Source organism: Psychrobacillus sp. NPDC096426, assembly GCF_044762745.1.
Taxonomy (GTDB): Bacteria; Bacillota; Bacilli; order Bacillales_A; family Planococcaceae; genus Psychrobacillus.
The window spans coordinates 1-57,671 of sequence record NZ_JBIWEX010000008.1 but is presented as its reverse complement, the minus strand read 5'-3'; the positions used below and the strand labels follow the sequence as shown (position 1 = coordinate 57,671).

At 38.0% G+C, this 57,671-nt stretch carries 55 protein-coding genes (1 of these 55 running past the window's edge); 49 read left to right on the top strand and 6 right to left on the bottom strand.

From position 1 onward, the window contains the following. Nucleotides 1-419 carry the 5' portion of an alpha/beta fold hydrolase gene (locus tag ACIQYS_RS08740; protein WP_402977781.1) on the bottom strand. 391 nt of this gene lie to the left of the window's left edge, so only the first 419 of its 810 coding nucleotides appear in the window; its start codon is at nucleotides 417-419; its stop codon lies beyond the left edge, outside the window. Between the two features lie 197 nt (nucleotides 420-616). On the opposite strand from ACIQYS_RS08740, the gene ACIQYS_RS08735 reads away from it, so the two are divergent. Further along, nucleotides 617-1,366, top strand: coding sequence for a gluconate 2-dehydrogenase subunit 3 family protein (locus ACIQYS_RS08735; RefSeq protein WP_402977778.1), 750 nt, complete (start codon nucleotides 617-619; stop codon nucleotides 1,364-1,366). Between the two features lie 21 nt (nucleotides 1,367-1,387). After that, a complete protein-coding gene (locus tag ACIQYS_RS08730) occupies nucleotides 1,388-3,100 on the top strand; it encodes a GMC family oxidoreductase (protein ID WP_402977775.1) in 1,713 nt (570 codons plus the stop codon). 141 nt (nucleotides 3,101-3,241) lie between these two features. Here ACIQYS_RS08730 and ACIQYS_RS08725 read toward each other — a convergent pair whose 3' ends face one another. Further along, nucleotides 3,242-4,507 (bottom strand): TRAP transporter large permease, encoded by a 1,266-nt coding sequence (locus ACIQYS_RS08725; RefSeq protein ID WP_402977772.1) that lies wholly within the window; start codon nucleotides 4,505-4,507, stop codon nucleotides 3,242-3,244. Then, nucleotides 4,495-4,992 (bottom strand): TRAP transporter small permease, encoded by a 498-nt coding sequence (locus ACIQYS_RS08720; RefSeq protein ID WP_402977769.1) that lies wholly within the window; start codon nucleotides 4,990-4,992, stop codon nucleotides 4,495-4,497. Before ACIQYS_RS08720 ends, ACIQYS_RS08725 begins: the two co-directional genes overlap by 13 nt. Nucleotides 4,993-5,333: 341 nt before the next feature. Between ACIQYS_RS08720 and ACIQYS_RS08715 the strand changes: the two genes are divergently transcribed. From ACIQYS_RS08715 to ACIQYS_RS08635, 17 genes are all read left to right on the top strand, one after another. Beyond that, a complete protein-coding gene (locus ACIQYS_RS08715; protein WP_402977766.1) occupies nucleotides 5,334-6,362 on the top strand; it encodes a DctP family TRAP transporter solute-binding subunit in 1,029 nt (342 codons plus the stop codon). A 45-nt stretch (nucleotides 6,363-6,407) separates the two neighbouring features. Next, the gene (locus ACIQYS_RS08710) at nucleotides 6,408-7,751 is read left to right on the top strand and encodes an MmgE/PrpD family protein (RefSeq protein WP_402977763.1); all 1,344 of its coding nucleotides are present in this window, start codon (nucleotides 6,408-6,410) and stop codon (nucleotides 7,749-7,751) included. 21 nt (nucleotides 7,752-7,772) lie between these two features. Next, nucleotides 7,773-8,162, top strand: coding sequence for a 4-carboxymuconolactone decarboxylase (gene pcaC / locus ACIQYS_RS08705; protein ID WP_402977760.1), 390 nt, complete (start codon nucleotides 7,773-7,775; stop codon nucleotides 8,160-8,162). A 336-nt stretch (nucleotides 8,163-8,498) separates the two neighbouring features. Then, nucleotides 8,499-9,836 (top strand): MmgE/PrpD family protein, encoded by a 1,338-nt coding sequence (locus ACIQYS_RS08700; RefSeq protein ID WP_402977757.1) that lies wholly within the window; start codon nucleotides 8,499-8,501, stop codon nucleotides 9,834-9,836. A gap of 34 nt (nucleotides 9,837-9,870) precedes the next feature. Beyond that, entirely contained in the window at nucleotides 9,871-10,365 is a 495-nt protein-coding gene (locus ACIQYS_RS08695; protein WP_402977754.1) for a PaaI family thioesterase, read from the top strand. A gap of 25 nt (nucleotides 10,366-10,390) precedes the next feature. Next, complete coding sequence (locus tag ACIQYS_RS08690) at nucleotides 10,391-11,236, top strand: fumarate hydratase (RefSeq protein WP_402977751.1); 846 nt, start codon at nucleotides 10,391-10,393, stop codon at nucleotides 11,234-11,236. A gap of 203 nt (nucleotides 11,237-11,439) precedes the next feature. After that, nucleotides 11,440-12,018, top strand: a complete 579-nt coding sequence (locus ACIQYS_RS08685; RefSeq protein ID WP_402977748.1) for a Fe-S-containing hydro-lyase — start codon at nucleotides 11,440-11,442, stop codon at nucleotides 12,016-12,018. Continuing rightward, nucleotides 12,018-12,926 (top strand): NAD(P)-dependent oxidoreductase, encoded by a 909-nt coding sequence (locus ACIQYS_RS08680; RefSeq protein WP_402977745.1) that lies wholly within the window; start codon nucleotides 12,018-12,020, stop codon nucleotides 12,924-12,926. Before ACIQYS_RS08685 ends, ACIQYS_RS08680 begins: the two co-directional genes overlap by 1 nt. 10 nt (nucleotides 12,927-12,936) lie before the next feature. Beyond that, complete coding sequence (locus tag ACIQYS_RS08675) at nucleotides 12,937-13,602, top strand: GntR family transcriptional regulator (RefSeq protein ID WP_402977742.1); 666 nt, start codon at nucleotides 12,937-12,939, stop codon at nucleotides 13,600-13,602. A gap of 32 nt (nucleotides 13,603-13,634) precedes the next feature. After that, complete coding sequence (locus ACIQYS_RS08670; RefSeq protein ID WP_402977739.1) at nucleotides 13,635-14,708, top strand: tartrate dehydrogenase; 1,074 nt, start codon at nucleotides 13,635-13,637, stop codon at nucleotides 14,706-14,708. A 17-nt stretch (nucleotides 14,709-14,725) separates the two neighbouring features. Beyond that, entirely contained in the window at nucleotides 14,726-15,574 is an 849-nt protein-coding gene (locus tag ACIQYS_RS08665) for an HpcH/HpaI aldolase/citrate lyase family protein (RefSeq protein ID WP_402977735.1), read from the top strand. 10 nt (nucleotides 15,575-15,584) lie between these two features. After that, nucleotides 15,585-16,754: a mandelate racemase/muconate lactonizing enzyme family protein gene (locus tag ACIQYS_RS08660; protein ID WP_402977732.1), complete on the top strand. Its 1,170-nt coding sequence runs from the start codon at nucleotides 15,585-15,587 to the stop codon at nucleotides 16,752-16,754. A 40-nt stretch (nucleotides 16,755-16,794) separates the two neighbouring features. Then, nucleotides 16,795-17,487, top strand: coding sequence for a class I SAM-dependent methyltransferase (locus tag ACIQYS_RS08655; protein ID WP_402977729.1), 693 nt, complete (start codon nucleotides 16,795-16,797; stop codon nucleotides 17,485-17,487). Nucleotides 17,488-17,527: 40 nt separating this feature from the next. Then, nucleotides 17,528-18,949 (top strand): SLC13 family permease, encoded by a 1,422-nt coding sequence (locus ACIQYS_RS08650; protein ID WP_402977726.1) that lies wholly within the window; start codon nucleotides 17,528-17,530, stop codon nucleotides 18,947-18,949. 268 nt (nucleotides 18,950-19,217) lie between these two features. Beyond that, a complete protein-coding gene (locus tag ACIQYS_RS08645; protein ID WP_402977723.1) occupies nucleotides 19,218-20,399 on the top strand; it encodes a CaiB/BaiF CoA transferase family protein in 1,182 nt (393 codons plus the stop codon). A gap of 24 nt (nucleotides 20,400-20,423) precedes the next feature. Then, nucleotides 20,424-21,125 (top strand): gamma-glutamyl-gamma-aminobutyrate hydrolase family protein, encoded by a 702-nt coding sequence (locus tag ACIQYS_RS08640; RefSeq protein WP_402977720.1) that lies wholly within the window; start codon nucleotides 20,424-20,426, stop codon nucleotides 21,123-21,125. A 327-nt stretch (nucleotides 21,126-21,452) separates the two neighbouring features. Next, nucleotides 21,453-22,436 (top strand): M23 family metallopeptidase, encoded by a 984-nt coding sequence (locus ACIQYS_RS08635; RefSeq protein ID WP_402978077.1) that lies wholly within the window; start codon nucleotides 21,453-21,455, stop codon nucleotides 22,434-22,436. A 34-nt stretch (nucleotides 22,437-22,470) separates the two neighbouring features. On the opposite strand, the gene ACIQYS_RS08630 is transcribed toward ACIQYS_RS08635, so the two are convergent. Further along, the gene (locus ACIQYS_RS08630; protein WP_402977717.1) at nucleotides 22,471-22,797 is read right to left on the bottom strand and encodes a DUF5658 family protein; all 327 of its coding nucleotides are present in this window, start codon (nucleotides 22,795-22,797) and stop codon (nucleotides 22,471-22,473) included. A 170-nt stretch (nucleotides 22,798-22,967) separates the two neighbouring features. Between ACIQYS_RS08630 and ACIQYS_RS08625 the strand changes: the two genes are divergently transcribed. The 3 genes from ACIQYS_RS08625 to ACIQYS_RS08615 all read left to right on the top strand — a co-directional run bounded on the left by ACIQYS_RS08625 (nucleotide 22,968) and on the right by ACIQYS_RS08615 (nucleotide 24,871). Then, the gene (locus tag ACIQYS_RS08625) at nucleotides 22,968-23,432 is read left to right on the top strand and encodes a divergent PAP2 family protein (protein ID WP_402977714.1); all 465 of its coding nucleotides are present in this window, start codon (nucleotides 22,968-22,970) and stop codon (nucleotides 23,430-23,432) included. Between the two features lie 466 nt (nucleotides 23,433-23,898). Beyond that, entirely contained in the window at nucleotides 23,899-24,165 is a 267-nt protein-coding gene (locus ACIQYS_RS08620; protein ID WP_402977711.1) for a CD3324 family protein, read from the top strand. Between the two features lie 151 nt (nucleotides 24,166-24,316). Further along, nucleotides 24,317-24,871, top strand: a complete 555-nt coding sequence (locus ACIQYS_RS08615) for a hypothetical protein (protein ID WP_402977708.1) — start codon at nucleotides 24,317-24,319, stop codon at nucleotides 24,869-24,871. A gap of 185 nt (nucleotides 24,872-25,056) precedes the next feature. On the opposite strand, the gene ACIQYS_RS08610 is transcribed toward ACIQYS_RS08615, so the two are convergent. Further along, nucleotides 25,057-25,542 (bottom strand): YusW family protein, encoded by a 486-nt coding sequence (locus ACIQYS_RS08610; RefSeq protein WP_402977705.1) that lies wholly within the window; start codon nucleotides 25,540-25,542, stop codon nucleotides 25,057-25,059. A gap of 212 nt (nucleotides 25,543-25,754) precedes the next feature. On the opposite strand from ACIQYS_RS08610, the gene ACIQYS_RS08605 reads away from it, so the two are divergent. The 23 genes from ACIQYS_RS08605 (at nucleotide 25,755) to ACIQYS_RS08495 (ending at nucleotide 50,725) form a co-directional block, all read left to right on the top strand. Beyond that, a complete protein-coding gene (locus ACIQYS_RS08605; protein ID WP_402977702.1) occupies nucleotides 25,755-27,443 on the top strand; it encodes a mechanosensitive ion channel in 1,689 nt (562 codons plus the stop codon). A gap of 145 nt (nucleotides 27,444-27,588) precedes the next feature. Next, nucleotides 27,589-27,921 carry a bacillithiol system redox-active protein YtxJ gene (gene ytxJ, locus ACIQYS_RS08600; RefSeq protein ID WP_402977699.1) on the top strand — a complete coding sequence of 111 codons (333 nt, stop codon included), beginning with the start codon at nucleotides 27,589-27,591 and terminating at the stop codon, nucleotides 27,919-27,921. Between the two features lie 16 nt (nucleotides 27,922-27,937). After that, on the top strand, nucleotides 27,938-28,756 hold the full coding sequence (locus ACIQYS_RS08595) for an STAS domain-containing protein (protein ID WP_402977696.1): 819 nt from the start codon (nucleotides 27,938-27,940) through the stop codon (nucleotides 28,754-28,756). Between the two features lie 248 nt (nucleotides 28,757-29,004). Then, nucleotides 29,005-30,153: an acyl-CoA dehydrogenase family protein gene (locus ACIQYS_RS08590; protein ID WP_402978074.1), complete on the top strand. Its 1,149-nt coding sequence runs from the start codon at nucleotides 29,005-29,007 to the stop codon at nucleotides 30,151-30,153. A gap of 18 nt (nucleotides 30,154-30,171) precedes the next feature. Further along, nucleotides 30,172-30,756 carry a TetR/AcrR family transcriptional regulator gene (locus tag ACIQYS_RS08585; protein ID WP_402977693.1) on the top strand — a complete coding sequence of 195 codons (585 nt, stop codon included), beginning with the start codon at nucleotides 30,172-30,174 and terminating at the stop codon, nucleotides 30,754-30,756. Between the two features lie 151 nt (nucleotides 30,757-30,907). After that, nucleotides 30,908-32,404 carry a class I adenylate-forming enzyme family protein gene (locus ACIQYS_RS08580; RefSeq protein WP_402977690.1) on the top strand — a complete coding sequence of 499 codons (1,497 nt, stop codon included), beginning with the start codon at nucleotides 30,908-30,910 and terminating at the stop codon, nucleotides 32,402-32,404. A 12-nt stretch (nucleotides 32,405-32,416) separates the two neighbouring features. After that, the gene (locus ACIQYS_RS08575; protein ID WP_402977687.1) at nucleotides 32,417-33,598 is read left to right on the top strand and encodes an acetyl-CoA C-acetyltransferase; all 1,182 of its coding nucleotides are present in this window, start codon (nucleotides 32,417-32,419) and stop codon (nucleotides 33,596-33,598) included. Nucleotides 33,599-33,612: 14 nt separating this feature from the next. After that, nucleotides 33,613-34,533 (top strand): NAD(P)H-dependent flavin oxidoreductase, encoded by a 921-nt coding sequence (locus tag ACIQYS_RS08570; RefSeq protein ID WP_402977684.1) that lies wholly within the window; start codon nucleotides 33,613-33,615, stop codon nucleotides 34,531-34,533. 815 nt (nucleotides 34,534-35,348) lie between these two features. Further along, on the top strand, nucleotides 35,349-35,642 hold the full coding sequence (locus ACIQYS_RS08565; RefSeq protein WP_093265042.1) for a WXG100 family type VII secretion target: 294 nt from the start codon (nucleotides 35,349-35,351) through the stop codon (nucleotides 35,640-35,642). 79 nt (nucleotides 35,643-35,721) lie between these two features. After that, complete coding sequence (yukD, locus tag ACIQYS_RS08560; RefSeq protein WP_402977679.1) at nucleotides 35,722-35,961, top strand: ESX secretion system protein YukD; 240 nt, start codon at nucleotides 35,722-35,724, stop codon at nucleotides 35,959-35,961. A 13-nt stretch (nucleotides 35,962-35,974) separates the two neighbouring features. After that, nucleotides 35,975-37,150: a type VII secretion protein EssB gene (gene essB / locus ACIQYS_RS08555; RefSeq protein WP_402977675.1), complete on the top strand. Its 1,176-nt coding sequence runs from the start codon at nucleotides 35,975-35,977 to the stop codon at nucleotides 37,148-37,150. Between the two features lie 26 nt (nucleotides 37,151-37,176). Next, nucleotides 37,177-41,658, top strand: a complete 4,482-nt coding sequence (gene essC / locus ACIQYS_RS08550; protein ID WP_402977672.1) for a type VII secretion protein EssC — start codon at nucleotides 37,177-37,179, stop codon at nucleotides 41,656-41,658. Next, complete coding sequence (esaA, locus tag ACIQYS_RS08545) at nucleotides 41,655-44,498, top strand: type VII secretion protein EsaA (RefSeq protein WP_402977669.1); 2,844 nt, start codon at nucleotides 41,655-41,657, stop codon at nucleotides 44,496-44,498. The genes essC and esaA overlap by 4 nt, the downstream gene beginning before the upstream one ends. A gap of 7 nt (nucleotides 44,499-44,505) precedes the next feature. Continuing rightward, the gene (locus ACIQYS_RS08540) at nucleotides 44,506-45,000 is read left to right on the top strand and encodes a type VII secretion EssA family protein (RefSeq protein ID WP_402977666.1); all 495 of its coding nucleotides are present in this window, start codon (nucleotides 44,506-44,508) and stop codon (nucleotides 44,998-45,000) included. Nucleotides 45,001-45,015: 15 nt separating this feature from the next. Then, nucleotides 45,016-45,375, top strand: a complete 360-nt coding sequence (locus ACIQYS_RS08535) for a YwqH-like family protein (RefSeq protein WP_402977663.1) — start codon at nucleotides 45,016-45,018, stop codon at nucleotides 45,373-45,375. 18 nt (nucleotides 45,376-45,393) lie between these two features. Continuing rightward, nucleotides 45,394-45,696 carry a YwqI/YxiC family protein gene (locus ACIQYS_RS08530; protein ID WP_402977660.1) on the top strand — a complete coding sequence of 101 codons (303 nt, stop codon included), beginning with the start codon at nucleotides 45,394-45,396 and terminating at the stop codon, nucleotides 45,694-45,696. Continuing rightward, nucleotides 45,693-47,249 (top strand): ribonuclease YeeF family protein, encoded by a 1,557-nt coding sequence (locus ACIQYS_RS08525; RefSeq protein ID WP_402977657.1) that lies wholly within the window; start codon nucleotides 45,693-45,695, stop codon nucleotides 47,247-47,249. The genes ACIQYS_RS08530 and ACIQYS_RS08525 overlap by 4 nt, the downstream gene beginning before the upstream one ends. Before the next feature lie 29 nt (nucleotides 47,250-47,278). Further along, the gene (locus tag ACIQYS_RS08520; RefSeq protein WP_402977654.1) at nucleotides 47,279-48,040 is read left to right on the top strand and encodes a hypothetical protein; all 762 of its coding nucleotides are present in this window, start codon (nucleotides 47,279-47,281) and stop codon (nucleotides 48,038-48,040) included. Nucleotides 48,041-48,433: 393 nt separating this feature from the next. After that, nucleotides 48,434-48,622 carry a hypothetical protein gene (locus tag ACIQYS_RS08515; protein WP_402977651.1) on the top strand — a complete coding sequence of 63 codons (189 nt, stop codon included), beginning with the start codon at nucleotides 48,434-48,436 and terminating at the stop codon, nucleotides 48,620-48,622. Nucleotides 48,623-48,658: 36 nt separating this feature from the next. Then, entirely contained in the window at nucleotides 48,659-49,117 is a 459-nt protein-coding gene (locus tag ACIQYS_RS08510; protein WP_402977648.1) for a DUF5085 family protein, read from the top strand. Beyond that, entirely contained in the window at nucleotides 49,114-49,560 is a 447-nt protein-coding gene (locus ACIQYS_RS08505) for a DUF5085 family protein (RefSeq protein ID WP_402977645.1), read from the top strand. The genes ACIQYS_RS08510 and ACIQYS_RS08505 overlap by 4 nt, the downstream gene beginning before the upstream one ends. Nucleotides 49,561-49,755: 195 nt before the next feature. Next, nucleotides 49,756-50,184, top strand: coding sequence for a hypothetical protein (locus ACIQYS_RS08500; protein WP_402977642.1), 429 nt, complete (start codon nucleotides 49,756-49,758; stop codon nucleotides 50,182-50,184). Nucleotides 50,185-50,287: 103 nt separating this feature from the next. Next, complete coding sequence (locus ACIQYS_RS08495) at nucleotides 50,288-50,725, top strand: HEAT repeat domain-containing protein (protein ID WP_402977639.1); 438 nt, start codon at nucleotides 50,288-50,290, stop codon at nucleotides 50,723-50,725. Between the two features lie 505 nt (nucleotides 50,726-51,230). Here ACIQYS_RS08495 and ACIQYS_RS08490 read toward each other — a convergent pair. Beyond that, a complete protein-coding gene (locus ACIQYS_RS08490) occupies nucleotides 51,231-51,968 on the bottom strand; it encodes an IclR family transcriptional regulator (RefSeq protein ID WP_402977636.1) in 738 nt (245 codons plus the stop codon). 140 nt (nucleotides 51,969-52,108) lie between these two features. Between ACIQYS_RS08490 and ACIQYS_RS08485 the strand changes: the two genes are divergently transcribed. The 4 genes from ACIQYS_RS08485 (at nucleotide 52,109) to ACIQYS_RS08470 (ending at nucleotide 56,917) form a co-directional block, all read left to right on the top strand. Beyond that, nucleotides 52,109-52,981, top strand: coding sequence for a dimethylarginine dimethylaminohydrolase family protein (locus ACIQYS_RS08485; RefSeq protein ID WP_402977633.1), 873 nt, complete (start codon nucleotides 52,109-52,111; stop codon nucleotides 52,979-52,981). 13 nt (nucleotides 52,982-52,994) lie between these two features. Next, nucleotides 52,995-53,762 carry a dimethylarginine dimethylaminohydrolase family protein gene (locus ACIQYS_RS08480; protein WP_402977630.1) on the top strand — a complete coding sequence of 256 codons (768 nt, stop codon included), beginning with the start codon at nucleotides 52,995-52,997 and terminating at the stop codon, nucleotides 53,760-53,762. 64 nt (nucleotides 53,763-53,826) lie between these two features. Beyond that, nucleotides 53,827-55,248, top strand: coding sequence for an amino acid permease (locus ACIQYS_RS08475; protein WP_402977627.1), 1,422 nt, complete (start codon nucleotides 53,827-53,829; stop codon nucleotides 55,246-55,248). Nucleotides 55,249-55,318: 70 nt separating this feature from the next. Then, nucleotides 55,319-56,917: a M20/M25/M40 family metallo-hydrolase gene (locus ACIQYS_RS08470; RefSeq protein ID WP_402977624.1), complete on the top strand. Its 1,599-nt coding sequence runs from the start codon at nucleotides 55,319-55,321 to the stop codon at nucleotides 56,915-56,917. Nucleotides 56,918-57,671 lie beyond the last annotated feature (754 nt).

The following is a 57,671-nucleotide window of genomic DNA, read 5'->3' as shown; positions in this document are numbered from 1 at the left end:
GTTTTTCCATACGGGAAATCCTGTCGTTTCGTAAAAACAGGGGCAGCTGCTCCAATTAACGCAAGTTTCGATACTTTATAACCCGCATGTCGAGCAATATAGCGAATGGAAATGGCTCCTCCCATCGAGTGCCCAGCGAGTGTTATATCTTCCAAGCCAAGTGTATCAATAATGATGCGGATATCGTCTGCTAACCGATCATATGTATAGCTGCTCCACGGTTTACTCGACTTTCCAAACCCACGAATATCGATTGCAATGCAACGATAGCCCATCATTGGAAGATGATTGAATTGATACTCAAACATTCGATGATTTGCGGGCCAACCGTGGATAAATAAAATGGTTTTATTCGAATTTGAGTTAATATCCTCCACAAAAATATTAACCCCTTTTTCCACTTTTACGTAATAACCCATTCATACTCCTCCAATACGAAGTCAAAATTTCCACTCTACTAATATATGAGCGATGAAATAGGGATATTCAAAAGGAATTTTCCAGGCTGTAAAAAGTTTGTATTAGGTTTTTGTTAGATGATTGAGTTTGGTTATATTTGGCTAAACTTTCGTTGAAGGTAATGTTGAATTCATCATTTTTTAAGGAGATTATGATTATGTCAGAAGAAAAGAAAAATGTTTCAACAAGAAGAGACTTTTTAAAAACGACAGGAGTTGCCGCTGGAGCTTTAATCGGTGGGGGAATAATCGGTGGATTGGTTGGTTATAACGTCAATGGGACGAGTCCAACGACTGCACCAAAAGGGACAAGTCCGAGTGATCATACGCAACATGCGAATGCAGGATTCCAATTTTTCCAAAATAATCGAGATTTTGAAGTGATCTCGAACGCGATGGAACGTATTTTTCCGAAAGATGATTTAGGCCCAGGGGCGATTGAGTTAGGGGTTCCTTATTTCCTCGATCGTCAATTAGCGGGTCAATATGGTAGTAACACGAAAGAGTACATGCAGGGACCATTTGCGGTCGGTGCACCAACGCAAGGGTATCAAAGTCGGTTGACACGCGCGGAAGTTTTTAAGCAAGGGATTGCCAAACTAGAAGGGGAAGCCCAAGCAAGGTTCAATAGTGGATTTGCAAGTTTAGAACCGCAGCAAATGGATGAAATCTTAACTGCTTTTGCGAAGGATGAAGTTCCAATGGTTGGAACCACTTCTGCATTTTTCTTTAGACTACTTCGAACTGCAACATTAGAAGGAGCATATTCGGATCCTATGTATAGCGGAAATAATAATATGGATGGTTGGAGAATGAAAGATTTCCCTGGACACCAAATGGCTTATATTAGCGTAATTGAAAGCGAAGAATTCCAAAAAATCGAGCCAAAGTCGCTTGGCAGCATGTAAGAGGAGAAAGGGGTACTATTAATGGCTACTACATTACCGAAAGTAGATGTTGTAACAGTTGGGTTAGGATGGACAGGCGGGTTGATCGCTGCAGAATGTTCGAAAGCCGGACTCAAGGTTGTTGGTTTAGAACGAGGAGAAAAGCGGGGAACAGAAGATTATTTGAAAGTACACGACGAGTATAGATATGCGGTTCGATACGAATTAATGCAAAACTTATCCAAAGAGACAATTACGATTCGAAATCACCGGAAAATGCCTGCACTTCCTATGCGTCAAATGAGCTCTTTTCTACTTGGAAACGGACTAGGCGGTTCTTTGACTCATTGGAATGGTCATTCTTGGAGATTCTTACCATACGATTTTCAAATTAAAACAATGACGGATGAAAAATATGGACCAAATAAGTTATCCAAAGATTACTTGCTACAAGACTGGGGAGTAACTTACGATGAATTAGAGCCGTATTTCTATAAATATGAACAAACTCTCGGCATATCCGGTGAAGATACCAATCCATTTTGGGGAAAACGAGCAGAGCCTTTCCCTACCCCGCCGATGAAAAAAACACCGATATTAAAGAAATTCGAAAGTGCTACACAAAAATTAGGGTATAACCCATTTATGCTACCTTCTGCGAATTTATCCGAACCGTACACAAATCCTGACGGAGCATCGATAAATGCCTGTCAATATTGTGGTTTCTGTGAGCGATTCGGTTGCGAGTATGGTGCGAAGAGCTCCGCGGAAATAACGGTCATACCGACAGCAGAGAAAACTGGTAACTTTGAAATCAGGTACCGAGCAAATGTGGTAGAAGTAATAAAACAAGGAAATAAAGTAACGGGTGTGAAATACTTAGATATCCTTTCTGGGGAAGAATTTATTCAACCAGCGGAAGTAGTCGTATTAACAAGTTATGTCATGAATAATGCAAAACTTCTGATGGTATCTAAGATTGGAGAACAATATGATCCTGCTACGGGTAAGGGAACATTAGGGAAGAATTACTGCTATCAAATTCTTCCAGGTGCAAATGGTTATTTTGATGAGCAAATGAATACATTTATGGGTGCAGGTGCGCTCGGCATGACAATCGATGACTTTAATGGTGATAGTTTTGATCATAGCGATTTAAATTTTATTCACGGGGCAAGTATTTCCCTTACGCAAACAGGTGTTAGACCAATTGAAACAAATCCAATTCCTCGTGATACGCCTACATGGGGAGCGGAATTCAAGAAAAACTCTATTCACAACTTTACTCGTACACTATCGATTGGTGGCCAAGGAGCGTCAATGCCACATAAAGAGAATTTCCTTTCATTAGATAGTAAATATAAAGATGCGTATGGGTTACCGCTTCTTCAAATGACGTATAATTTTACGGATCAAGATAAAGCCTTGCATAAATATTTAACGGAAATATCGTTTAATATAATGAAGGAAATGGGTGCAAAATTGGTTGAAGGTAAAAACCCTATTACGGATTATGACATTGTTGGTTATCAAACGACTCATAATACTGGCGGTACTATTATGGGAGCGAGCCCGGATAATAGCGTTGTGAATACGTATTTACAGCACTGGGATGCGGAGAATTTATTTGTCGTTGGCGCAGGGAATTTCCCGCATAACGGTGGATATAATCCGACTGGAACAGTTGGGGCGCTAGCTTATCGAAGCGCAGAAGGTATTATTAAATACAGTAAAACAGGCGGTTCACTCGTTTAAAAGGAATGTATACTTAGAAAATGCGTAAACCGAGTACTAGAAGAAATGCATAATGCAGAGTAAATAATAGAAAGCCAAGAACCGAGGATTAAAAAGAATCTCCGAAGTTCATGGCTTTTTTGTGTTTCACTCCTGTAACGATTACTTTGTGAGTATTAACGAAATTTGAGGGAAAATGATAATAATCACAAGTACAATAGCAAAGATGGCAAAAAACGGCACTACACCTCTGATTACGCGATCGACTTTTTCCTCTGCGATTGCACTCACAACGAACAAATTGAGTCCGACCGGTGGTGTAATCATACCAAGCTCCATATTTACTACCATGATAATCGCAAAATGGATTACGTTTATATCTAATGCTGTAATTATTGGTAATAAAATTGGGAGTGTAATTAATATAATGGCAGTTGGCTCTAAGAACATTCCAAGTATAAAAAATGCAATACTAATGATTAATAAAAACGTCCATTTATTAAAACCACTATCACTCACCCAAGTAGCAAACTCTTGTGGAATTTGTTCCGTCGTTAAAAACATCCCTAATATAAGCGCAGAAGCAATAATTAAAAAGATCATCGATGTAGTAGTAATCGATTCTGTTACTATTTGTTTAAATTTACTCCAATCTAATTCTCTATAAATAAAAATCGATACAATAATAGAATATAAGCAAGCTAAAAAGGATGCTTCTGTTGGTGTAACAACTCCACTATAAATTGCTCCTAATATAAGGATAGGCATTACTAATCCCCATACCGCTTTTAATGTGGGTCTCCATCGCTCATTTAAAGGCACTTTTTCCAATCCACCATAGCCTTTTCGATGCGCCACGATTACCGCATATACCATTAGGGCGAAGCCAAGCAATATTCCTGGTAAAATACCTGCTGAAAATAATTTTCCAGTAGATTCTTCCGAAACCGAACTATAAAGAATAAGTGGGATAGAAGGCGGAATTAGAATTCCTAATGTCCCAGCTGCTGCAACTAATCCCATCGCGTAATTCTTATCATATCCTGCTTTCACCATCATTGGGATCATAATTGCTCCAATAGCTGCTGCAGTAGCGGGGCTCGATCCAGAAATCGCAGCAAAAACCATACATGCTAGAACAGCAACGACAGATAAGCCCCCCTTTGTATGACCTACCCAAGTTCTAATACATTCGATCAAATATTTGGAAATTCCACCTTTAGCCATGATGAGACCTGCGAATACAAAACCAGGGATGGCCATTAGTGTAGTACTATTCACACCCGTAAACATTTTTTGAATGACCGTGTTAAGAGAGAAGTCTACTAAAAATAGACCAGTAATACTGGATACTACTAGACTTATCGCAATAGGAACTCTTAAAAAAGCTAATACAAACAATAAAGCAATGACGATTATTGCTGCCATTCCATATCACCTCCGCCGGTCACGTCTTCTTTTTTCACGAAAAATCTGTATGCTTTTTCACAGAAGCGAATAAATAACAGCGCTCCTGCAATAGGCATGATTAAATAGTTGATCCAAATAGGGAAACCAAGATCAATCGTTTTAATAGCCTGAGCATGCGCTACTAAAACCATCTCTAAGCCTGTCCAAAAGATAAAAATACTAAAACCAATCCCAATAATAAAAGTAATCACTTGACAGAAATTTTTCATTTTCGGACCTGATTTGTCGTAAAGAAATTCAATGGCAATATGTCTATCATCTTTTAAAGCTGTAGAGAAGCCTATGAAAATTGCCCATACAAGTAGCATCGTATAAACTTCTGTTGCCCAGCTTTGAGAAGTCCCAACTACATACCTCATGAAGACTGAGTAGAGACTAACACCAATACCTACTAGGAACAAAAATCCAGATAAAGCGCTTTCAATATAATTTAAAACTCTCAATAAAATTCCTCCTTTATCAAATTTGTATTTCGGATACAGGATTACAAACTAAATAATAATATAGGGTTATTCAAAAGACAATACCATTTAGCTGAATATACTAAATATTTTTAATTCTTCTTTACAATGGATTTTTGTTGTGATAATTTGTATTTGAGTTGTATCCAATAAACAAGATTCATAAGATTTGAGACAACTCATTTTTTATTCATTAATAAAGTTAATTAGAAAGCGTGGTGTGCTGAGTAAAATGAAATGGTTTATATGAAAGCCCTTTCACTTATAATGATGCAAAACTCGTAATTATTATCTTTTTACTAAAAAATTTAAGGGGGATTTTTGTGAAAAAGTTATCCATATTTCTATTATTAATCATGTCCGTATTCGTTCTAGGAGCATGCCAAAGTGATGAAAAAATTGCTGTGTCAGGTGAAAGTAGCGATGGAGTGCAAGAAATGAAAATTAAATTTTCTCACGTTGTTGCAGAAAATACACCGAAGCATCAAGGTGCACTAGCTATGAAGGAATATATTGAAAAAGAATCAGATGGCAAGATTAAAGTAGAAATCTATCCGAATAGTTCACTGTTTGGAGATCAAGATGAATATCAAAACTTAGTAGCAAATAATATTCAATTTATCGCACCCGATTTAACAAAATTCGTAGGGAATAACCCCCAATTCAACGTTCCTGCACTTCCATTTGCGTTTGCCGATGATAACGAAGCAATTGCATTTTGGGATGGAGAAAAAGGAAAGGAAGTATTAAGTAGCCTAAAAGACGATGGTGTTATTGGATTGTCTATGTGGCCAAATGGAGGAAAACATTTAACGAATGGTAAACATGCCATTAGTTCACCAGCCGATTTAAAAGGTTTAAAATTCCGTACGCAAGGTGGTCAAGTATTAGAATCTATGTATTCAGCACTTGGAGCGGGTTCTGAGTCTATTCCATTTGGAGAATTATACACTGCACTTGACCAAGGGGTAGTAGATGGACAAGAAAACACATTTAGTAATATCGAATCCAAAAAATTCGACGAAGTTCAAAAGTATATGACTGTCATGAATCATACGCGTGTTGACTATGCTGTATTTACGAACACGAAATTCTGGGACAGCATGAATGCTGCGACAAAAGCAATTGTGGAAGGCGGATTGGCAGCAGGTACTGAGGTAGCACGTGCAGAAGCGAAAAGCCTGAATGAAAAAGCGCTTGAAAAGATAAAAGAAAGAGGCAATGTAGAAATTGTAGAGTTAACACCAGAACAAGTGGAAGAATTCAAAAAAGTATTGGAGCCTATTTATGAAGAATATAAATCTCAAATAGGGGCAGATGTAATTGAAGCAGCAAGAAATGCAGGAAAATAAATAACTCGACCTAAACAATAGGGTCGTGTAAAGAGGTGGAAGCAAATGGTAACAAAAACGTTAGTGAATCATTGTTTATCGACTTCCTATGATCAAATTCCACAAGAAGTGAAACTTCATGGGAAAAGAAGCTTGTTAAATTGGATGGGTGTAGCAATTGGAGCTTCCACCCATCCTTCTATCGATATGTTATTAGAAGTAACAAAAGACTTAAAAACTGCAGAACAAGCCTCCATTTTTGGTCGAGAAGAAAAGGTCGATCTATTAATGGCTGCATTAATAAATGGAACATCTTCGCATATTTTTGACTACGATGACACGCACCTGGATACGATTCATCATCCAAGTGGTCCAGTTGCTCCAGTCGTTTTTGCTCTAGGAGAGCATTTAGGTTTAAGTGGAGAAGAAATATTGCATGCGTTTATTTTAGGGTGCGAAGCAGAATTAAGAATTGCTAATGCAGTTTATCCAAGCCACTATCAACTAGGCTGGCATATTACGAGTACTACCGGTGTTTTTGGAGCGGCTATTGCAGCGGGAATCCTTCTAAAATTAGACAGGGAGCAATTAACATGGGCACTAGGAATCGCAGGAACACAATCCTCTGGTTTAAGAGAAGTATTTGGAACGATGACGAAACCATTCCATCCTGGAAAAGCCGCACAAAATGGGCTACTTGCTGCACTTCTGGCAAAAAAAGGATTTACAAGTTCTGAACAGATTTTAGAAGCTAAACGAGGCTTTGCAAATGTACTGGCACCAGAACATGATTTAGAAAAAGTAAATGTCCTTTGGGGTGAAGACTGGGAACTATTGAAAAATAGTTTTAAACCATATGCTTGTGGCATTGTGCTACATCCTTCGATTGATGCATGTATCTATTTACAGAGCAGAGTTTCACCTGAAGATCTTCAGTCTATCGAGCTAAAAGTTCATCCTTATGTACTTGAATTGACTGGAAAAGAAACACCTCAAACAGGATTAGAAGGAAAGTTCAGTGTATACTTCACAGCTGCCATTGCATTTTTAGATGGCGATGCAAGTGAAAGACAATATACCGATGAAAAAGTGAAAAATGAAAAAGTGCTAGAAATGCAAAAGAAAATAAGTATTACGATAGATGAAGCGATAAAAGAAGAAGAGGTTGAAGTGACAGCCATTTTAAAAGATGGATCAGAAATAACGCATAAAGTAGAACATGCAAAAGGTAGTATCCAAAATCCGATGCAAGAAAAGGAACTATTAGCAAAGTTTAGTAGTCTCGTGGAAGGAAATTTAGGCAAATCAAGCTCGGATAGTATGGCAAATTTCCTATTACATTTAGATGAGTATCCTTCTATAGCTAAGTTGATCCTTATGAATCAAAAAAACAAAGTGTTATCCAAATAAAAAAGAGGCAGGAGAATCGTTATGAACAAAGAAAAATTTGAAAAAGGATTAGAAATAAGACGCAGTGTTCTCGGAGCAGAGTATGTAGATAGTTCCATTCAAAATGCAACTGATTTTAATATGCCAATGCAAGAACTCGTAACAGAATATTGTTGGGGGGAGATCTGGGCAAGACCAGGTCTACCAAAGAAAACAAGAAGTATGTTAAATCTCGCCATGATTACCGCTTTAAATAGACCACATGAATTAAAACTTCATGTGAGAGGGGCCATCAATAATGGTCTAACGAAAGATGAAATTCAAGAAATATTTTTACAGACTGCTATTTATTGTGGAGTGCCAGCAGCGATTGATAGTTTTAGAACGGCAAAAGAAGTTTTTGATGAAATGGATAAAGAAGAAAAGAACTAAAAATTTTTGAAGTATTATTGGATACAAAATACAAAACGTCACGCCAAATCAAAACATTTTAAAAAAGCATAGTGAAAGTATCCTATACAAAAAGTACAGTAAACGATAGAGCATACATCACGGTAACAGGGTATCTTGCGATTCAAGTTGTGCATCTGGCGATTTGTGGAGTCTATTTTGCGCTTCTCACTGATGACCTTGCGATTTTCAACCTCTATCTTGCGAATCGCTCATATTTTGAATAAAAGCCATTAGAAGTTGAGCTAAATATTTCAGATAACGGACCCCAAGATGCACTTTATGCTTTTTTTATATTCCATAAAGGAGACTTGAAACATGGATTTAAGTAGAGAGTTAGCCAAATACAGTCAAGAACTAACCTATGAGAAAATACCGCCTGAAGTTGTAGAATTTACAAAGCTTTGTATATTGGATTATTTTGGATCAGCTATCGCTGGTTCTAATAAAGTACCAGTTCAGATGATAAGTGAACTAGTAAAAGAGATGGGCGGTTCAGAACAAGCAAGCCTTTTTACTGGAGGGAAATCGTCTGCTATTAATGCAGCACTTGTAAATGGTGCAGCAAGTCATGTAGTAGAGCTAGATGACATTCATAAAGGGTCCATTATCCATGCAGCTACTGTCGTCATTCCCGCAGCACTTGCTGTAGCACAATGGAAAAAGCTATCTGGGAAAGAGTTAATAACCGCAATCGTTATTGGCTATGAAGTTTGTTTTAGAATTGGAGAAGCAGTTTCCCCGTCCCATTACTACTATTGGCATAATACTGCGACGTGTGGAACATTTGGTGCAGCTATTGCGGCTGCAAAATTACTTCATCTGACGGAAGATGAAATGGTTTTTGCATTAGGAAATGCAGGTACACAAGCAGCTGGACTATGGGAATTTATCGTAGATGGTGCAATGACCAAACAACTACATTCTGGAAAAGCAGCAATGAATGGAGTTCTAGCAGCACTATTAGCACATAAAGGTTTTACTGGTCCAAGAAAAATTTTGGAAGGTGATCGTGGATTTTTTAAAGCGATGAGTGATCAATATGATGCATCCAAAATAACAGAAGGTTTAGGAAAAGAATTCAAAATTCTAGAGAATTCCTTTAAAATTCATGCATCCTGCCGCCATACGCATCATGCAATTGATTTATTAATTGAAATTTTTCAGGAACGCAGACCAACCTTTGAGGAAATTGAGTCTATTACGGTTAAATCATATAAAGCTGCCATAGATATAACAGACAATGATGACCCAACAACCGAGTATGCTGCTAAATTTAGTTTGCAATTTTGTTCAGCATTAGCGATTTTAACTGGAAGCGCAGGCTTAGCAGATTTTAATGAATCTACTTTATGGGACAGTCAAATTCGACAACTATTGAAAAAAGTACATGTAAGTATTGATCCACATATCAATGCGAACTACCCAGAACAATGGGGAGCTACAGTAGAAGTTGTTTTAGCGAATGGAGAAACGATCCATAAACAATCCGATTTTCCAAAAGGCGACCCAGAAAACGCTGTTACTGCAGAAGAACTAATTGACAAGTTTACGAATATGACCAACGAAATTTCCGATATAAAAAAACAGCAGATTATACGAGATATTTTAGCACTAGAGTTTATAGAGAGTGCGGAATCTGTAATGGCTAACTAATAAAAGGGAAGCAAGATAAGGAGGGGGAAATACGATGGAAGCTAATAAAAATGAACAACTCAACTTTATACAAAACACATTAAAAAGCTTAAGTAATCATGAGCTAAGCCAGATATCCTACTTACTGTCTCTTTATCAGGCTTCCTCTACTGATGAGCAATTAACCGATATCCCGATGCACTTTTTAGGGAGATTTTTAGGGATTCAACAAAATGAAAATGGCACAACTGAAATGAAATTAGGCATTCAAAATGAAAATACATATGGTGTTGCTCAGGGGGGCTCTATTTACACACTGGCGGATGTCGCCATTGGATTTCAAATATTAAAATCTCTGGAAGAGGGAGAAAAGGTTTTGACTTTAGAACTAAAAGTAAACTTTATCAAAAAGGGGCAAGGTTCTCGTTTGATCGCAAGTCCTACTATCCTTTATCAAGGAAAGAATACGGTAGTTTCTGAGTGTGATATTACAGATGATGAAGGAAGGTTAATAGCAAAGGCACTTGGAACCTTTTATATTGTGCGTTAGAAAAAAGGAGAAAGTAGGATAGTAGATGAAAATAATCCATTACGAACATATCGTTGAACAAGTTGCAGAGATGTGTAAGAAATCAAATTACAATTTGGGGGAAGATGTTTATTCTGCTTTTAAACTAGCGCTACAAACCGAACAATCAGCAATAGGGAAAGAAGTGATTAGCCAGTTAATCGAGAATGCGGATATCGCTAAAACTGAACAAGTGCCAATGTGTCAGGATACTGGAACAGCCGTCTTCATCGTGGAAGTAGGCCAAGACTGTCATATTGTTGGAGGAAGCTTGGTCGATGCGATTAATGAAGGAGTCAAAAAGGGATACGGAGAAGGTTATTTGCGAAATTCCATCATTTATAATCCATTGAATCGCAAAAATACAGGAGATAATACACCAGCCATTGTCCATCTCGACTTAGTGGAGGGAGACAGTATAACGATTCATATGACTGCAAAAGGTGGAGGCGCAGAAAATATGAGTGATTTGAAGATGTTAAAACCTTCAGATGGGATTGAAGGAGTGAAAAAATATATTCTATCGATCGTAAAAGAAGCTGGTCCTAATGCGTGTCCTCCGCTAGTAGTAGGTGTTGGTATTGGTGGAAACTTTGAGCGCTGTGCTTACTTAGCGAAAAAATCATTGTTTCGGCCTTTAGGTATTCGCCATGAAGACCCTGTTGTTGCTGAGCTAGAAGAGGAGCTGATGAAGGAGATCAACCGACTAGGTATCGGTCCACAAGGGATGGGTGGAAGTACAACCGCACTAGATGTAAAAGTAGAGGTTGAATCCTGTCATATAGCCGCACTACCTGTTGCGGTTAACCTTAACTGTCACGCCAGCCGCCATCAAACCATTATTTTAACTTAATTCAGCAGATTTTCCCATTTCTATAAGTAGTGAGATGAATGCAAAGCATGAATACAATTCAGTAGGAATCCGCAAACCCCTGCTGAATAAAGTTAATGCCCCCGGCGGATGCCACAGATTTTTAAAGGAATTTATCGAGCGAGCTAGATAAAAATCTGGGCACAAATACGCCAAGGCGAATTTGATATTAAGGAGAGCAAACTGTGCAGAAAAAAATAAATCTACCATTACAAGAAGCTGACCTTATTTCATTAAAAGCAGGCGACCGCGTACTGATATCTGGCGTTGTTTATACTGCGAGAGATGCTGCTCATAAACGAATGATTGAACAAGAAAAAGAAGGAATTCCTTTCCCAATTAATCTATCCAATCAAGTGATTTACTATGTAGGACCAACACCAGCAAAGCCCGGAAAAGTTATTGGTTCAGCTGGACCAACGACTAGTGGAAGAATGGATTTATATACACCAAGATTACTGGAAGCAGGATTAAAGGGGATGATTGGAAAGGGATACCGTAGCGATGATGTGAAGAAAGCAATGATAAAGCATAAGGCTGTCTATTTCGGTGCAGTTGGTGGAGCTGCCGCATTAATTTCTCGTTCGATCAAATCTTCTGAAATAGTTGCGTATGAAGATTTAGGGACAGAAGCAATAAGAAGATTAACGATTGAGAACTTTCCAGTGTTTGTCATTAATGATATGTATGGTGGAGATATTTACGAAGAGGGCGTTTCTAAATATAAGTCATATGATTCCGAAATAGAAAGGATCGAAAAATAATGAGAGTAGGGATTATCGGTTTAGGCAATATGGGGGGTAGGATTGCAAAAAGGTTATTAGATCAAGGTGTTGAAGTAGGTGTTTTCGATGTCAATAAAGCGTTTATGCAAACATTAGTAGGTTTAGGAGCAGTAGAAGCAGAAAGTCCAGCTGATTTAGCGTTGAAGTTTCCTTATGTAATTACTGTTCTCCCTAATGTATATATCGTCAAAGAAATTTTAACAGGGCAACAAGGCTTGATAAAAGAGTTACGGCCGAACAGCCTATTAATCGATATGACCACATCCATTCCTTCGGTGACGAAGGAACTGAGCGAAATGCTAAAAACGAAAGGATTGCGGATGATCGATGCTCCTGTTAGTGGAGGCGTGAAAAAGGCTGAAGATGGGACATTGTCCATCATGGTCGGCGGGGAAGTTGCCGATTTTGAAGAAGTAAAACCCCTCTTAAATTTCATTGGACAGAATATTATTCATGTTGGAGAAATTGGCGCCGGTCATACGATAAAAGCATTAAACAATATGATTTCTGCAACGACTTTAGCGGCAACAGGAGAAGCAATGGCTCTTGGGGTAAAACTAGGATTAGACCCAACTAAAATGTTGGACGTCATTAATTCCAGTACAGGAAAAAGTTTTTCGAGTGATTTTAAATTCCCGAACCAAGTGTTAACGAGAAACTTCGAGATAGGGTTTACACTCGATTTAATGGTAAAAGATTTAAAAATCGCCTTGAGTATGGCGGAAGAGGAAAAGGTTCCTATGTTTATATCGAGTGCTTCTTTTCAATTATGGAAGCAAGCCTGGTCGAACGGAAAAGGGCAGGAAGACCATACGGCCATTGTAAAGCATATAGAAGAAATGTTCGATGTGGAAATAAGGGAAAAAACTATATCCGCAACGAGTTAGGGAGTGCGCAATGGAAAATTTCAAATTAACGGAGCAGGATCGAGCTACTTTACAATCTAAGGTAACGACCAAATTAAGAGATTTGATACTAAAAGGTGAATTTCAAATGGGTGATCGGCTCACACAAGAAGAATGGGCCCAAAAACTAGGAGTGAGCAGAATGCCACTTCGTGAAGCGTTAAGACAACTAGAAGTAGAAGGGCTAGTTCGTATTGAACCAAGAAAAGGAGCTATCGTTACACCTATATCGATAGAAGACATTGAAGAAATTTATCAGCTTAGACAAATGTTAGAAGGAGAAGTAGTAGTTCAATCTCTTCCCTATTTAGAGGAAGAGGACATAAAAGAACTAGAATATCTATATGAAAAAATGCTTCACTTAAAAAGTAGTGAACGTGATATGCACGAATATGTGATATTAAACAAAGAGTTTCATCAAATAATTATCGAAGCTTGTCCGTGGAGAAGAATTAAATCCTTTATCCATACATTGTGGAAAGGAATTCCGCCAAATACTCCAAGTTTACTTGCGAATCATCTACCGGAGTCTCACGATGAGCACCGTTTAATGTTGAAATATATTAAAGAAAAAGATGCAATGAAATTAAGAGAAGTGACGGAAAAACATATTAGAAGAACTAAAGAAAATTTAATCAAAATGATTCAAAAGAACTGAAGTAAACAATTCAAATGGAGAGGAGATTTAATTTGAAAAAAATTGAGCTATCCGTTATTCCTGGTGATGGAATAGGAAAAGAAGTTGTACCAGAAGCATTACGCGTATTAGATACAGTTGCGAAAATTCATGGAGGATTGACATTCAATTATACGCATTATCCATGGAGTTCTCAGTATTATGTTGAACACGGGCAAATGATGCCAGACGATGGTTTAGATTTACTAAGTCAAAGTGATGCGATCTTTTTAGGAGCGATTGGGGATCCGTCTTTAGTAAAAGATCATATTTCTTTAGGTGGTCTACTTTTAAAAATTCGCCGAGAATTTGAACAGGTCATTAATGTAAGACCTGCAAGACTTTTAAAAGGAATGGTATCTCCTTTATCCAATCCACAAGATTTCGATATTATGATCGTCCGAGAAAATAGTGAGGGCGAATATAGTAGCAGCGGGGGAAGAGTTCACAATGGGATGGATGAGATTGTCGTCCAGAACTCTGTCTTCACAAAAAAAGGCGTTTCTCGCGTGATGGAATATGCATTTGAACTAGCTAGAAAAAGAAGTGGACATTTAACGAGCGCTACCAAATCGAATGGAATCGTCCACTCCATGCCTTTTTGGGATGAAGTATTAGCTGAAATAGCACAAAATTTCTCGGATATTCAGGTTCAGAATATTCACATTGATGCCCTATCTGCTTTTTTCATTACAAAACCACAAACGATGGATGTTGTCGTAGCAAGTAATCTATTTGGAGATATTTTAAGTGATATAGGCGGAGCAATTATGGGAAGTATCGGAATAGCTCCTGCTGCTAATGTAAATTTAAACGGCAAATATCCTTCTATGTTTGAACCGGTCCATGGCTCAGCTCCTGATATTTACGGAAAAGGTATTGCGAATCCGATTGGCCAAATTTGGACGGCTAAAATGATGTTGGATCATCTAGGTGAGGTGGAAATGGGGACACTCGTGTTAGATGCAATTGAAAATACATTGCATGCCGGCATTAAAACTCCTGATATTGGTGGAAAGTCTAATATTACAGAAGTAACTGATGCCATTATTGCCAACATAGAGGAAAAAGCCTACAAACCAATTTAATAAATGAGGGATAATCCATGAATCTAGCAAGATCTTATTTATTTGTACCTGGGACTAACAAGGACATGATAAAAAAAGCGATTGCATCTGATGCAGACTGTATCATCATCGATTTAGAAGATGCAGTCGCATTAGCTGAAAAAGAAAATGCAAGGAAAACGGTTAAAGAGTCATTAATAAGGTTTAGCAAAGAAAAAGAGATTTTGGTAAGGATTAACGATTGTGAGACATCTTTTTGGGAGGAAGACTTAATCTGTGCGGTAACAAATGGTGCAGCAGGTATTGTCGTACCTAAATCGGAAAGTGAGCATGACATTAGACTCGTTTGCAAGAAAATCCGAGAAGTTACCATGGATCACTCATCTGCTTTCCAAGTAATCCCTTTAATTGAAACGGCAAAAGGAATTCAATTTGCGTATGCGATTGCAGCTGAAGATGAGTTGGTTTCCAAACTAGCGTTTGGTTCAATCGATTTTTCGTTAGATATAGGATGCGAACTTTCAGCTAGTGGGACGGAATTGTTATTTGCCCGTTCTCAAATTGTCATTGCCTCTAGAGCAGCAGGAATAGGGTCACCAATTGATACTGTTTATGCAGACTTCCATAATGAAGCAGGTTTTGAAAATGAAGCGAAACATGCGAAACAACTTGGCTTTAAAGGAAAACTCATTATCCATCCGAAGCAAATACAAATGACTCATGAAATATTCTCACCTTCAGTAGATGAGATTAATGATGCAAAGGCAATTGTAAAGGCATTCGAAGCGGCGGAAGAAAATGGGGTGGCTTCAATAGCGGTAAATAATCAGTTTGTCGATTACCCTGTATACAAAAAAGCGAAAAGCCTATTATTTTATTCTAGCTAGGGAGATGGCAATGTTGAAAATAACAAAAGTAGAAGTGAAGACAGTTCCCATCAGTAGCCCAATCAGAAATGCCTATATTGATTTTAGTAAAATGACCGCATCCGCAATAGCGATAACGACAGACGTTATGAAAGATGGAAAGCCGGTTGTCGGTTATGGATTTAACTCGAATGGTCGTTATGCACCTACCGCATTATTGAACGAACGATTTATTCCTAGATTAGTAGAGGCTGATCCAAAAGATATTATCACCGAAGATGGTACTAATTTTGATCCACATAAAATACATGCCATTATTATGGCCAATGAAAAACCGGGTGGTCATGGCGAAAGAACGGTTGCTGTTGGTGTGATCGATATGGCTATTTGGGATGCAGTAGCCAAAATTGAAGGAAAACCATTATATCAATTACTTGCAGAAAGATATGGAAATGGTGAAGTAGATGAGCGAGTATATATTTACGCAGCAGGTGGCTACTACTTCCCGGATAAAGGGTTGAAAGAACTACAAGACGAGATGAAGGGTTATTTAGAATTAGGCTATAAAGATGTGAAAATGAAAGTTGGCGGTGCTTCTTTAATGGAGGATTTAAAACGTATTGAAGCTGTGCTTGCTATTTTACCGCAAGGAAGCGGATTAATGGTAGATGCAAATGGTCGCTTTGACTTGGAATACGCTATTGAATTTGGAGAAAAAATTAAAGACTATGAACTTATTTGGTATGAAGAGGCTGGCGATCCACTAGATTTTCATTTGCAAGCAGAACTATCTAAACGCTATCCACATGCAATTGCAACAGGGGAAAATATATTCTCCCTACAAGATGCAACGAATTTAATCCGTTATGCTGGGATGAATCCAGAAAAAGATTTTCTTCAATTTGATTGTGCACTTAGCTATGGGTTAGTGGAATATTTACGAATTCTCGATATGTTGAAAGATCATGGCTGGTCTTCCAGACGTTGTATTCCGCATGGAGGTCATCAAATGTCTTTAAACATTGCAGCTGGATTAGCCCTTCATGGAAATGAATCCTATCCAGGCGTTTTCGAGCCATTTGGAGGATTTGCGGATAATTTCGCCGTAGAAGATGGTTTTGTCAAGCTTCCAAATGTTCCAGGTATCGGCTTTGAAGAAAAGTCGGATTTATACAATCTACTTTTAAGCATTGGGAAATAGAAACGCTTATTTAGGTAAGGTAGAAAGGAGGTTCGATCGAATGGCTAATAAGATGGAGTTCGATAATGAGATTGCGACTGAATATGATCGGGGTATAAGACGCACACTTCCGACCTATGATCCGATGCTTCGGCTCGCGCAGACTTTTCTGCGTGCCAATCTAGAAGAAACTGCTTCACTCCTTATTGTTGGTGGTGGAGGAGGAAATGAACTAAAAGCATTCGGACCTACGAACCCGGGATGGAGTTTTACGGCCGTTGATCCATCGAAGGATATGCTTGAAGTTGCCAAGATAAAAGCAGAACAAATGGAAATGGACGATCGAGTAGAACTGATTAACGGAACAATAGAAGACGTTCCGATTGAATCTACGTTTGATGGGGCAACATGCATCCTTGTTCTTCATTTTATACCTAATGTAGATGATAAGCTGGCACTCTTAAAAAAAGTAAGGTCCCATTTGAAGCCAGGAGCACCGTTTGTACTCGTTAGCAAATTCGGTGATCCAACTAATCCAGAGTTTAAAGAACTCGTCACTCTATGGAAAAACTATTGGCTCGATACGACAAGATTACCAACAGAGAAAGTGGAAGAGTTAATGAAGGGTACATTAACCGAGCTTTCTATTTCTGAAGAAAAACTTCGAGAATTACTGATAGAAGCAGGATTCCATCGAATTGCAAACTTTTTTAGAACGAATCATTTTGGCGGATGGATTTGTCATGCTATATAAAAGGAAAAATTACATTATTTTAAGGGAAAGGGATAGTAGCATGAAAATACTTAAAAACAAAGATTTTAAAACGTATGCATATATTTCCCTTGCTATTGCCGGATTCCTTTTAATGTTTTTCCTGTTACCCGATACATTTTCTTACTCCGCCAAACTGATGACTAGTATTATCACGTTTGGAATTATTTTATGGTCATTGGAGCCCATTCCAATAGGACTTACTGGATTGATCATTTTATTGCTTATGCTTATTTTTAATATTGCAGATTCTTCCGTCATTTTTAGTGGATTTGCTTCACCAGCTACTTATTTAATCGTTGCTGGTATGATGCTTGCAACCGCGGTTAATGAAACTTCTCTTATTAAGCGAATGACGTATAAAATTTTAAAAAGATGGGGCAGTAGTGCGAAAGGATTATTAGGTAGTATTATTATTATCCAACAAATTCAATCTTTCTTTATTCCATCAACAGCAGTCCGCACTGCTTTAGTAGTACCGGTTTCCACGATGATTATTTCGGCAGTAGAGGCAAAGCCCGGAAGTAACTTCAGGAAAATGATTATGCTAGGCGTTGCATTTGGTGGAGTCATAAGTGGATCAGCAGTGATGACGGCCGCCATTGGAAATATATTGACCGTGGAAATTCTTAATCGTTTCGCGGGGGTCAGTATAACGTATTTTCAATGGTTTTTTTATACGTTGCCACTATGGCTAATTTTAATACCGGCTATATGGATCCTTTTATTGAAAGTATTCCCATTGCCTAAAGAGCAACAATACTTTCCAAAGATTGAAGAGCAAATGCAAAATAAATTAGAAGAACTAGGTCCAGTGAATAAACAAGAAATCATTTGTCTGATCATCCTGTTTTTTATCGTTGTGCTTTGGTTAACGGAACCAGTTCACGGAATGCATCCAAGCATCCCAGCTTTAATCGGGGTTGTACTAATGACATTACCGAAAATAGGAATTGCAGGTTGGGAATCAGTTATTAGAATTAATTACAATACGATTTTATTATTAAGTGTGACGTTGTCGATGGGATATACATTTGTTGATTCTGGTGCTGCGAATACAATAAGTAATTATTTAAGTGTACCTTGGTTTATGGAGCTTATTCAAAATCCATTATTAGCTGTATTCATCGTCATTTTGATGGCTCAGCTATTTCATAAAATGATATCAAACGTTTCGACTGCAGTAGTCGTATTGGTTCCGATCATTATAAGTGTCGCACAGAATGCGGGGATAGATCCATTAGCGATTGCTTTTGCGACTGGATTGACATGTGTTTTTGGATATATGTTTGTTGTGGAATCTATGTCCAATTTACTTGTTCATAGTACTGGAATGATTGAACAGAGAGATTTTTTAAAGCCTGGATTATATGCAACAATCATCACGATAATCGCGACAATAGTTGTTGCATCTACGTGGTGGCGATGGATAGGGTTACTTTAACTTGACTCAGCAAAAAAAACTGCTGAGTAGAGGAACTCTGGCTAAGATCGCCGCGTCCGATGGAAGGCAATCTAAATTCGCCGCGTCCTGCGGCAACGATTGCATGACCCACTTCCTGTGGGTCTCAACGCCTGAGTGACCAACAGCCTGTTGGCCCAAGCCGCCGGCGGATGTCACAGATTTTGAAGGGAGTTAATTGCGCAAGCGCAATTCAAAATCTGGACACAATTACGCCGAGGCGTAATTGATTAAGATAGGAGGAAATAGAATGTTACCTTTACAAGGGATAACAATTGTATCGTTAGAGCAAGCTGTGGCAGCACCATTTGCTACAAGACAGCTTGCCGATTTAGGGGCACGTGTTATTAAAGTAGAAAGACCAGAAACTGGGGACTTTGCGCGAAATTATGATAAAACGGTCAAAGGAATGGCAAGTCATTTTGTCTGGATCAATCGTTCCAAAGAGTCGATCACGCTCGACTTAAAACAAGAGGAAGCAAAAGAAGTTTTAGATAAACTTTTGTCCAATGCGGATGTGTTTATTCAAAATTTAGCTCCTGGTGCCGTGGATCGACTTGGATTCAGTGCTTCGGAATTAAAAGAAAAGTATCCACATTTAATCATTTGTGGAATTTCAGGCTATGGTTCTACTGGTCCTTATATGGATAAGAAAGCATATGATTTACTGATCCAATGTGAAGCTGGCTTAGTTTCTGTTACTGGAACGGAAGACACGCCATCTAAATCAGGTATTTCTATTGCAGATATTGCCGCGGGTATGTATGCATATACAGGCATTTTAACTGCCATTATTGCAAGGTATAAAACTGGTAAAGGTGCCATATTAGAAGTTTCTATGCTGGAAGCGCTAGCAGAATGGATGGGATATCCACTGTACTATGCGGGATACGGTGATATGGAACCAAAAAGAACAGGAGCTAGCCATGCTACTATTTATCCATACGGACCTTTTACGGCCGGGGATCAAAAACAAGTTTTTATGGGTATTCAAAATGAACGGGAGTGGAATCGTTTTTGTGAAAACGTACTAAAAGATAGCAGCCTAGCGATTGATGCTCGTTTTAACAATAATTCCAATCGTGTATTAAATAAAGAGTCGTTGAAATCCATTATTGAACGTGCTTTTGAAAAGATAGATTCTACACAAATTATTGAATTACTGGAAGAGTCAAAAATAGCGAATGCACGACTTAATACAGTAAGCGAACTAATGGACCATCCTCAATTACAAGCCCGTAATCGTTGGAAAGAAGTGGAGTCTCCAGTCGGTAAATTAAAGGCATTGCTCCCACCTGCAACATTTGATGCAATAGACACTGTCATGAATCCGATTCCCGCTGTTGGAGAACATACAGAAGCTATTCTAAAAGAGTTGGGTTATGACTATGATGTAATGGGTAAATGTACAAAATCCAGTGTTTCCATATAAAATAAGTCGTTTAGGAGGATTTACTTGAATCCAGTTATTGGTGTTTCATCGAATTTAAAAGGAGAAGTTCTTTCCGTTTCTACTGCTAACATTCATGCAGTTATACGTTTTGGTGGAGTGCCCATCGTACTACCAAATTTGCAGGATGATGGGGTAGAAGTAGTTGCGGAGATGTTAGACGGGCTTCTTTTGACTGGTGGCGGTGATATTGATCCGACTTTGTTTGGAGAGGAACCACACCCTAAACTAGGAAGTATTGTACCGGAGCGGGATGCGTTCGAAATACAGCTTGTTCAAAAAATGCTGGAAAAGAATAAGCCGATTTTAGGTATTTGTCGAGGTGCTCAAATTTTAAGTATTGCTGCCGGCGGAGACATGTTTCAGGATATTTACGCTCAATCGACAGAGCAACTTTTGCAGCACGATCAACAAGCACCAAATTGGCATGCTTCTCACTTTGTTCATGTGACGAAAGGATCCATTTTAAGTAATATTGCTGGAGTGGAAAAGTTCAAAGTGAATAGTTTTCATCATCAAGCGGTCCGCAATATTCCAAATGGATTTTTGTTGAGCGGACTTGCGAGTGACGGGATTGTTGAAGCTTTTGAAAGTGAAAATCATTCATTTGTTATGGGGATACAATGGCATCCGGAGAGCTTATTGTTGAAAGATGATTTTGTTTCCGCTGCTATTTTTAAACGTTTTATAGATGCTTGTTCGAAGTAAATTTATTGGATGAAACGATTGTTTAAAAGCAATCGTTTTTTATTATGGTCGAATTTAGTCGCGTTCGTCGTCGGTTTTGTCGTGTTGGCGGGAGGTTTTGTCGCGTTCATGGGTAGTTTAGTCGTTTTCATAGCTAATTTAGTCTCTCTTAGCTACTTTCTAACTAATAATAGAAAATAATTCCAATTCGGCGTATCCCTGGAGTCTATTTTTACTTAATGTAACCGATTATTTGTCAGAAATACACTTTTTATTTATTCATGAAATGATACTAAAAGGGCAAGCTACACTGTATAGAAAAAGGAGGTATTTTGTTTGATTAGCTGGATGAAACTGACGTTTTCTACTTGTGCTTTTGTCTTTCTTCTTTCCACGGCTGTTTCTGCTGCTGAAGAACCATCGAGGGAGCAAATTTTAGAAAAGCGCATGGAATACTATATAAAATATTCGAGCGATGTCTTGCCTTGGTATTATTTGGCTGCTATTGATCAGTTTGAGCGGAATATTCAAGAAGTTAGAAGTGATATTCCAAAAAGAGATGGTATCGTTGCCATTCAATTTTCCGATGATTATTGGAAAGGTGTATTGAATCCTATTTTAGATGATATTGACTTAACTACCATTGCTTTTTTTAATGGTCATGGATTAGATGGCAATCAAGACGGTATCGCAGATCGGGCAAATGACGATGATGTGATGATTACTTTAACTGAATATTTAATGCAGTTTGGGGTTACAGAAAAAGCTTTTAAAAAAGCGTTGAAGGAATATTACCAACGAGAAGAAACCGTAAAACAAATAATGACGAACGCAGAAATTTACAAAAAATTTGAAACGTTAAATTTAGATGCACGTGCCTTTCCGCTTGCTATCAATCATGATTACAGTTACCGCAGTACTTGGGGTGACTCGAGAGGCTGGGGTGGTCGACGAATGCATGAAGGTACTGACTTGTTTGCTTCTTATAGCGTCCCAGTAAAATCCACTACTTTTGGCAAAGTGGAAGTAATGGGGTGGAATGACTATGGTGGCTGGCGCATCGGTATTAGAGACGTAAATAACACATATCATTATTATGCCCACTTATCCGGCTATACGAAAGGTTTAAAAGTAGGAGATATACTCGAGCCCGGAACAATAATTGGGTACGTTGGTAGCTCCGGTTATGGAAAAGAAGGTACATCCGGAAAGTTTCCACCGCATTTACATTACGGCATGTACAAATATAATGGTCGAACCGAATGGGCATACGATCCCTTTCCTTCCTTAAAACGATGGGAATCTGAAGAAAAAAGCAAAAAAAATAAATAAACCAATTCCAGCAGCTCACAAGTTGCTGGATTTTTTAAATTAATAAAGCTATCCAAAAAAAGTGTTGAAATAGCACGAAAGTGTAAAGTAGAAGCGCTATCCCAATTAATATTTGCACATATTTTCTTGGTTGAAATTTAGTAATGACAAACATTAAAAGAAGTGGAAGGATAATTTTAATGGAATAAAAAATTGCGATATTACTTTCGTACACGAAGCGCATGAATGGATTTGCTTCGGAGATATGGCCGTTTCGAATACCAAAGTCAGTAAAAATGGAATCAAAAATGGCAAGTACTAAGAGGAAAAACGCAAATGTGAGCGGTTTTCTTAGAAAAAGGAGTTGTCCGTTTTCATTCACGCGAGTTAAATTCCTTTCTGTTTCATCAAGTGTATCTTTTTCACCTTATGCTATTATGTGGAAAATAATGTTCAATTATACGTATTAATAAAGCGAGATATGTTTATACGATTAATTCTTCTTAAAATGGGTAATGTAAAAAGAGGATATATACAAGTTGGAGGATTCAAATGACGAACATGAATCGTGGAATTATTACTGCTTTATCGGCAATTGGGTTAGCGCAAGGCTTAAAAATATTTACGCATAAAAAGCTAACAGGAAAATGGGATCTGAAACAAGCGTTTACAACAGGTGGAATGCCTAGCTCACATTCAGCAGGAGTAGCGGCACTTGCATCATACGTAGCTGCTAATAAAGGAGCTCGTCACACAGAAACAGCGATAGCAGTAGTGTTTGGAGTAATTGTCATGTATGATGCACAAGGAATCAGAAGACATACTGGTGAGATTGCACAATTAGTGAATGATTTGGAAGATAAGTTTGTAACATTGTCTGGGAATTTTCCAAGTTTTGAATATGTCGAGCGAGAAAACGAGCTAAATGAGTTGCTTGGACACCAGCCGGTAGAAGTAGCAGTAGGTGCGATTTTAGGAACAGCTATTGGAGTTTTATGTGCGAAATTGGAAGATTGAAACCCAAAAATGGACAGTTAATTGTATGCTAATTAACTGTCCATTTTTTTATTGATATATAGCGGTTTTTACTGTATTGGATACATTTTTAACGCAGTTCAATTGAAGATTCATGATATACTCTTACTTCTTATTAAGGTGAAAATTATTTGGAATAATTGCAAAATAATTATATAATATAAGGAAAATGTTAAATTTTGTATTATTATGCAAAAAGGAGATTAGGCAGTCCTTATCGAAATTATTAATAGGAACGTAACTGTGGTTGTATTACGTAAAGGAGGAGGTTCACTATGACAAGAATTATGAGAAGTTTAAAGATTAGCTCTATGCAAAGTTTTTACTATGAATAAGGTGGTTGTTTGCATAGAGCTAGAAATTGGTTTCCACCTAAAAAGTGATTATTGTTTATAGTAATGACTTTGCTACCTTAAAAATTTCATCTATTTTAAGGAGCGAAGCTAACATGAAATATGTAAATGCAGAAAGCATCTTACCAGTAGAATTACTGAATGAAATACAGAAGTATGTAAATGGAGAAATGGTTTACGTTCCTATTTCTAAGGGTTCACGGAAGAAATGGGGCGAAAACTCTGGGAATAAAACTTATTTGAACGATAGAAACCATAAGATCCGTCAACAATTTTCTGCCGGCATCAAGATAGATCAACTTTCAGATCGATTCTTTCTTTCTCGCGATAGTATTAAAAAAATAGTTTACTTAAAAAAATAGTTTCTATATGTCACATTGGATTAAATCTGATGTGACCTTTTTGGGTAAAGTATAATTTATAATCGTTCATTATATATTTTCACTGGATTGCTTTTATTATAATTATATATATAAGTTACAGTTTTTATATCTATATTAAAAGGAGAAGCCTATGAAAATTGATGTTCATTTAACAGATAATAGTGAATCATATATTATAAAAAACTTATATCCTTTGTACCTTTATGACCTTTCTGGACATTATGATAGAATCCCGAATGTTCACGGGATATATGAGGATAGTGATGATTTTCGAACATTAAACGACCAGTATGAAGTTCAAAATATTTGGTGGGAAAAGCCCGGAATTTTATTCCCATACATAATTTTAGTAGATGGGATACCAGGAGGATTTATCTTAATAGCAACCCCGCCACATTGTAATAAAGGAATTGATTATTTTGTAAATGAATTCTTTTTAATTCAATCGTTAAGAGGGAAAGGCATCGCTGAAAGAGCAGCAAATATAGTATTTGAGCAATTTAAAGGGAATTGGGAGTTGTTTACTAACCCGTTAGAGAAAAACATTGTGGGACAAAAATTTTGGAGGAAGACAATTTCTAATTACACTAATGGAGTTTACACTGAGAAAAACGGGGAAACTTTTGATGGACAAAAGACTATTTTTCAATTTGATAATTCCGGAAAACAATTGATTTCCAAATAACTGTATTGACTCCTCTAACCATTTTCATTCTTTGTTAAATATTCGAATGTCAAAATAGTTATGGCTTAGTTCTCCTTGAGTAAGAACTAAGCCTTTTTATGTGTCAACATATAGCTAATTACTATGTTTGCCGACTTGGTTTTTCTTATTTTGTTGTGTTGCCGGTATAAGTTTTGTATTACTGCTTACTCAACATATGATTTGGTTTCTCCGTCTTCATATTCTATTTCAAGGTCGAAATTAGTGTAATCAGTTGCATCAAAAGCATTGGTTACTTGAGTGATCACTTCTTCTTTGCTCGTATCTTGCGTTAACTGGAGATCTGCGAAAACTTGCTGTAATAATGTAAATGCGGCATCTCCTTGTAAGTCGACAGCAGCATGCATGTTCTTATATATGGTCTCTGTTATCGCAGAGTCACCATAGTATTCAGCTATGACTGATTCTTTATTGTTTGGTGTATCGATGTGCAGATTGAAATAACGGAACCCAAATTCAAGTTCCGGGTTTTCTGATGTTAATGAATCGTCCACTACTTCCTCTTGTTCTGGCTCGTATGCCGCTCCAGTAGATACATTCTCAACTGTCTCGTCATTATTTCCGCAAGCTGCAACAAGCATCGCCGATGATAATAGAGTAGCTGCAAGTATCATATGTTTTTTGGATTTCATGTACATTCTCCTCTCGGGATAATTGCGTGTCTATCATTTATAAATAACCTTAAATCATAAATATTAAACAAAACGAAGAATGCTAGATCAGAATGGGAAGAGGAATGTTACAGATTTGTCATTGGTGATGGCACTCGTAACAATTGTTTGAATACATGCATACGGGGTAACAGAGTATTGTGAAGAAATTGATCTAAAAGGAGGAGGAAGTAATGCTGGATCAGTATTATTGGAGGGAGAGCCTCTCATTTTTACCAGAACTATTAGTAGGTTTAGTCGTTCTATTGATAGGTTTTTTTATCGCAAAACTGATGGAAAATATTACGTATAAATTATTACGCAAATATCATGTGAATGAACGTTTAGGAAATACAAAGTCTAAATGGACCGTAGAGAAAATCATTAGCAAAATTGTTTTTGTTATCGTTCTCATTTTGGCATTCGTATTATTCTTTAACATCCTGAATTTGAATACAATGGCTACACCGTTTGTTTCCATGTATTCAGGATTAACTAGTGCATTTTTAAATGTATTAAAAGCAGCTTTAATTTTATTGTTTGCTTGGATTTTAGCAACTGTTGTAAAAAAAGTAATTCAAATGGCTGGTTCGAAACTTCGATTGAATAAATATGTAGGACAGACTGGCGTTAATCCTCAGAAAATCGATCAAACGAAATGGACGGATACAGCAACGAATGTTGCCTATTATTTAATCTTTTTATTATTTATCCCTGCAGTATTGAATGCATTAGGGATTGACGGATTAAGTGGACCATTCGAGGGGATGCTTGCTAGTTTCTTTAACTTTATACCTAAGCTCGTATCTGCTGCTATTGTTTTGGTCATTGGCTGGTTCGTTGCAAAACTAATTCGTAATTTAATAGAAAAATTTTTGCAATCAGCTGGGGCAGACCGATTAGCGGACAAGTTGAAGATTTCTTCCTTCATTGAAGGGACTAGTGTGTCAAAAGTTGTTGGTATTATTGCCTTTGTATTAATCATGATTCCTGTATCCATTACTGCGCTAGAGATTTTGGATTTAGAAGGAATTTCTGCACCTGCTATTGCCATGTTGAATAATGTTTTGGCAATGTTACCGAAGATTTTTGTTGCAATCGTGTTAGTGTTAGTTGGAATAGTCATTGCAAAATGGGTAAAAGATGTTGTTGTTTCATTGCTTGAAAAACTCGGGGTGAATTCAGTATTTGGCAAGATGGGATTCCAGTCAGGTAGTGGTGCTGCGCCATCTTTAGCAACATTATTAGGCACGATCGTCCAAGTTGTAATAATTTTATTGTTTGTTGTGGAAGCACTACAGTTGTTGGAGCTAAACTTTATGGTTATATTGGCAACTGGAATTTTTGCATATTTACCATCTGTTTTTGCGGCGATTGTAATTTTAGCTGTAGGATTTTGGTTAGCGAATATGGTAGAAAAATTGGTCGGTAGTTTGATGAAACATTCTTCAGGAACACCACATTTCTTGCGTTACGTGGCAAAATATGCGATTTTAGCATTCGCATTCTTCATGGCGTTAGATCAGTTAGGGATTGCTGCTTCCATCATCACTTCCGCTTTTATCCTTATTCTAGGTGGCTTAGCATTGGCATTTGGTTTAGCATTTGGATTGGGAGGACGAGAGCACGCAGCACGCTATTTGAGTAAAATGGAAAGAAGTCTAGAGGAAGTAGAAGTATCGAAGGAAAAGTATGAAGCAGAAAAAAAGTCAATGAAAGAATCTTTTAAGAAGAACGTTCCATATGCAAAAGAAACGGGTTATTTAAGAGAATCAAATGGTTTTTTAGATGAATCTCCTGATACGGGATATAACATCCCATCTACCGATGACCTACATCCGTATGAAGATTTACCACAGGGTGACGAACGATTGGATAAATAATTTGATATCGAAATGCCCTAGTGCAACTGCGCTAGAGAATTTTTTAATAATTTATTGTTTTCTGAAGATAAAGGATGATTGGCGAGGTAAGTCTTGTATAATAGAATAAAGAGCTTTTAATTAATATTTCGAGAGGATGGTTCTGATGGCGAATTATACGGAGATTATTTCCGTTAGTGAGTGGAAGGATGTTTTGGAGCGGTCAAAGGAGAAGGCAGTCTTGGTATTTAAGCATAGCACGACTTGTCCGGTGAGTGCGCATGCGTATGGAGAGTTTACTTCGTTTGAATCCCCACTGGAGACTTATTTAGTCAAAGTGATTGAAAATCGTTCGGTGTCTAATGAGATAGAAAACGATTTGGGAATTCGTCATGAGTCACCACAAGCATTTTTAGTTTCAAATGGGGAAGCTTTTTGGAATGCTTCCCATTGGAAAATAACTAAAAAGGAATTAGCAAAAGCGACGGCATCAATATAGGAGAAGAGGAGAATATATGGAAGAGGTATTGAAAGTCGGCCAGTATTTAGTAGAAAATGCAGAAGAAATAATTAGGGACATGACGAAAAAGGCGTTAAAAAATGTAGAATTTCCAGTAACAGAGGAAATGTTGGAGCGATCTATAGAGCAAAATATGGAATTCTTAGTGCTTTTAGCAGAATCCTTTGAAGAGACTGAAGAAGCAGCAGAAGTGGAATTAATTAAATGGAGCAAACGAGTCGGTGAGCAACAAGCTGCACTGTTTAATCAATTTTCTACAATTATCAAACCATTAGCTAAAAACCGATTAATGTACTTGGAATATATTACACAAATTTCGATAGATCATGGGTTATCAACAGAAGACGTGGTAAGAATAAATAATCGAATTAGTTATTTGATGGACGTCAGCATGATTGAGACGATTTATGCATATGAAGCCTACCACGATACGTTAATGGAAGAACGCCAAAAAGAGATCAACGAATTATCAGCACCTATTGTTCCTATTCAACAAGGAATTGCTGTATTACCTCTAATTGGTATTATAAATGCTTCCCGTTTCCAATATATAATAAATCATTTAGTGCCTTCCATACCAAATCGTTCCATCGATCATTTAATCATTGATTTTAGTGGTATATTAACGATTGATTCGGAAGTCGCAGAACAAATCTACATCCTTCATAGTGTCCTTCAACTGCTTGGCATCCATGTAATGCTTTCAGGAATACGGCCAAATCTGTCGATGGAAGTTGTACGCACTGGTATTGATCTTACAACCTTTCATACATTTGGCAGTGTTAAACAAGCGGTGGATAGCGTGAAAAGTTGACTAATAAAATAACGAATAATAACGTACCTCCTTAATAGAGCGATCTAAAGAGGAGGTTTTTTAATTACACAATTTAAACATCGGATGGAAAGATATTTTAAAGTTTAGAAACATATAGTGAAAAATGAATAGGTTCATTCAAAATTTAAACGGAGTTCAAAAAGTCATTTACTTTTAAAATGGAAGAAGTATAATGTGTTTTAAGAAAGAATTTTCTGAATATTAATGTGAAGGAGGTTGAAACTTTGGTGAGGACTTCTTTTATGACGGATGAACATGCGTTATTTCGAAAGTCTTTGCGAAAAATGCTAGATAAAGAGGCGTATCCTTTCTATGATAATTGGGAAGCTAATCGAGCTATTCCGAGAGATTTTTGGTTGAAGATGGGGGAGAATGGGTTTTTATGTCCATGGGTTCAAGAGGAATATGGAGGACTTGGGCTTGATTTTTCCTATTCGATGATTTTGATTGAAGAGCTCGAACGTGTTGGTCAAGGGTTAGCAAGTGGGATGTGTTTGCATTCTGACATTGTAAGCCCTTACATTTCTATTCTTGGTACGGAAGCGCAAAAGCAAAAGTGGCTTCCAGGCTGTGTAAGTGGGGACTTGATCACTGCGATTGGCATGACGGAGCCTGGTGCTGGATCCGATTTAGCGGGAGTGAAGACGACTGCTCGTAAGAACGGAGATACCTACATTTTAAATGGCGAGAAAACATTTATCACAAATGGTCTTACAGCGGATATTGCCGTTATTGTTTGTAAAACGGATCCAGATGCCGAGCCTGCACATAGAGGAATAAGTTTACTCGTTGTGGAGAAAGGGATGGAAGGCTTTAAGCATGGAAAGAAACTCAATAAAATCGGCATGCATAGTGGAGATACCGGAGAATTGATATTCGAAGATGTGAAAGTGCCTGCAGCAAACTTGCTTGGAGAAGAGGAAAAAGGGTTTTATTATCTTATGCAAAACTTACAACAGGAGCGTTTAGTCGTAGCGATTCAATGCCAAATTGAAGCCGAAGAAATGCTTCGAATTACGATCGACTATGTAAAAAGTCGGAAAGCATTCGGTCAATCGATTAGCAAATTTCAAAATACGCAATTTAAAATAGCAGAAATGGCAACCGAAATAGATATCGGTCGAGCTTATATCAATCAGTTGACGGCTCGCCATATCGCCAACGAAGACATTGTAAAGGAAGTATCCATGGCAAAATGGTGGATTAGTGAAATGGCAAAACGAGTGGCAGCAGAATGCTTGCAGCTGCACGGTGGCTATGGATATATGGAAGAATACGAGATTGCGAGAAGATACCGAGATATTCCAGTGGCAAGTATTTATGCGGGAACTACAGAAATTATGAAAACCATAATTGCGAAAAAACTGGATTTATAAGTAAAGGGGGATTCTGGCATGAAGCTCTCAGAGATAAAGTTACAAAAGAAAAAACAAGAAATTATTTTATCGGCTGTTAAACTAGTGAACAAAAAAGGGTCTCATGGGGCGACGATGGAAGAAATTGCTGCAGAGCTTCTCATGACAAAGGGTTCCCTCTATTATTATTTTAAAAATAAAGAAGATCTCCTATTTCAATGTCATGAAATGGTGTTAGGCCAAGCAATTAGTGAGCTACAACATTATGTTAATGAAGTTATTTCGAATGAACAGAAATTACGTAAAATGATTGCCAATCATATCCGTTACATGATCGAAGAAAAAGAAACGTTCAATATGATTATAAAGCCTGACCAAACCTTTTCGAAGGATTACCTTCAACCGATTTTACGTAAACGAAATGAATACGCAGCATGGTTTGATAAAGTCATTAAAAAAGGGGTGGAGGAGGGAGAATTCACGATAAAAGAACCAAAAATTGCACGAATGATTTTACTCGGTTCCATGAACTGGATACAACAATGGTACAAGCTAAATGGGGACAAGACAATAGAGGACTTACAAGCGATTTATGCAGATTATTTGTTAAAAGTTGTGAAGTAAATGACATATTTAAAACAAAAGCTTTGTTCTATATTACTGTTGATTTTTACTATATTAATTGATTACCTAATTGATTGAAGTGGAAGGCGTCCGCCTGGAACTGAAATCAGCAGTATAGTTTAACAGAGCAAAAACAAAGGGGATCTGATATATGTTCATTACGGAAAAATTGGCACTCCAAGCAAAAGAGCAACCTAATCATTTCATTACACAATTCAATGGAAGAAAAACAACTTATTCTAAGTTCTATGAACAGGCCAAGAGATTAGCAGGTTATTTTCAAGCAAAAGGCTATCAACAAGAAGATATTATTGCAGTTTACTTAAATAACTCGGATTATTTCTTAGTTTGTTATTTTGCATGTCAGCTTGGTGGATTTAGCGTAATGCCTGTAAATACAAAGCTTGCTGCTCCTGAAGTGGATTATATATTTACGCATTCAGAAGCAAAGGCACTCATTTATGGCGCAGATATGGAGCCAATTTTGAACGAAATCCCGGACACATTTGCAAAATTTCAAGATTCGCTTGTAGTAGGAGAACATGAGGGTTTAATAGAGGTTTTAGAGGATGCATCTATTACTTACGAGGAAATAAACGAACAGGAAGAACGAACGAGTGTCGTTTTTTATACTTCTGGTACGACTGGTAGACCAAAAGGCGTTCTGTTAACAGCAAATAATGTAAGAGCAACTGCACAAATATGGGGGGAAGCAATGGAGCTAAACTCTAAAGATCGCATGCAAATAGTAGCCCCATTATTTCACTGTGCGGCAAGTCATGTTTTTAGTATTCCTGTCATTTACGCTGGTGGGACGATTGTAATTGAAGAAGGATTTTCTCCTGAACGAGCTTTGAATACGATGGAACAAGAGGATATTACGATATTTTTCGGTGTTCCGGCGATGTACAGTATTTTATTGAACACACCAAAAATGGAGAATTTACAATTACCAAATCTTCGACTGTTTACTTATGGAGCGGCTCCAATGCCATATGAATTAGTTCGAAAGGTTAAAGCATTATATCCAGATGTGAAAGTGCAAAACTTATACGGTCAAACAGAAAATTCTCCAGCCGCTACAACACTAAAAGATCATCATGCATTAAAAAAGGTTGGATCAGTAGGAGAACCGCTCCCACAAACACAAGTGCAAGTTGTAGATGAATTTGGGGAGCCACTTCCAGTTGGTCAAGTAGGGGAAATAGTTACGAAAGGTCCCCAAGTCATGAAAGGCTATTTGAAAAATGAAGAAGCAACAAGAAGAGCGATTCAAAACGGCTGGCTATATACAGGAGACTTAGGGCGTTTTGATGAAGATGGCCTACTTTATATCGTGGATCGCAAAAAAGATATGATTAACCGCGCTGGCGAAAATGTGTACCCCGTGGAAGTAGAAGAAGTGTTATATCAAATTCCGGAACTTTTAGAAGCAGCTGTAGTTGGCATTCCACATCCCATTTACGGAGAAGTTCCAAAAGCTTTTGTTGTATTAAAAGAAGGACAGACATTGACAGAAGAAGCTATTATTTCTTTCTGTTCGAAACGATTGGCAAAATATAAATTACCGGAAGAAGTCGTATTTATCGATACTCTTCCTAGAAATGCGAGTGGCAAAGTGCTAAAAACAGCACTTAGAAAAGAGTAAGGGGGAAAAGAAATGAGTTCCGTTTATATGGTAGATGGTGCTAGAACCGCGTTTACTAGTTTTGGAGGTTCTTTTGCACAAGTGAAAGCAGATGATTTAGGTGCAGCAACGGCGGTAGAAGCGTTGAAACGCGCAAAAGTGGATGCAACTCAAGTGGATCATGTTATTTATGGAAATGTGATTCACTCGAGTACAAATGCTTCTTTTTTATCTCGGCATATTGCATTAAAAGCGGGGATTCCAGTGGAGGTTCCTGCGTATAATGTGAACCGCTTATGTGGTTCCGGAGCACAGTCGATTGTTTCTGCAGCGCAATTAATTTTATTGAACGAAGCAGACATTGTTTTAGCAGGTGGAGCAGAAAATATGTCGATGGCTCCATATGCAAATTTCAACGCACGGTTTAATACTTCCAAAATGGGCTCCGTTGTGTATGCAGATATGGTCCTCTCAACTCTTACAGATGAATATGTTGGCAGTGGTATGGGAATGACAGCAGAAAAACTAGCAGAACAATATGACCTATCTCGCGAGGAACAAGATGAATTCGCACTGCTTAGTCAAAAACGAGCAGCCACGGCACGCGACAATGGTGTTTTTTCGAAAGAGATTGTCGCTGTAGAAGTACCAACTCGAAAAGGAACGATAGTTGTATCTCGGGATGAACATATCAAAGCGGATGTCACAACTGAAAAGTTGGCCACATTAAGACCTTCCTTTAAAAAAGATGGAACGGTAACACCAGGTAACGCAAGCGGAATAAACGACGGTGCTGCATCTATTATTATTGCTAGTGAAAAAGCAGTAACGGAAAATGGACTAAAGCCGATTGCTAAAATCGTTTCTTGGAGTGTAGTAGGAGTCGATCCTACTATTATGGGAATTGGACCAGTTCCAGCAATCAGGCAAGCTTTAGAAAAAGCGGATCTACGATTAGAGGATATGGATTTAATCGAAGTGAATGAAGCATTTGCTTCCCAATATTTATCTGTTGAAAAAGCATTAGGACTTGATCGTGACAAAACAAATGTCAACGGCGGTGCAATCGCTTTAGGTCATCCAGTTGGGGCAAGCGGAACGCGGATTCTGCTTTCGTTAGCATATGAATTGAAAAATAGAGGATTGAAATACGGCGTAGCAAGTTTATGTATTGGCGGCGGACAAGGGATCGCGGTTGTTATTGAGCGAGTATAAGGAGGAAAAATAGCATGTTCACTAATTTAAACCTTCCAGTAATTGTAGCACCAATGTTTTTAGTATCTAGTACAGAATCAGTTATTGCATCTTGTCGACATGGAGTAGTTGGTTCCATACCACTACTTAATGCACGAACGGAAGAGAAATGCGAAGAGATGCTGGCGGAATTAAAGTCTGCTCTACCAACTGAACCATGGGCCGTGAATTTCATTGCACATAAAACGAATAAGCGACAGGAAACCGATTTGGAGTTAATACGCAAATATGAGCCACCGGTAGTAATCGTTTCTTTAGGGCATCCTGGAGCGGTTACAGAAGTTGTACATGCCTATGGTGGGTTAGTGTTTTCGGATGTCATTACGGTTAAACATGCGAAAAAAGCTGCTGAAGCTGGGGTTGATGGGCTTATTTTAGTTTGTGCGGGAGCGGGTGGACACGCGGGAACACTAAACTCATTTGCATTTTTAGATGCTGTTCGAGAGTTTTGGGATGGTTATACTGTTTTAGCAGGTGGTATTTCAAGTGGGAAAGATATATTAGCAGCTCAAATAATGGGAGCAGATTTTGCTTATATGGGAACGAAATTTATCGCGGTGGAGGAAAGTGTAGCAATTCCAGCGTATAAAGAGATGCTTGTCGATTCAACGATTTCCGATATTTTATATACGGACTCCTTTAGCGGGGTAAATGCGAATTATTTAATCCCTAGTTTATTAAAAAATAATATTGATCCTACAAGTCTGAAGCCGCGTGACTCCGTGGACTTATCTCATATGGTTGATGTGAAGGCTTGGCGAGATATATGGTCAGCAGGTCACGGCGTAACAACGATTAAATCAATAGACAGTACAGCGGTAATTGTTGAACGACTTATAAAAGAGTATGAAGAAGCGAAAATGGTTGCAGGCGTTAAGTCGGAGCTGAGCAAATAAGCGGTTTATAAGAAGCAAGGAGAAAAGGATTTCACTTTTCCCCTTGCTTTTTTCATATTTTAGGAAATTTAAAGTATAGGAACATAATATATGCCACATTTTAGGAATAATGCTCAATAGAGCCCGCCTAAACTTGCTAGATTGTTTTTCGTGTTCGGCTGTTGCTTTGTCGCGTTCAGCTTCCAGTTTGTCATGTTCGGAGGGATTTTGTCGCGTTCACAGCATATTATGTCTCGTTCAACCATTTAATGGATTTAGTGAGTCGTCCCGCCGCAACTAGTTCTATTTTAAACCATAGTATTGAGTATCTTTACATTGAAGTATTTTTTGATAATTCTGATATAAAATGATTAAAAAGTACTAGTTTTATTTTATGATTATGAATTTTTGCTATTTGGATGAATATTTCAGAAAACGAAATAAAAAAAGTATCAAATTGTTTCCATTATTAAAATGACATGACATAAGTCCTTGAGTTTATGGAACTATGAAAATTTTTATGTAAATATTGTCACTTTGACGTTCCCCTACTAGTAGTGTTATTTATTATATTAAGGAAAAGTTAGGTGTTAATTTATGAATATTTATCCATTTGTTTTGATGCCTTAAAAATTTTCTTCTAATTTTGAATATTTCATGTTTATTAGTCTATTAAATTGGGGAATAGAGAGATTGGATTATAGAGACAATGAAACAGCGGAAGTATCTGTGTTGGGAGTTGCTAAACGATAGAGCATTACGCATATCTTTAAATGCTTCCCAATACAGTTATTTTATAAATGACACAAAATTTCAAAAAAAGGGAGATGTATGGAATGTCAGGAATTATTCGCGTAACACCAGCAGAACTAGATGCAATGGCTTCTCGCTACAACCATGAATCAGGAGAAGTTGGATCTCAAATTGGTCGTTTAGACGGCATGATTGGAGAATTGCAATCTATGTGGGAAGGTTCTTCAAGTGCAGCATTTGCTGAGCAATATGAGAGACTTAAACCCCATTTTAACGAAATGCGTGAACTTTTAAGTGAAGTAGGAATTCAATTAAGCCGTGCTGGTCAAGCGTTGCAAGATGCGGACCAACAGATTGCAAGTCAAATCCGCGGGTAACTCTTCCAACTCGGAAGAAACAAATAGTAGAGCGTCGTTCCACAAAGGAAGGCGCTTTTTCCTTCATTGGGGTGAAATTATGTATATAGAAATTACGATAGATTTATGTAATTACGAAGGCGATGTGATGGATCTTAGGTTGTCCGATTATTATACGATGAAAAAAATGATTGATATAGCGTGGCAGGCAAAAGCAATTTCCAAAACTCCACGAGAAGGTCATTGGGTGCGTGTAGTAAACAAAGACAGATTATTTCCTGGTCATTTAACGCTCGCGCATTGCGGCATTACGACTGGTGATCGAATCGAAATCATTTGAAGGAGTTAAGAAGATGGCGAATAATGCACATACATATTTAAAAAATCGGATAGGTGCAGAAATAAATGAAGAAGAAAATAAAACTACATTCGTCTTCCAAAAAGAACGGGTCGGCTTTAAACGAACAGAAGAAATTATTTTTCTAAAAGAAGTGAGTCCAAAAATCGCAAAGGACATTGCCATAACGGATGATGAACTGATCATTCAAGCAACGATACCGACTTCCTTTAAGCGATTTAGTGACATGCATTTGGAAGATGAAAAATGGAGGTGGATGTTTGCCTATCAACTCGTAGAAAAGGTATATGCTCATCCGTATCCCCGTTTGAATTTAATCGTTTGTCCGGAAAATATAGTGTATAGCAGAGGGATGGAGCCTGTATTTTTGTATTACGGGGTGATGGGAAGCTTGCCGCCATTTGAAACAAATACGGAGCAAGTTTGGCTAGAGACGAAAGCGGTTGTTGCTGCTGCAATAGACGCCTCGTTTACTTTTGAGGAGTATTTGAAATACTCGGAGATTCTCGAGTTAAAAGAAATTGGTGCAAAACTAATGTCGATGAAAGATAGAGAGTCCTTCCTTGAATTTATCGGTCAGCAACTAGCGCAATTGGATATAAAGGAACAATCAAATATAAAACTCCCAAGAAAGAAATGGACTATAACGAAATGGCTTTCACTAGCGCTTGGAGTGCTCATTATTCCTGCAATTATTTTTACTATTATTTATTTCGTACACGAAAAGCCAAAAAACGAAGCATATACCCTTAGCCATGAATACTTTTTGGGCCAGAATTACAGCCAAGTTGTTACACAGTTAAGTCCATATCGTGTGCAGTCTATGCCTTATGTTGTGCTGTACGAACTAGCTTACGCTTCTGTGACCAATGAACGATTAGATGAAGAACAGAAAAAGAATGTATTGTCTAATATTACATTGCAAACGGATGCCGATTATTTAATGTTTTGGATTTATATTAATCGAGGAGAAGCAGAAAATGCAGTAGATCTGGCTAGGTCGATGGAAGACGGCGAGCTAATTACGTATGGATTATTGAAAAGACGCGAAGAAGTCAAAGCGGATCGGAAATTATCAGGTGAAGAGATGCAGACGATTTTAGATGAGATAGATAGAGAAGTAGCAGAATACAAAAAGCTGATGGAACAAGAAGAGGAAGCTAAAAGTTAAGAGCAGACAGAAAGAAGGTGTACGCATTGCTGCAATTATGGTTGTTTTACGGGGAAGATTATCAGCGGATTTGTTTGGAGGAAGAGGATTTAAACTCCTTTACAATAGGTCCGAGGATAGAAGATGATGTCACGATTCAATCGTATCCATTTAAAAATGGACATTTTATAGTAAAAAAAGAAGACAATTATCTTACCCTATACAATGAAAAAGGGTATGTGGGCAAGTTATCGAACGAAGAGGATTTATTGATCGAACAACAAGATAAGCTACTACATTTATATACTTCTTCGACACCTATCACCTCCAAGACTTACTTTATAGACTATGAACAGGAAGTATCTTTCTCTACTAAACTAGACACTGTCACATTCCAACGAAAAAACGTTCAATTCCCAAAAGTGGAATCGGGTCATTTCTCCTTAAACAAAATAGCTACTGGATGGATTATTAAAAAAGAGTTTGGTTGTCCTTTATATGTGAATGGAAAACAATGTGAGACGAATAAAGTCCTTCAGATCGGAGATGTTATCCAGTGGGCATTTATGGAGATAAAACTAATCGAGCGAGATCGGTTGGAAGTTATAACGTCCAGTAACTATGAAACAACTGTTGCTGAAATCGAAGTACCGAAATCAGAACTGTACCAGATGTACCCAGATTATAGAAGAACGCCTCGAATGATTTATGATTTGCCTGAAGACAAAGTGTCGATATCTTTCCCGACACAGGAAAGTGATGATAACGGACGCAGTTTATTGTTAATCATTGCACTCCCACTTGTTATGCTCATTGTCCTTGGGCTCGTTGCTTACTTCATACCAAGAGGAAGCTTCATCATCATTTCGATGGCGATGTTCGTAGCAGTTTTAGTCATGTCGACCGTTCAATATTTCAAAGATCGCAAAAAGCGGAAGTTAAATGCCGAGAAAAGACTTCGCGTTTATACTGCTTATCTGGAAAATATCCGTCAGGAATTGTATGAACTCTCGGAAAAACAGAAACGCGTTTTAGCCTATCACTTCCCACCATTTGAAGAAATGAAACAAATGACGAAAGCACTCTCTAGGAGGATTTGGGAACGTACATTAGAAAGTCATGACTTTTTAGAGTTTCGACTTGGTACAGGTACTATTCCTGCTAGCTATGAAGTTAAACTCTCATCAGGTGATCTAGCGAATAGAGAAATTGATGATTTGCTAGAACAAGCACAGCGAATGGAAGCTGTATATAAAGAAATTCCCAAAGCACCGATCACAACTAATCTCTCGGAAGGAATATTAGGTCTTATCGGAAAAGAGTCGATTATGAAACGAGAATTGCATCAGCTGATCGGTCAGCTCGCATTTTCACATAGTTATCATGATACGAGATTTATTTATGTTTTTAACCACGAGGAATACGAAAGATTTGAATGGATGAAGTGGTTGCCGCATTTCAAGCTTCCACATATGCATGCGAGAGGGCTAATCCATAACGAAGAAACGCGGGATCAGTTACTTTCTTCTTTATATGAACTCATTCGTGAGCGTGATGCAGATGAAATGAAAGGAAAAGTGAAGTTCGCACCTCATCTCATTTTCATCATTTCTGATTATTCGTTACTTGCAGAGCATGTTATTTTAGAGTACTTAGAAAGCAAAAATACAAAGGAGCTTGGCATTTCCGTTATTTTTGCGGAATCAGCGCAAGAGCGTATGACGGAAAATGTTCATACACTTGTCCGCTATGTAAATGAACAAGAAGGAGAAATTTTGATCGAGGCTGGAAAGGCGGTGGAAATCCCATTTCGCTTAGATGCATATGATCAATCGACAAATGAACGCTTTGCACGCATGTTAAGAACACTGAATCATCAAATTGGAATAAAAAATTCAATTCCTGATTCCGTTAGTTTTTTAGAAATGTTCGGAGTCAGAGATGTAGCAGATGTGCCGATTAGTCACAATTGGACAATGAACGAATCAGCCAAATCATTAGCTGTACCAATTGGCTTCAAAGGAAAAGATGAACTTGTTCGCTTGAATTTACATGAAAAAGCACATGGTCCCCACGGGTTACTCGCCGGTACTACTGGATCTGGTAAAAGTGAATTTTTACAGACGTATATTTTATCGCTAGCAGTACAATTTCATCCGCACGAAGTGGCTTTTCTTTTAATCGATTATAAAGGTGGGGGAATGGCGCAGCCTTTTAAACAAATTCCACATCTTTTAGGGACGATTACGAATATCGAAGGAAGTAAAAACTTTAGTATGCGTGCACTTGCTTCTATTAATAGTGAATTGAAAAGAAGGCAGCGTCTATTTGATACGTACACCGTTACGCATATTGATGACTACACAACATTATATAAAGCTGGTAAGGCAGTGGAGCCATTGCCGCATTTGTTTCTAATTTCCGATGAGTTTGCGGAGTTGAAAAGTGAGGAACCGGAATTTATTCGTGAGCTTGTGAGTACTGCACGAATTGGCCGAAGCCTCGGTGTGCATCTTATTTTAGCAACACAAAAACCAGGGGGCATTATCGATGACCAAATCTGGAGTAACGCTCGTTTCCGTGTGGCGTTGAAAGTACAGGATGCATCGGATAGTAAAGAAATATTAAAAAACAGTGATGCCGCATCGATTACAGTAACTGGTCGAGGGTACTTACAAGTTGGGAACAACGAAGTGTATGAATTATTCCAGTCTGCATGGAGTGGAGCAGCCTATATGGAGGAAGTATTAGAAGGCGAAGATGATGTGGCGATCGTCACAGATCTCGGACTTTATCCGCTCTCCGGTATAGCAACAAATGGCAAGAAAAAATCAAGCGGCATAACGGAAATAGAAGCTGTCACAGCTAAAATTGCCGAAACGACAAAATCGCTAAACATCCGGAAATTAGCGAGTCCTTGGTTGCCACCGCTCGCACTTCGAATGGAAAAACAAGTCGCGAATGTTCCATTACAAAAAGGAATCCCAATCGGCATGATCGATGAACCCGAAAAGCAAAGTCAAACAGAAGTGAACTACGACTGGACGAAAGATGGAAATTTAGGGGTATTCGGTTCTTCCGGATATGGCAAATCGTATACATTGCTTACCGTCCTCCTTGGAATAGCCGAACAATTAACACCGAGTGAAGCAAACTTCTATATTTTGGATTATGGTAATGGATCGTTACTTCCGCTTAAACAACTCCCGCAAACAGCGGATTACTTCACAATAGATGAAGAACTTAAACGAGAAAAACTCATCAAACGAATAAAAGAAGAAATCGCAAAAAGAAAGATCGCTTTCCAACAAAGAGAAGTGAGCAACATCCATATGTATAACAAGCTGTCTGCAGAAAAATTACCATTTATTTATTTAGTAGTAGATAACTATGATATCGTCCGTGAAGAAATGGAAGAACTGGAATCGCAACTTATTCAATTCGGTAGAGATGGTCAATCACTCGGCATCTATTTGTTTGTAGCTGCAACAAGGGTTCAATCTGTTAGACAATCGCTCATGAATAACTTAAAAACGAAGGTTGTCCATTACTTATTGGATGCTACTGAAGCATTTACAGTCATTGGTCGTGTTCCTTTTAACTTAGAACCTTTCCCGGGTAGAGCCATCTTGAAAAAAGAGGATGCCTATTTTACGCAAATTTTCCTTCCTGCAAAAGGTACAGATGACTTGGAAGTATTAGAATCGCTGAAACGTACCATTCGAGTATTGCAGGATAAATACCACAAGGAAGCAGTTCCAAGTCCTATCGCGATGTTGCCGCTTGAGTTGACTTCTATCCATTTTGCCGCCTATTTGGAAGCCAAACAACAAGATGGGGTTGTTCCAATCGGATTAGATGAAGAAACTGTGCTTCCAATGGCCATCGATTTTATGAAAAATCGTCACTGTTTACTTGTTGGGCAAGTGCAACGAGGAAAAACAAATACGCTCCGTTGGATGATCACTACGTTAAAGGAACAGAAAACAGGATTTATAGCCATTTTTGATTCATTTGACCGGGGATTATCGATGTTTTCGGATGAAGCGGCTATTGATTATTTAGAAACAAAAGAGAATTTGGTTGAATGGATTTCTCGTGCGGAGCAATATTATGCAGATGTGGAAAGAATATATGTGGAAAAAGTGCAACAAGGAAATACGCATATGGATATAGTTCTTTCTTATTTTGTCATAGATGGATACACAAGATTTTTACAAGTTGCAGATAGCGGCATTCAAGATCGACTTTCAAAACTGATGAAAAATTATGCACACTTAGGATTTAATGTCATTGTTTCCGGGAATAATGCAGAATTGACAAAAGGCTATGACGCATTCACGAATGAACTAAAACTTATTCGTCAAGCAATTCTTTATATGAAAAAGTCCGAACAAACATTATACACATTAGCTTATGAGCGAAAAGAAGCCGAATTACCACTTGGATTTGGACATTATACGTTAAATGGGAATACGACGAAAGTACAACTCCCATTATGTAAGATGGAGAGGAAGATTTTGCAATGAAATCAGATAAGCATATGAAATGGTTGAAAATAATCGCTGGTATTTTAGTTATACTCGCCTTCCCTATTTTGTTTTTTCAATTGATGGGTGTTAACTTACTAGATTTGAACACGTCGAACAAACGAGTAATTGCGATTGTCAATGAAGATCTAGGACTCACAAAGGAGGAAGAAAATGTCGAGATGGGAAAAGAAGTCGTTTCCATATTGGCAGAGAAATCCCCATATGAATGGAAAGTAATGGGGCGAGGTGCCGCTGAGAATGGATTAAAATCCCATCAATATGAGGCGATCGTGTACATTCCATCCAACTTTTCGGAGAACATAATGTCTTACGATCAACAAAACCCGAAAAAAGCGGAGTTTTCCTATCAAGTACAGCGTCAAAAAACGGGCATACGAAAAGAGCGCGTGCTAAACGAAATTTCACTAGCTACGAATCGTGTAAATGAGAAAGTTTCCACGCTTTACTGGACATATATTGCCCAGGAAATGAATCATATTAAAAAAGAATTTGCGAACATTCTAGGGAAAGAAACTGAATTTTTAAGTGCCATGTCGGCATACTATAAGCCGGAATCGGAGACGCTTGCGGATGAAATGAAAAGACAGAAGGAACAAATGGATTCACTTCTTTCCACGATGGGATCCGCTAGCAACGCACATCCTGACCGTAGTGAAAATGCAGAATCATTTGGTCAGCAAATGAACGGATTCATCACGTATGTTCAACAATACAAAGGATTTCAAGATACACAAAAGCAAATCTTACAACAAGTACAAGATAGTAGTCTAGCTAAAATTCAAGCTGCCGCTGCGATGCAAGCCGAACAATATAACAAATCGGTTCAAATGCTAGAGGATAGCCAGGAACAATTAAACGAAGAAATTCAAAAAGTAAATGAAATTATGGATACCAATAAAGAAAAACTAAACGCCTTATCCGAATTACGTAAAAATGAAGTGGACCGTCAATTGACTGACTTACTAATCGTACAAGGTACTGCAATCGATCGATACAATAACACCATTTTAGGTAATTTGGAAAAAGGGATTGCAACAGGGAAAAACGGACCAGCTGTATTAGGTGTAACGAATATCGGAACTGATCAGCAACAGCTCATGTCAACAAAGGAGGAAATGGATCGTAAAGTGGCTAGTAAACAAGCACTTATACTTCCTCCATTAGAAGAAGAGCGAGAAAAAGTGACGGACATTTTAACTGCGGTTTCTGCAATGAAAGAAAGAGTAGTAGCAGCAGACCCGGATGCTGGATTTGTCGGCGAATTAGAACTACTTGAAGAAGAGTTAGCTTCCATCAATGCTGGCATTTCTGCAAAAGAAACGATTTGGAATCAAACAAAAGAAGAAGGAATGAATGATTACACACAAGCATCAACTGACTTTACAAATCTCCTAGAAAATTACAATTCTGTCTATAGAGAATATGAATCGGTACAACAAATATTGAACTCCTATCCAGTGGATACAGCGAGAATTGGTGCAGAAATTAAGCAACAAGAAGAAGCATTGTTAAAGCATCCGCAATTATCAGGTGATCAGCGTACAAGATTGGAAGAGTTATTTGCAAAAGGTGCAACTAGTACCGATGCTAGTTCACTTCTCTCCTATTACGCAACACTAGAACAATTTGAATTTACGCTTAGCGAGGGAGGGCAAACTGCAAATAAGGACGACATGTTAGAAGATGAAATTTTAACAGCTTTATTAAAAAACGTTGTGGATTTGAATGAGGAGGAGCTTGCAGGCTGGACTTCCGTAAGTGAAAGCATTCCAGAAACAGAACTTGGCATTACGGATTTGAACACAACATTTGCTGCAATTATTTCCGGTTACGAAGAAACGGTAGAGGAACAGCATACATCGTTACTGTCAGATTTAACGGCAATTGATAAACAAGCGAATATGCTTCTTCAACAAATTCAAACACCAGCTATGATGATTGGATCAAGCGAGCCTGTGCCTTCAACTACGGAAGGGGAAGTTCTATCGGGCCAACAAACAGTTAGTAACCAGCTTGTTTCTTTAAGTGGAATGATGCAATCTTTATCGCAAAAGCAAAATAGCTTGGTCAATTATGCGAATGATTTGTCTGCAAAAGCTGGTGATATTAAGAATACTTCGAATGAATTTAGTAAAAAGTGGGAAACAAATGTAAATGCAATGACCGCTTTTGATGAAGATATTCAAGGATTCCTTGCTAACACGTATGTAGATGGGCAAGAAAATGGGTATGCATTCAATCATTTTGTAAATCCACTATCTGTAAAGGGAGAGGCCGCACTATCGGAAGAAGTGGAGAAAGTGCCTCCAGTCATTCTATTTATCATTTTACTTATTAGTAGTTTGTCGATCGGATATTTCACTTATCAAATGAAAGAAGGTCCAATCGGATTACGTTTAGGTCTCACAGGAATATTGTCAATACTTGTCGGGCTTATCATTAGTTTATACAGTATTAATATGTATATTTTGAACGATGACCGTGCAGTGGAATGGACTATTTTCACGATTCTATTACTCCTTGCGAGTGCTGGAATTATCCGAGCTGCTCTCGAGTTTGGTCAATCAGCGGGATGGATCGCAAGTGTTGCACTCATGTGTGTGTATATTATTCCACTATTGATCCTTGCCGTGCCAGATATCCAACTTCCCGATCTATTATCAACGGTATATATGTCTATCAAATATGAACCGGAAACAAGTTTCTTGTGGGGAACAATCATTACTGGCGTTATCGCGATTATTATGCTAACGGTATCGTATTTTAGACAATCAAATAAACCGGTAGTGAGTGCTGAAGAAGCGTATGAAAGTTAATAGGATAATGTTATTTGTTTTACTAGTGCTCTGTGTTTTATTTGTAGACTTACAAGTTGTCCTAGCACAAGAAGATAAAACGGTAGAAGAGCTTGAACCTGTAATTTATGAAAAGCTAAAATTCAAAAAAAACACGGATTACTTGCATGATGGAAAGAAAACAGAGATGAAGAACACGATTCCAGATAAGCAGTTTGATATTTACTTTGATGGGAGAAAACAGCTTCCAAATAGAAGCGACACTTCATTTCTGTTTCAAACTTCCGCTAGAGGTAAAAAAAGTACGATCGCGGCGAAATCTTCCGAACTTAACCTGTTTATGAACGAAAGTAAGGGAGATAAGCTGCTACCAGATAGTGCGTTTCTTAACAATGAAACGGTCACTAATAAAACACGTACGATGATTTTTCTAACTATTATCGTCGTTGGTGTGTTTGCCTTATTTATCATCGTTTTACCGAAATTGGTTCAACCATCTGAAACTTCTACTACCAAAGGATAAGAGAGGAGAATACATTTGCTTGGATATTATTATGCACTGTTGCACAAGAAACAAGAAGAATTAAGACGACTAAACGAATGCCAAGGGTCACTAACCGAAAAACAAGGGCAATTTAATGAGAATGAATATAAGTGTCTAGAACCTGAGCTGAGTACAACTACATGGTTTGGAACGCTTGCTACAAGTTTTGATGATATTCGGGAAGCTGGAATTCATGCGTCGTATTTAGAAATAACTGGTGCTCAATTTTCTGCGGTGTTTAGCGCTATTTCGAATAAAATTACATCACTTATTGCAGAAATTGCATCGATTCAACAAACGATTGCGAATTTATTGGCTGAAGAAGCTAGACAAAGGGCAGAGGCTTCTAAATAATGTGGGGGGAGAATCTTTATGTCAACTGAAGTGAAAATCGTATATGCTGATGTGGAAATGCAACTCGTAGAAATGACAAATGCTAATGAATCGCTTAATCCAAAAGCAGAACCGCCAATTACAGGAAATACAATGGATGTTGTGACGAAATTAACGGATCTTTCAACGATGCTGGAGCAATTACTGACGAAATATCAAACGGTACTAAACACGAACATACAGACTACTAAGAGTTCCGTTGAATTTATGAAGGAATCCGATGAGAAAATTGCAACTGTTATGGAAGGTACGGTTAATGGACCGCAGAGGTTGGCTCCATGAAAATATTAGATGTCAGTCCGTTTCATGATGGCTTACAGCGAAATATTACGATGCTTACTCGGATCGAGGGTGAGATGAAGGCAATAGAAACTGCTATTCTTGGTCTAGCTTCCATGGAAGATTCTTTAAAAGGAAAAGGTGGAAATGCAATTCGAGCGTTTTACAATGATTGTCATTTGCCATTCTTACAATTCTTCCTCACGTTCAAAACCGCATTCGACAGCACCCTTACTCAAATGGGTGCTGCACTCGATGCTTTAGAGCCAGATCGAAATGGTTTTATTCGTCAAAGTTTTCTAGAAGGGGAACTAGAAGAAGGGCTAACGGAAATCTCCCAAGTAACTAGTAATCTAACAGAAGAAACAAATGGCATTATGGATCAAGTCGCAGATATCGTTTCACTTCCTCATTTAGATGATAGTGGCGTGCAAGATGGTGTTAGTAATGCTAAAAAAAAGCGAGATAATACAGTTATCGATTTGAATGAGTTTGATACGAATCAGACGAATGCATTGACGCAAGCCGAATCCGATCTGCTTATGTTGAAACTGTGGTTGTTGGAAATTGAAGGCATGATGAATGACGGCTTGACAGATATTGACTTTCCGGCAGACCGGTGGAGGGAGTATTCGGAAAGCCATCCCCTACGAACACAGTTAGATACCCCTTTAGGGGATACAGGGAATGTGGATGCAGATGGGGAAGAAGAGAAGCCAGGAAATGTTTCATCTGCAAATCCGACCGTGGAAGAGTTGGCGACAGCGGTTGTGTGGGCTACAAGAGCGAATACAGCTATTACTGGTGGAGTTTCGAGCTTTGGGATGTATGTAGCCGGTAAAGATGGCGGATTAAGTACATCGAGAGTATTGGATCCAAAAACAGGTACGTATGGATATCGTATCAATGCTACAGGTAAAGCAGTAAGAAGTCTAAGAGCAGATTTAGATGCTAAAGGGTTTAAAGAGTTAATGAAAAATGTTCCAAAAGGAAATAATAAATGGTCGCCTAAACATTATGAAATTGCGGCAAATAATACGGTAATGTTGAAATATGGCACAAAAAAAACTGAGCAAAGCGGTTGGTCTGGAACTGGGGACGAAGCTTTAAAAAAACATCCATCCCTTGCCTATTGGAATGATCAGGCAACATCTGTTCAAAAGGCGAAAACAGTAGGATCTGCCACGCTTAAAGGAACCGGAGAGGCGTTTAAAGATCTTGTTGATGTAAAAGGTATGGTAACAAGTGGACCTTTAAAAGGAGCTGGAAAAGCACTGGGTCCTATAGGTGCTGGATTAAGTTATTATGGCAACTATACGACTGCCAAAGATGAAGGTCTTAGCGATGGGGAAGCTGCTGGACGTGCAACGGTGGATACGGCGATTGATGTGGCTGTTGGTGGAGCGGTGCAGGTTGGGCTTACTGCATTAGGAACGGTATTAATACCAATTCCAGGAGTGGGTACTGCTTTTGGTAGTAGGACTTGGAATCCTCGTAAATTCTGCGTTAAATGCGAAAGTAGGAAAAGAAAAGAAATCCGCTATGGATCGTATTAAAGGATGGTTCCATTAATCAAGAAAGAGATGTGATTAGATTGAAGCTAAAAGAAGAAGATTTTGGAGCACTTAAAGGCCCCCTTGAATCTGGAAGACAAAGTCCTGGAAATTTAGGCTTCGCCCTAATTTTAGGCATTGTTTTTCAGCCATTACTTTATGCGTTGGAGTATTTTATAGCAGCTGATTCGACGATTTTTCCGTATAAGGACGAGATATTGAAGGTTCATTTTTGGATAACCGCTGTGCTTATTGTATTATCTCTCATTTATGCAATTCCAGCAGTATATAAAAGAAGTGGAAAGATACAGTATCTTATATCCATTCTAGTATCACAGAATTTATTTTCTATTTCAGTTCTTATAATGGCAATATTTTTTATTGGGCAGGATGGAGATAGTATGCATATTTCCCCCAGCTCTCTTCTAACCTTCACTTATACTTTATTATTTATAGGCTTGTTGGTTTTTATTGCTACATTTATCCGCTTCTACTTACTGTTGCGGAAGGGGCATTACCGAAAAGGATCTAAAAAAGACATGTTGAGGGGAAGATTCGAAACAAAATCCTATTTACCAGTAGCTGTAATTGGCGGTCTTGGTATCGTTTTTATTATCCAGTACATTGCTAGAAATTCTGCTATTAATGATATTAATGCCATAGTTGTTATAGTAATCGGCATTGCTCTGTTTTTTGGGATGGCATTTGTACTTCCTGAGCAACTTGTCATCTTATATTGTAAGTTTCGGTTTAAGAGCTTTAATTTTAATGAGCGTGGATATTTGAATAAATAGGGTTTAATTGATGTGGAGTGCTCAAATGAGAAAAAAATTTAAGGAAGAAGATTTTGCAGTACTGAGAGGACCTTTTGAATCTGGGAGACAAAGCCCCGGTGCTTTAGCAGGTATTCTAATAGTGTCAGTCTTCTTATAAGCAATGATGTATTCGTTAGAATATTTTGTGGCAGGAAGGTCTACAATTTACCCTAATAAAGATGGAATATTGAAAGTACATTTTTGGTTTACTTTAGCACTTATTGTCTTGTCCCTTTTTTATTCTTTATTGTTATTTTCCTGCGATTTTATTTTCTCTTACGTAATGGACATTACCGTAAAGGTTCAAAAAAAGGTGAGATAAGGAACAAATTAGAGACAACTTCATATATTTCAGCTGCAATTATTGGTGGTATGGGTATTGTTTTTGCCATCAAATTTGTGGATAGGAACACGGAAATAGCTGATTTAAATGGAATGATTTTTATTGTAACTGGAATTTCTTTGTTTTTCGTAATGCTATTTATCTTACCGGAGCAGCTTGTCATTTTACATTGTAAGTTCACTTTAAGAGCTTTACTTTTAATGATCGAGGTTATTTGAATAAGTAGGAAACAATTTGAGAAAGGGTGAATGAGGATGGGAATTGAAATGTGTTCGTTAGTTTTTGAGAATGTGTTGACGTATGAAGTGGAGCAGAAAAAAGCAGATTGGCAAGAAAGTATTTATATGCTAGAAGATTTTACGCTTAATAAGGATGTCTATCGAAATGGACCGATATGTTTTTCGTTTGTGCAAAGTTTAACAGATGAAAAATCAGGTCGATTTACATATTACTTACCTATAAGTAGTCCGGTTGTACTGGCGGATGAGGGTGATTTTTCATTTAAAGAAATCTTTGTGTTGGAAAGGGCTTTGATCATGCGACAGGCGGATCAAGAAATGGATTTTTATGCTGCTTATGAAAAAATAAAATCGTATGCTAATGCCAGAGGGATAAAGCTAGATAATACGTATTATTGTGTGTTATTAGAAGTGTATGGCGATTATATAATTGATTTGTATGTGCCAGTAATAGGGCAGGGTGATGAAGAATGATTGTAGAAAACCATCAAATTGCTTATCGGAATGTGGCATCGAAATTGTATAACTTTTTGCCAGAGGAAATTGATATCGCGTTAAATGACTTTGATGAAATTTTAACCGGACATGGGTATCATCCAACTGGAGCGATATTTTTTTCGATAATTAGTGATCCAACTGCAGAAGTGATGACAGCGCAACTATTTCTTCCAATTGCAGAAAGCCTTTTTTCATTTCCAAATGATGAAGAAGTAAATTTTAGTAGCTATTTTATTGTCGATAAATTAATCATGACGAGAATTACAGAAGAGTATGAAGTGCAATCGCAAGTTAAGTATTGGGAACTGTTCTCCTATTTAAAAGAGCATAATATGACTCAAAAAACTCCTGTATTCGTTCAGTTCAAGAAAACACAATCCAATCGAACCTATGCTGAAATGAGTCTAGGAGTATTGTAATTAATTAATAGATTAGAAGTGTTGCTAGTGCTAGAGCGAGTAACACTTCTGTAATATTTGGTTAATATAGATAGGAGAGAGAACCCCTATAGAAAAGAAAAACGTAGACAAGAGAAGTATGAGAAATCTTATTATTTATTTTTCGGAATCTATGGCGTAGTAAATACGTATATTTACTTTTTGGCGATTCAAAAAATGATGTATATAAATATGGGAGCACAGGGTAGTGGATCTTTCATTATCGGTGTATTGTTTTTTCTTGTTCTATTGGTAGGGATGAATTTTCTAAATTGGAAAGCACTATATTCGGGAACGTATTATAAATTACAGCAAAAAAGCATTATTCCTGTTAGTTGGATGTCTGTTGGAGGAGCAGGTTATGTATTGGGCCAGCTTATTTTATCTTTTATATACACGGTTTCTGCTGTTTTTATAGTGATTATTATTTGTATATCTCTGTTATCCCTCCTAACAGCTTACTTTTCCATTTTTATTCATCGCTACTATTATATGAGTAAGAATATAAAACTAGTAAAGCAAGTGTATCCCGAGTTTGGGATGCCAATGAGTGAACGGTACAAAAAGAAGAAAAACATAAAAAAACTACATAAATCAATCGAATAATATAAGGCTTACCCGATAAAAATAGGAGAACAATCAATCGTAGTATATAATGAAGAGATGTGACAGTAATGAAGAGTTGAACAAAAAAAGGAGTTTGGATTAGTTGAGTAAAAAGATAGTGAATAATGAGTTACCGGAGAATTATGAGGAATTAAAAAAAGCAGCAAACCGTACGTCCAATTGGAGAGCACGTTATGATGCTGTTGAGGAATTAGGAAAGTACAATACTAGTCAAGTGATCGACATTATGAAATCTAGATTAGCAAATGACCCAGTATATAAAATTCAAGAAGCTGCATATCGTATTCTTCTTGAGTTCGGAGAAGAGGCTGCGCTTCCTGCACGCAAAAAGTTCGAAGTGATTAAAGGGGCTAATAAAGTCTTCGTTCGCGTGAAAAAAAGTTTACCAGCTGATCATACATTTGAAGAATTCGCAACAAAGTTAAGAAGAATGCGTATTGATGTGTACGATGCATATGAAGGTGAAAAAGGTTCCGAATTTAAAACATGGCTTGAAAACGAATGGGCTAACTTGAAGTAATATTAAGGATATATGTAAGAAGAGAGCAACTGTCGAATAGGCGGTTGCTCTCTTTTTTTAATATATTTCCATTCAATAATCCCGCTGATTTCCGTTACAGGCGGACGCTTTCCGCGGGGTGAGAGATGAGCCATCACCGCCGCTTTCGCGTACGTTGTGATGGCACATCTGTCTCACTCATCCCGCTGGAGTCACCGCCTTCCTCTACAATCAATTGAATGATTTCAAATCAATAATAAATTAAATGATAAGCAAGTATAAAATTTTGTGGCCCATGAACCCAGAATTCCTGATATTAAAGAGTAAAATGTTACGGCTGATTTCCGTTACAGGCAGACGCTTTCTACGGGTTGAGCGATGAGCTATCACCGCCGCTTTCGCGTCCGCCTAAGATGTCATCTGTCTCAATCATGAGGCCACTGGAAAAGTTGCTTTTTTTCTAAAATGAAAAATTTAATCCCATATTTCTATCAATTATTAAAGTGCTTGTGAGCTTGAGCTTTTTTTAGTTATTAAATCTTAACCTTGTGGAAATATTATTCCCGGTCTCCATTACTTTTCTTATTAGGAACTCGAGCCGTTCTTCCGTTAGATTAAAGCTGACAACGCCCACACTTATGGCACCGATGATTTGTCCAATGCTGTCTTTAATAGAAACTGCGACAGAAGATGTGCCTTCTGTTCTTTCAGAGTGACTAGTTGCGTAGCCTTGCTTCGTGATTTGATTAAGTGTTTGTAGAAACTCTGGAATATTATCTGCAGGTAAAAGCTGAGACAAAATACTTTCAGATTGTGACCTAGGCATAGCAGCAAGCATGGATTTATTGGCAGCACCGATATGCATTGGAATACGCAATCCAAGTTGATCGTAAATTCGAATTGGATTATTTTCGCTATCAATTCTTTCAACAATCATCGCTTCTGTTCCAACAGGTTTACTTAAATAGACACTCTCTTCTACTTCCCTAGACAAGCGTTCCAGCTCGGGTCTGATTTTGCTGACGTAGTCTATTGTATCGTACACTTGTAAACCATACTCTAACCAAACCATGCCAAGACGGTACAATTTGGAGTCTTCATCTTGCTCAACCATACTTTGTTTAATCATCGCTTGTAATAATCGATGCATCGTGCTGAGTGGAAGCTCGCATTGTTTGGAGAGTGCGGAAATACTTACTCCTTTTTCATTTGCATGCGCTGCTAAAACTTTTGCAACACGCATTGCGCGCGAAATCGATTGCATGGAAACACCACCTGTTTTTTGATTAATAATAGAAAGTATTCTAAATATATTGACATCGTAGCATAGAACTCATATATTTTAAATATAAACTTTCCGTTATGCGGTTATACTTTCCGATAAACGGAAAAAGGGGGAGAAAGATGGCATACAATTCATCTATGTATAAAAAATTAGAAAGAGTAATTGTGAAGCATCCAGACGATGCCTTTATTAGTCAGCAGCACTTATCAGATGAGTGGAAGACATTTAATTATGTTCAAGAACCAAATTTTGAAGAAGCGGTTCGTGAGTATAAAGGTTTCATCGAGATCTTAGAAAAATATGTACCTCAAATTGACTACCTTCCGAAAGCAGACACTGTTGGGTTGGATTCCATTTATGCACATGATCCTGTCAAATTCACACCTGCTGGAGCTATCATTTTAAAATCAGGGAAAAAATTAAGACAGCCAGAAGCTACTGTTTATAAAGAGTTTTTACTAGAAAAAGAGATTCCGATTATTGGAGAGTTGACTGGTGATGCGGTTTCGGACGGTGGGGATATCGTCTGGTTAGATGATAAAACACTTGTAGTTGGTCGTGGATATCGTACAAACGACGAAGCAATTCGCCAATTGAAAGAAATGACAGCACCATTTGTAGACGACTTCATCGTTGTGCAGCTTCCCCATGATCAAGGAGAAGCAGAATGCTTACATTTGATGTCTTTCATTAGTATGGTCGATAAAGACTTGGCGGTGGTGCATTCACCATTAATGCCAGTATTTTTCCGTCAGTTATTGATAGAACGTGGTATTCAATTAGTGGAAGTACCAAAGGCGGAATACGATAATCTTGGATGCAATGTTCTAGCACTTGCACCGCGTGTTTGTGTCATAGTCGAAGGCAATGAATCGACGAAACAACAATTGCTTGATGCAGGAGCAACAGTTTATGAATATAAAGGACGCGAGATCAGTGTTTTAGGTACTGGTGGTCCTACGTGTCTAACAAGTCCAGTAATTAGAAACTAAGGGGGAAAATAAAATGAGTAAATTTCAAAATGTAATCGTAAAAACACCTGGTAAAAGCTATGTAGAAGGATTAACTACTTCGGATCTTGGAAAACCGGATTATGATAAATTACTAGTTCAGCATGAGGCTTATGTGGAAGCTTTGAAAAAATGTGGAGTAGAAGTCACGCTTCTTTCAGCGAGTGAAGAATTTCCAGATTCAACGTTTGTGGAAGATGCTGCAGTACTGACAGCTGAATTTGCAGTTGTAACGAATCCAGGTGCGGAATCTCGCAATGGAGAAATCGTTGAAATTGAAAGTGTTTTAAAAGATTTTTATAACAAGTTCCATTATATTAAATCGCCTGGCACTCTGGATGGTGGGGATATTTTACAAGCGGATAATAAGTTTTATATCGGAATTTCTGAACGTACGAATGAAGAAGGGGCGCGTCAGTTAAAAGAAATTTTAGAAAGCGAAGGATTTGAAGCAACAATTATCCCGCTTAAAAAGTTCTTCCACTTGAAAACGGGAATTGCTTATTTAGGCAATAATAAAATGGTCGTTGCAGGTGAATTTATTGATCATCTTGAATTTGATTCATACGATAAAATCGTTATTAGCGATGAAGATGAATACTCAGCCAACTGTATTCGTGTGAATGATTATGTAATTATTCCAGAAGGGTACAGCGAAACGAAACGCAAAATTAACGAAGCAGGCTACAAAACAATTGAGCTTGATATGTCTGAAGTTCAAAAGCAAGACGGCGGTCTAAGTTGCCTATCTTTGAGATTCTAACGAACAGGGAAGAATAGAAGAGGATTTGGTTTAGTTAAATTAGCTGCAATAGGGGAGGGATATTATGTCTAATATTGGAGATTCATCACAACAAAATTTATTAAATCGCTCGATGAAAAGCCGCCATTTATTTATGCTTTCTCTTGGTGGAGTAATTGGGACGGGGTTATTTTTAAATGCAGGTTATACGATAAATCAAGCTGGTCCTGGGGGAGCTATTCTTGGTTATTTATTTGGTGGATTAATCTTGTATATGGTAATGGTTTGTCTAGGGGAGCTAGCTGTTTATATGCCTGTAACGGGTTCTTTCCAAACATATGCCACGCGTTTTATTAGTCCGTCAGCAGGATTTTCGCTTGGGTGGATGTATTTTGTAGGCTCGGCTGCTACAGCTGGAGTAGAGTTTACTGCAGCTGGAATACTTATGCAGCATTGGTTTCCGGATGTACCAATCTGGATATGGTGTGCAATTTTCATGGTATTACTATTTGCATTGAATGCGCTTACAACGAGAGCTTTTGCTGAGGCGGAATTTTGGTTTGCAGGTATTAAGGTTGTTGCTGTAATTCTGTTTATAATCATTGGTGCTGCGGCAATTTTCGGGATTATCCCATTGGAAGAAAGAGCAACACCATTTGCGACTAATTTAGCACCTACAGGACTGTTCCCAGCTGGGATTGCGATCGTTTTTGTGACGATGATGAATGTCATCTTCTCTTACCAGGGATCTGAGTTGGTTGGTATTGCCGCAGGAGAAACAGAAAATCCGCAGAAGAACATTCCGAAAGCGATCCGAACGATTCTATTTAGAATTGTCGTGTTTTATATTGCATCCATTATCATATTATCCGCTATTTTCCCAGCATCTGAACTTGGATTGTTGGAAAGTCCATTTGTCACGTTGATGAATTTAGCCGGTATTCCATATGCAGGTAGTATTATGAACTTTGTTATTTTAACTGCCATATTATCCGTAGGGAATTCATGTTTGTATGCATCCACTCGTTTACTATGGTCGATGGCTAAAGAAGGTATGGCACCGAAAGTGTTTGGCCGTCTTACGAAACGAAAAGTTCCATTAACAGCATTATTGTTCACGATGCTTTTCTCTCTTTTGTCATTACTTACAAGTGTAATGGAAGCGGATGCGGTATTCGTATTATTAATGTCAATAGCAGGAATTTCCGTCACTATCTCCTGGATGGGCATTGCTGCATCTCAACTAATGTTCCGAAAACGTTATTTAAAGAATGGTGGAAAACTGGAGGATCTAGGATATAAAGTTCGTTTCTATCCATTTGTTCCTATATTCTGTATCGCGTTTTGTTTGTTGATATTAGTATTTTTAGCGTTCGATCCAACGCAGCGAGTAGGTCTATATTATGGTGTAGGTTTTTTCATCGCTTGTATGCTATTCTATAAATTGAGATTAGAGAAAAAGAATCAAAAAGAAGCTGTAGTAAAGAAAGTCGTACAAGAGAGCTAGTTTAAGAGCTTGTAGAATATAACAATTATGTTACGGGTGCCTGGCATCTGTAGCAAAGGAGAAAGATAGAATGAGTCAGTTATTATGGGATACATCGGAGAAACTTCGAGCGTTGTTATGTGAACTTGTTAGTTGGGATAGTATTACGTTGACAGAAGGGGAAACTACTTTTGCTCCAAAAGTGTTGGATAAGTTAAGAGAATTAGCGTATTTTCAAGATCATCCGAGCCATCTGCAGTTACATGATGCAGGGCTTGGGAGACATGTGGTAACTGCATTATACAAGCACCCAGAAGCGGTGGAAACGGTTGTTTTAATCAGCCATTTTGATACGGTCCAAACCGAAGAATATGGATCTTTACAAGCCCTTGCTTATTTTCCAGAGGAGCTTACGAAAAAGCTAATGGAAAATCCGGATGATTTGCCAGAAACGGCACGTATTGATTTGGAAACAGGTAAGTACTTGTTTGGTCGAGGTACAATGGATATGAAAATGGGGCTTGCACTTCATATGCAGTTGCTTGAAAAAGCGAGTCGTGAAGAGTGGCCGATAAACCTTGTTTTAACTACTGTTCCAGATGAAGAAGTGAATTCTGCAGGAATGCGTGCAGCTGTACCTCAGTTAGTTCGTATTCGCGAAGAGTTTGGATTATCATATAAGCTATTTTTGAATAGTGAACCGTCATTTTCGCAAAAACCTTTGGATATTGCGGAGTATATTTATTCTGGAACAATCGGTAAAATAATGCCTGCCGCTTTATTTTATGGAAAAGAGACGCATGTTGGAGAGCCGATGAAAGGGATGACGGCGAACTACATCGCTTCCTATTTGACGCAGCGAATGGAGTGGAATCCTTTATTCCGTGAATCGGATCTTGGAGAAAGTACACCACTTCCGGTTTCATTACAACAAAAGGATCTGAAAATGTCTTACTCGACACAAACGCCGTATCGCGCTGTGGCACTTTACAATGTGTTTTTGTTGAAACGAACAGCTGCAGAAGTAATGGATTTGTTTGAGCAAGTAGCAACCGAAGCAATGGGCGCATTGAATGTAAGCTATAAAATGATTTGTGACCGCGAGCAAGTGAGCGGCGTTGGGGAAGTGAAAGTGCTTCGCTATGAACAGCTATTAGCTCATGCAACAAAAAAATTAGGTATAGCTGAAGTAGAACGTCTGAAAAATGAAACTCTCCAAAATGAGGAATGGGATGACCGTGAAAAGTCACTTCGTATTGTGGATAATCTAATGATTCAATGCCAGGAGCTTGCACCTGCAACAGTTCTATTATTTGCGCCACCATATTATCCAGCTGTCAATACTTCCGAACATCCGCTCGTGAAGGAAGTGGTAGAGCTGATGAAAAAGTCTGCCCAATCATTTGGTAATCAAATCGATCAAATTCATTATTTCAATGGTATTTGCGATTTAAGTTATGTAAATTATGATGATTCAGGCAAAGGTTGGACTGCTTTTGAAAGCAATACACCGGTATGGGGAGATACATATAGTATACCATTCGAGGATATGGCGCAGCTTAAAGGGCCAGTGTTGAATGTAGGTCCATTTGGTAAAGATGCACACCAGAGAACAGAGCGACTGCATGTTGATAGTGCCTTTGTCGAAATGCCAGTCATGCTGGAAACACTTGTTAAAAGCCTATATTAATAGAAAAAGTGACTCCATCTTCTATAGGTGGAGTCACTTTTTGATATTTAGGAAATTTTAAAATGTCTGCTATGTGGAGATTTTTCTCCCAACAACATAAGTATGCGACTGTTTAGAGATAAAGCATAGTAATCTTAATGAGGCTCTTTTAAGTGTCCGCTAGGATTTCCGCTCCAGGCGGACGCTTTCCGCGGGGCGGGCGGTGAGCCCCCTCGGTCGCTGGCGCTCCACTGAGGGTTCTCACCTGTCCCGCTTAATCCCGCAGGAGTCGCCGCCTTGCGCTCCAATCAATGGGAATTTCTTGCTAATTTAGTATCTGCAATTATCAGAGATTTAACTTGATCAGAACAACTACGCAATATTTATTAAACCTAATCAATAAATGCTGTTTCCAAATAAGTGGAGCATTTTAGAGGATAAAGTTTTCATTTTCTGTTGTTTATTGGATAGCACCTTGTGATCATTGTAGTTTCATTCCAAGAAAACTTGTTATTTTAAGAATTGATTGCTTTCACTAACAATTTGGTTGCTCCCTAAGTAGAACTGGTTGCTTTAAGTGACTGGTTTGTTGCTCATAGCCATTTACTGGATTTGTTATTAGGAATACTACATAAGATTTAATTGAAAGTAGTGACACTGATTAGTTAGCAAATATTGCGGATTGGAGCGGAAGGGCGGCGACTCCAGGAGCGACCGAGCATAGGTTGCAACATATAGTGGGTGGGATTCCCACCGAGTAAGAACTAGCCATTCG

Coding starts and splice junctions, on each gene's coding strand:
- ACIQYS_RS08490 (WP_402977636.1), bottom strand. CDS start 51,968: ATGCAATCGATTTCGCGCGCAATGCGTGTTGCAAAAGTTTTAGCAGCG.
- ACIQYS_RS08485 (WP_402977633.1), top strand. CDS start 52,109: ATGGCATACAATTCATCTATGTATAAAAAATTAGAAAGAGTAATTGTG.
- ACIQYS_RS08565 (WP_093265042.1), top strand. CDS start 35,349: ATGTCAGGAATTATTCGCGTAACACCAGCAGAACTAGATGCAATGGCT.
- ACIQYS_RS08660 (WP_402977732.1), top strand. CDS start 15,585: ATGTTGAAAATAACAAAAGTAGAAGTGAAGACAGTTCCCATCAGTAGC.
- ACIQYS_RS08650 (WP_402977726.1), top strand. CDS start 17,528: ATGAAAATACTTAAAAACAAAGATTTTAAAACGTATGCATATATTTCC.
- ACIQYS_RS08620 (WP_402977711.1), top strand. CDS start 23,899: ATGAAATATGTAAATGCAGAAAGCATCTTACCAGTAGAATTACTGAAT.
- ACIQYS_RS08730 (WP_402977775.1), top strand. CDS start 1,388: ATGGCTACTACATTACCGAAAGTAGATGTTGTAACAGTTGGGTTAGGA.
- yukD (WP_402977679.1), top strand. CDS start 35,722: ATGTATATAGAAATTACGATAGATTTATGTAATTACGAAGGCGATGTG.
- pcaC (WP_402977760.1), top strand. CDS start 7,773: ATGAACAAAGAAAAATTTGAAAAAGGATTAGAAATAAGACGCAGTGTT.
- ACIQYS_RS08675 (WP_402977742.1), top strand. CDS start 12,937: ATGGAAAATTTCAAATTAACGGAGCAGGATCGAGCTACTTTACAATCT.
- ACIQYS_RS08725 (WP_402977772.1), bottom strand. CDS start 4,507: ATGGCAGCAATAATCGTCATTGCTTTATTGTTTGTATTAGCTTTTTTA.
- esaA (WP_402977669.1), top strand. CDS start 41,655: ATGAAATCAGATAAGCATATGAAATGGTTGAAAATAATCGCTGGTATT.
- essB (WP_402977675.1), top strand. CDS start 35,975: ATGGCGAATAATGCACATACATATTTAAAAAATCGGATAGGTGCAGAA.
- ACIQYS_RS08665 (WP_402977735.1), top strand. CDS start 14,726: ATGAATCTAGCAAGATCTTATTTATTTGTACCTGGGACTAACAAGGAC.
- ACIQYS_RS08680 (WP_402977745.1), top strand. CDS start 12,018: ATGAGAGTAGGGATTATCGGTTTAGGCAATATGGGGGGTAGGATTGCA.
- ACIQYS_RS08515 (WP_402977651.1), top strand. CDS start 48,434: ATGGGTATTGTTTTTGCCATCAAATTTGTGGATAGGAACACGGAAATA.
- ACIQYS_RS08735 (WP_402977778.1), top strand. CDS start 617: ATGTCAGAAGAAAAGAAAAATGTTTCAACAAGAAGAGACTTTTTAAAA.
- ACIQYS_RS08605 (WP_402977702.1), top strand. CDS start 25,755: ATGCTGGATCAGTATTATTGGAGGGAGAGCCTCTCATTTTTACCAGAA.
- ACIQYS_RS08525 (WP_402977657.1), top strand. CDS start 45,693: ATGAAAATATTAGATGTCAGTCCGTTTCATGATGGCTTACAGCGAAAT.
- ACIQYS_RS08695 (WP_402977754.1), top strand. CDS start 9,871: ATGGAAGCTAATAAAAATGAACAACTCAACTTTATACAAAACACATTA.
- ACIQYS_RS08530 (WP_402977660.1), top strand. CDS start 45,394: ATGTCAACTGAAGTGAAAATCGTATATGCTGATGTGGAAATGCAACTC.
- ACIQYS_RS08700 (WP_402977757.1), top strand. CDS start 8,499: ATGGATTTAAGTAGAGAGTTAGCCAAATACAGTCAAGAACTAACCTAT.
- ACIQYS_RS08615 (WP_402977708.1), top strand. CDS start 24,317: ATGAAAATTGATGTTCATTTAACAGATAATAGTGAATCATATATTATA.
- ACIQYS_RS08500 (WP_402977642.1), top strand. CDS start 49,756: ATGATGTATATAAATATGGGAGCACAGGGTAGTGGATCTTTCATTATC.
- ytxJ (WP_402977699.1), top strand. CDS start 27,589: ATGGCGAATTATACGGAGATTATTTCCGTTAGTGAGTGGAAGGATGTT.
- ACIQYS_RS08510 (WP_402977648.1), top strand. CDS start 48,659: ATGGGAATTGAAATGTGTTCGTTAGTTTTTGAGAATGTGTTGACGTAT.
- ACIQYS_RS08655 (WP_402977729.1), top strand. CDS start 16,795: ATGGCTAATAAGATGGAGTTCGATAATGAGATTGCGACTGAATATGAT.
- ACIQYS_RS08540 (WP_402977666.1), top strand. CDS start 44,506: ATGTTATTTGTTTTACTAGTGCTCTGTGTTTTATTTGTAGACTTACAA.
- ACIQYS_RS08570 (WP_402977684.1), top strand. CDS start 33,613: ATGTTCACTAATTTAAACCTTCCAGTAATTGTAGCACCAATGTTTTTA.
- ACIQYS_RS08475 (WP_402977627.1), top strand. CDS start 53,827: ATGTCTAATATTGGAGATTCATCACAACAAAATTTATTAAATCGCTCG.
- ACIQYS_RS08595 (WP_402977696.1), top strand. CDS start 27,938: ATGGAAGAGGTATTGAAAGTCGGCCAGTATTTAGTAGAAAATGCAGAA.
- ACIQYS_RS08690 (WP_402977751.1), top strand. CDS start 10,391: ATGAAAATAATCCATTACGAACATATCGTTGAACAAGTTGCAGAGATG.
- ACIQYS_RS08710 (WP_402977763.1), top strand. CDS start 6,408: ATGGTAACAAAAACGTTAGTGAATCATTGTTTATCGACTTCCTATGAT.
- ACIQYS_RS08480 (WP_402977630.1), top strand. CDS start 52,995: ATGAGTAAATTTCAAAATGTAATCGTAAAAACACCTGGTAAAAGCTAT.
- ACIQYS_RS08505 (WP_402977645.1), top strand. CDS start 49,114: ATGATTGTAGAAAACCATCAAATTGCTTATCGGAATGTGGCATCGAAA.
- ACIQYS_RS08610 (WP_402977705.1), bottom strand. CDS start 25,542: ATGAAATCCAAAAAACATATGATACTTGCAGCTACTCTATTATCATCG.
- ACIQYS_RS08585 (WP_402977693.1), top strand. CDS start 30,172: ATGAAGCTCTCAGAGATAAAGTTACAAAAGAAAAAACAAGAAATTATT.
- ACIQYS_RS08645 (WP_402977723.1), top strand. CDS start 19,218: ATGTTACCTTTACAAGGGATAACAATTGTATCGTTAGAGCAAGCTGTG.
- ACIQYS_RS08470 (WP_402977624.1), top strand. CDS start 55,319: ATGAGTCAGTTATTATGGGATACATCGGAGAAACTTCGAGCGTTGTTA.
- ACIQYS_RS08580 (WP_402977690.1), top strand. CDS start 30,908: ATGTTCATTACGGAAAAATTGGCACTCCAAGCAAAAGAGCAACCTAAT.
- ACIQYS_RS08625 (WP_402977714.1), top strand. CDS start 22,968: ATGACGAACATGAATCGTGGAATTATTACTGCTTTATCGGCAATTGGG.
- ACIQYS_RS08575 (WP_402977687.1), top strand. CDS start 32,417: ATGAGTTCCGTTTATATGGTAGATGGTGCTAGAACCGCGTTTACTAGT.
- ACIQYS_RS08635 (WP_402978077.1), top strand. CDS start 21,453: ATGAAACTGACGTTTTCTACTTGTGCTTTTGTCTTTCTTCTTTCCACG.